The 57,096-nt window shown below is 68.1% G+C and carries 57 protein-coding genes (1 of these 57 only partly in view); 43 read left to right on the top strand and 14 right to left on the bottom strand.

Annotated features, from left to right (window positions below; genetic code table 11):
• The 10 genes from M7H19_RS09995 to M7H19_RS09950 all read left to right on the top strand — a co-directional run.
• Positions 1-303 carry the 3' portion of a DUF4262 domain-containing protein gene (locus tag M7H19_RS09995; protein ID WP_298180022.1) on the top strand. 237 nt of this gene lie to the left of the window's left edge, so 303 of the gene's 540 nt are visible here — the last part of the coding sequence; its start codon lies off the left edge, out of view; it ends in the stop codon at positions 301-303.
• A 223-nt stretch (positions 304-526) separates the two neighbouring features.
• Positions 527-1,117, top strand: a complete 591-nt coding sequence (ruvC, locus tag M7H19_RS09990; RefSeq protein ID WP_298180020.1) for a crossover junction endodeoxyribonuclease RuvC — start codon at positions 527-529, stop codon at positions 1,115-1,117.
• On the top strand, positions 1,114-1,710 hold the full coding sequence (gene ruvA, locus M7H19_RS09985) for a Holliday junction branch migration protein RuvA (protein ID WP_298180018.1): 597 nt from the start codon (positions 1,114-1,116) through the stop codon (positions 1,708-1,710). Before ruvC ends, ruvA begins: the two co-directional genes overlap by 4 nt.
• 56 nt (positions 1,711-1,766) lie before the next feature.
• Positions 1,767-2,867 carry a Holliday junction branch migration DNA helicase RuvB gene (gene ruvB / locus M7H19_RS09980; RefSeq protein ID WP_298180059.1) on the top strand — a complete coding sequence of 367 codons (1,101 nt, stop codon included), beginning with the start codon at positions 1,767-1,769 and terminating at the stop codon, positions 2,865-2,867.
• A 126-nt stretch (positions 2,868-2,993) separates the two neighbouring features.
• Positions 2,994-3,356 carry a preprotein translocase subunit YajC gene (gene yajC, locus M7H19_RS09975; RefSeq protein WP_298180056.1) on the top strand — a complete coding sequence of 121 codons (363 nt, stop codon included), beginning with the start codon at positions 2,994-2,996 and terminating at the stop codon, positions 3,354-3,356.
• Between the two features lie 168 nt (positions 3,357-3,524).
• Positions 3,525-5,324 (top strand): protein translocase subunit SecD, encoded by a 1,800-nt coding sequence (gene secD, locus M7H19_RS09970; protein ID WP_298180016.1) that lies wholly within the window; start codon positions 3,525-3,527, stop codon positions 5,322-5,324.
• A gap of 1 nt (position 5,325) precedes the next feature.
• The gene (secF, locus tag M7H19_RS09965; RefSeq protein WP_298180014.1) at positions 5,326-6,576 is read left to right on the top strand and encodes a protein translocase subunit SecF; all 1,251 of its coding nucleotides are present in this window, start codon (positions 5,326-5,328) and stop codon (positions 6,574-6,576) included.
• 3 nt (positions 6,577-6,579) lie between these two features.
• Positions 6,580-7,107, top strand: coding sequence for an adenine phosphoribosyltransferase (locus tag M7H19_RS09960; protein WP_298180013.1), 528 nt, complete (start codon positions 6,580-6,582; stop codon positions 7,105-7,107).
• A 102-nt stretch (positions 7,108-7,209) separates the two neighbouring features.
• Positions 7,210-9,561 (top strand): bifunctional (p)ppGpp synthetase/guanosine-3',5'-bis(diphosphate) 3'-pyrophosphohydrolase, encoded by a 2,352-nt coding sequence (locus M7H19_RS09955; protein WP_298180011.1) that lies wholly within the window; start codon positions 7,210-7,212, stop codon positions 9,559-9,561.
• A 72-nt stretch (positions 9,562-9,633) separates the two neighbouring features.
• Entirely contained in the window at positions 9,634-10,407 is a 774-nt protein-coding gene (locus M7H19_RS09950) for an enoyl-CoA hydratase-related protein (RefSeq protein ID WP_298180009.1), read from the top strand.
• Between the two features lie 22 nt (positions 10,408-10,429).
• Here the strand turns inward: M7H19_RS09950 and M7H19_RS09945 are convergent, their stop codons facing one another.
• Positions 10,430-11,242, bottom strand: a complete 813-nt coding sequence (locus M7H19_RS09945) for an aminotransferase class IV (RefSeq protein WP_298180007.1) — start codon at positions 11,240-11,242, stop codon at positions 10,430-10,432.
• The gene (locus M7H19_RS09940) at positions 11,239-12,096 is read right to left on the bottom strand and encodes a peptidylprolyl isomerase (RefSeq protein WP_298180005.1); all 858 of its coding nucleotides are present in this window, start codon (positions 12,094-12,096) and stop codon (positions 11,239-11,241) included. The genes M7H19_RS09945 and M7H19_RS09940 overlap by 4 nt, the downstream gene beginning before the upstream one ends.
• Positions 12,097-12,223: 127 nt before the next feature.
• On the opposite strand from M7H19_RS09940, the gene M7H19_RS09935 reads away from it, so the two are divergent.
• A complete protein-coding gene (locus M7H19_RS09935) occupies positions 12,224-12,904 on the top strand; it encodes an MBL fold metallo-hydrolase (protein ID WP_298180003.1) in 681 nt (226 codons plus the stop codon).
• Positions 12,901-13,572 (top strand): hypothetical protein, encoded by a 672-nt coding sequence (locus M7H19_RS09930; protein ID WP_298180001.1) that lies wholly within the window; start codon positions 12,901-12,903, stop codon positions 13,570-13,572. The genes M7H19_RS09935 and M7H19_RS09930 overlap by 4 nt, the downstream gene beginning before the upstream one ends.
• On the opposite strand, the gene M7H19_RS09925 is transcribed toward M7H19_RS09930, so the two are convergent.
• A complete protein-coding gene (locus tag M7H19_RS09925) occupies positions 13,541-14,716 on the bottom strand; it encodes a YibE/F family protein (protein WP_363321361.1) in 1,176 nt (391 codons plus the stop codon). The two genes, M7H19_RS09930 and M7H19_RS09925, sit on opposite strands and share 32 nt — an antisense overlap.
• 822 nt (positions 14,717-15,538) lie before the next feature.
• Between M7H19_RS09925 and M7H19_RS09920 the strand changes: the two genes are divergently transcribed.
• The 13 genes from M7H19_RS09920 (at position 15,539) to M7H19_RS09860 (ending at position 31,968) form a co-directional block, all read left to right on the top strand.
• Positions 15,539-17,317, top strand: a complete 1,779-nt coding sequence (locus M7H19_RS09920) for a thiamine pyrophosphate-requiring protein (protein ID WP_298179998.1) — start codon at positions 15,539-15,541, stop codon at positions 17,315-17,317.
• Between the two features lie 71 nt (positions 17,318-17,388).
• The gene (locus M7H19_RS09915) at positions 17,389-18,162 is read left to right on the top strand and encodes an IclR family transcriptional regulator (RefSeq protein WP_363321360.1); all 774 of its coding nucleotides are present in this window, start codon (positions 17,389-17,391) and stop codon (positions 18,160-18,162) included.
• Positions 18,163-18,331: 169 nt separating this feature from the next.
• Entirely contained in the window at positions 18,332-20,104 is a 1,773-nt protein-coding gene (gene aspS / locus M7H19_RS09910) for an aspartate--tRNA ligase (RefSeq protein ID WP_298179996.1), read from the top strand.
• Between the two features lie 102 nt (positions 20,105-20,206).
• Entirely contained in the window at positions 20,207-21,421 is a 1,215-nt protein-coding gene (locus M7H19_RS09905; RefSeq protein ID WP_298179994.1) for a phosphotransferase, read from the top strand.
• A 70-nt stretch (positions 21,422-21,491) separates the two neighbouring features.
• Positions 21,492-22,865 (top strand): replication-associated recombination protein A, encoded by a 1,374-nt coding sequence (locus tag M7H19_RS09900; RefSeq protein WP_298179992.1) that lies wholly within the window; start codon positions 21,492-21,494, stop codon positions 22,863-22,865.
• A 68-nt stretch (positions 22,866-22,933) separates the two neighbouring features.
• A complete protein-coding gene (locus M7H19_RS09895; protein WP_298179991.1) occupies positions 22,934-23,338 on the top strand; it encodes a DUF948 domain-containing protein in 405 nt (134 codons plus the stop codon).
• Positions 23,335-23,655, top strand: a complete 321-nt coding sequence (locus M7H19_RS09890; protein ID WP_298179988.1) for a hypothetical protein — start codon at positions 23,335-23,337, stop codon at positions 23,653-23,655. The genes M7H19_RS09895 and M7H19_RS09890 overlap by 4 nt, the downstream gene beginning before the upstream one ends.
• A gap of 115 nt (positions 23,656-23,770) precedes the next feature.
• Positions 23,771-26,437, top strand: a complete 2,667-nt coding sequence (alaS, locus tag M7H19_RS09885) for an alanine--tRNA ligase (protein WP_298179986.1) — start codon at positions 23,771-23,773, stop codon at positions 26,435-26,437.
• Positions 26,434-26,928 carry a Holliday junction resolvase RuvX gene (gene ruvX, locus M7H19_RS09880; RefSeq protein ID WP_298179984.1) on the top strand — a complete coding sequence of 165 codons (495 nt, stop codon included), beginning with the start codon at positions 26,434-26,436 and terminating at the stop codon, positions 26,926-26,928. Before alaS ends, ruvX begins: the two co-directional genes overlap by 4 nt.
• A gap of 368 nt (positions 26,929-27,296) precedes the next feature.
• Positions 27,297-28,808: an endolytic transglycosylase MltG gene (gene mltG / locus M7H19_RS09875; RefSeq protein ID WP_298180050.1), complete on the top strand. Its 1,512-nt coding sequence runs from the start codon at positions 27,297-27,299 to the stop codon at positions 28,806-28,808.
• 7 nt (positions 28,809-28,815) lie between these two features.
• Positions 28,816-29,679 carry a shikimate dehydrogenase gene (locus M7H19_RS09870; protein ID WP_298179981.1) on the top strand — a complete coding sequence of 288 codons (864 nt, stop codon included), beginning with the start codon at positions 28,816-28,818 and terminating at the stop codon, positions 29,677-29,679.
• 95 nt (positions 29,680-29,774) lie between these two features.
• Positions 29,775-30,965, top strand: a complete 1,191-nt coding sequence (locus M7H19_RS09865; RefSeq protein WP_298179979.1) for an endonuclease/exonuclease/phosphatase family protein — start codon at positions 29,775-29,777, stop codon at positions 30,963-30,965.
• 58 nt (positions 30,966-31,023) lie between these two features.
• Positions 31,024-31,968 (top strand): D-2-hydroxyacid dehydrogenase family protein, encoded by a 945-nt coding sequence (locus M7H19_RS09860; protein ID WP_298179976.1) that lies wholly within the window; start codon positions 31,024-31,026, stop codon positions 31,966-31,968.
• Positions 31,969-32,046: 78 nt separating this feature from the next.
• Here the strand turns inward: M7H19_RS09860 and M7H19_RS09855 are convergent, their stop codons facing one another.
• The 7 genes from M7H19_RS09855 to M7H19_RS09825 all read right to left on the bottom strand — a co-directional run bounded on the left by M7H19_RS09855 (position 32,047) and on the right by M7H19_RS09825 (position 37,116).
• On the bottom strand, positions 32,047-32,859 hold the full coding sequence (locus tag M7H19_RS09855) for a serine hydrolase domain-containing protein (RefSeq protein WP_298179972.1): 813 nt from the start codon (positions 32,857-32,859) through the stop codon (positions 32,047-32,049).
• A gap of 163 nt (positions 32,860-33,022) precedes the next feature.
• Positions 33,023-33,664: a dienelactone hydrolase family protein gene (locus M7H19_RS09850; protein ID WP_298179969.1), complete on the bottom strand. Its 642-nt coding sequence runs from the start codon at positions 33,662-33,664 to the stop codon at positions 33,023-33,025.
• Positions 33,661-34,332, bottom strand: coding sequence for a phosphoribosyltransferase family protein (locus tag M7H19_RS09845; RefSeq protein WP_298179967.1), 672 nt, complete (start codon positions 34,330-34,332; stop codon positions 33,661-33,663). Before M7H19_RS09845 ends, M7H19_RS09850 begins: the two co-directional genes overlap by 4 nt.
• Before the next feature lie 13 nt (positions 34,333-34,345).
• Entirely contained in the window at positions 34,346-34,639 is a 294-nt protein-coding gene (locus M7H19_RS09840) for a hypothetical protein (protein WP_298179964.1), read from the bottom strand.
• A gap of 83 nt (positions 34,640-34,722) precedes the next feature.
• Positions 34,723-34,989, bottom strand: coding sequence for an HPr family phosphocarrier protein (locus M7H19_RS09835; protein WP_298179962.1), 267 nt, complete (start codon positions 34,987-34,989; stop codon positions 34,723-34,725).
• Between the two features lie 4 nt (positions 34,990-34,993).
• The gene (locus M7H19_RS09830) at positions 34,994-36,289 is read right to left on the bottom strand and encodes a PTS transporter subunit EIIC (RefSeq protein WP_298179960.1); all 1,296 of its coding nucleotides are present in this window, start codon (positions 36,287-36,289) and stop codon (positions 34,994-34,996) included.
• Positions 36,286-37,116 carry a GntR family transcriptional regulator gene (locus tag M7H19_RS09825; protein ID WP_298179957.1) on the bottom strand — a complete coding sequence of 277 codons (831 nt, stop codon included), beginning with the start codon at positions 37,114-37,116 and terminating at the stop codon, positions 36,286-36,288. Before M7H19_RS09825 ends, M7H19_RS09830 begins: the two co-directional genes overlap by 4 nt.
• A 167-nt stretch (positions 37,117-37,283) precedes the next feature.
• On the opposite strand from M7H19_RS09825, the gene M7H19_RS09820 reads away from it, so the two are divergent.
• The gene (locus M7H19_RS09820; protein ID WP_298179953.1) at positions 37,284-37,520 is read left to right on the top strand and encodes a PTS glucose/sucrose transporter subunit IIB; all 237 of its coding nucleotides are present in this window, start codon (positions 37,284-37,286) and stop codon (positions 37,518-37,520) included.
• Complete coding sequence (locus tag M7H19_RS09815; RefSeq protein WP_298179950.1) at positions 37,517-37,972, top strand: PTS glucose transporter subunit IIA; 456 nt, start codon at positions 37,517-37,519, stop codon at positions 37,970-37,972. Before M7H19_RS09820 ends, M7H19_RS09815 begins: the two co-directional genes overlap by 4 nt.
• Before the next feature lie 48 nt (positions 37,973-38,020).
• Here M7H19_RS09815 and M7H19_RS09810 read toward each other — a convergent pair whose 3' ends face one another.
• Positions 38,021-38,458: a Rieske (2Fe-2S) protein gene (locus M7H19_RS09810; RefSeq protein ID WP_298179947.1), complete on the bottom strand. Its 438-nt coding sequence runs from the start codon at positions 38,456-38,458 to the stop codon at positions 38,021-38,023.
• 324 nt (positions 38,459-38,782) lie between these two features.
• Here M7H19_RS09810 and M7H19_RS09805 point away from each other — a divergent pair, with 324 nt between their 5' ends.
• From M7H19_RS09805 to M7H19_RS09780, 6 genes are all read left to right on the top strand, one after another.
• Positions 38,783-39,439 (top strand): A24 family peptidase, encoded by a 657-nt coding sequence (locus M7H19_RS09805; RefSeq protein ID WP_298179944.1) that lies wholly within the window; start codon positions 38,783-38,785, stop codon positions 39,437-39,439.
• Positions 39,440-39,473: 34 nt separating this feature from the next.
• On the top strand, positions 39,474-40,676 hold the full coding sequence (gene aroC / locus M7H19_RS09800; protein ID WP_298180048.1) for a chorismate synthase: 1,203 nt from the start codon (positions 39,474-39,476) through the stop codon (positions 40,674-40,676).
• Entirely contained in the window at positions 40,673-41,218 is a 546-nt protein-coding gene (locus M7H19_RS09795; protein WP_298179941.1) for a shikimate kinase, read from the top strand. Before aroC ends, M7H19_RS09795 begins: the two co-directional genes overlap by 4 nt.
• Positions 41,219-41,303: 85 nt before the next feature.
• Positions 41,304-42,410, top strand: coding sequence for a 3-dehydroquinate synthase (aroB, locus tag M7H19_RS09790; RefSeq protein ID WP_298179938.1), 1,107 nt, complete (start codon positions 41,304-41,306; stop codon positions 42,408-42,410).
• Positions 42,407-42,838 carry a type II 3-dehydroquinate dehydratase gene (gene aroQ, locus M7H19_RS09785; protein WP_298179936.1) on the top strand — a complete coding sequence of 144 codons (432 nt, stop codon included), beginning with the start codon at positions 42,407-42,409 and terminating at the stop codon, positions 42,836-42,838. The genes aroB and aroQ overlap by 4 nt, the downstream gene beginning before the upstream one ends.
• Positions 42,839-42,891: 53 nt before the next feature.
• Entirely contained in the window at positions 42,892-44,409 is a 1,518-nt protein-coding gene (locus M7H19_RS09780; protein ID WP_298179932.1) for a beta-xylosidase, read from the top strand.
• On the opposite strand, the gene M7H19_RS09775 is transcribed toward M7H19_RS09780, so the two are convergent.
• Complete coding sequence (locus M7H19_RS09775; RefSeq protein ID WP_298179929.1) at positions 44,410-44,931, bottom strand: B-4DMT family transporter; 522 nt, start codon at positions 44,929-44,931, stop codon at positions 44,410-44,412.
• A 122-nt stretch (positions 44,932-45,053) separates the two neighbouring features.
• Here M7H19_RS09775 and M7H19_RS09770 point away from each other — a divergent pair, with 122 nt between their 5' ends.
• From M7H19_RS09770 to nusB, 3 genes are read left to right on the top strand one after another with little or no spacing between them, the layout of a single operon-like run.
• Entirely contained in the window at positions 45,054-46,151 is a 1,098-nt protein-coding gene (locus tag M7H19_RS09770; RefSeq protein WP_298179926.1) for a Xaa-Pro peptidase family protein, read from the top strand.
• 35 nt (positions 46,152-46,186) lie between these two features.
• Positions 46,187-46,744, top strand: a complete 558-nt coding sequence (gene efp, locus M7H19_RS09765) for an elongation factor P (protein ID WP_298179923.1) — start codon at positions 46,187-46,189, stop codon at positions 46,742-46,744.
• Between the two features lie 22 nt (positions 46,745-46,766).
• Positions 46,767-47,231 carry a transcription antitermination factor NusB gene (gene nusB / locus M7H19_RS09760; RefSeq protein ID WP_298180046.1) on the top strand — a complete coding sequence of 155 codons (465 nt, stop codon included), beginning with the start codon at positions 46,767-46,769 and terminating at the stop codon, positions 47,229-47,231.
• A 170-nt stretch (positions 47,232-47,401) separates the two neighbouring features.
• On the opposite strand, the gene M7H19_RS09755 is transcribed toward nusB, so the two are convergent.
• Positions 47,402-47,890: a transcriptional regulator gene (locus tag M7H19_RS09755; protein ID WP_005463630.1), complete on the bottom strand. Its 489-nt coding sequence runs from the start codon at positions 47,888-47,890 to the stop codon at positions 47,402-47,404.
• Positions 47,891-48,150: 260 nt separating this feature from the next.
• On the opposite strand from M7H19_RS09755, the gene pyrR reads away from it, so the two are divergent.
• From pyrR to pyrF, 7 genes are read left to right on the top strand one after another with little or no spacing between them, the layout of a single operon-like run.
• Positions 48,151-48,732 carry a bifunctional pyr operon transcriptional regulator/uracil phosphoribosyltransferase PyrR gene (gene pyrR, locus M7H19_RS09750; RefSeq protein WP_298179909.1) on the top strand — a complete coding sequence of 194 codons (582 nt, stop codon included), beginning with the start codon at positions 48,151-48,153 and terminating at the stop codon, positions 48,730-48,732.
• Positions 48,729-49,661: an aspartate carbamoyltransferase catalytic subunit gene (locus M7H19_RS09745; protein WP_298179905.1), complete on the top strand. Its 933-nt coding sequence runs from the start codon at positions 48,729-48,731 to the stop codon at positions 49,659-49,661. Before pyrR ends, M7H19_RS09745 begins: the two co-directional genes overlap by 4 nt.
• A complete protein-coding gene (locus tag M7H19_RS09740) occupies positions 49,658-50,953 on the top strand; it encodes a dihydroorotase (protein WP_298179901.1) in 1,296 nt (431 codons plus the stop codon). The genes M7H19_RS09745 and M7H19_RS09740 overlap by 4 nt, the downstream gene beginning before the upstream one ends.
• Positions 50,953-51,444 carry a transporter gene (locus M7H19_RS09735; protein WP_298179899.1) on the top strand — a complete coding sequence of 164 codons (492 nt, stop codon included), beginning with the start codon at positions 50,953-50,955 and terminating at the stop codon, positions 51,442-51,444. The genes M7H19_RS09740 and M7H19_RS09735 overlap by 1 nt, the downstream gene beginning before the upstream one ends.
• Positions 51,441-52,577: a glutamine-hydrolyzing carbamoyl-phosphate synthase small subunit gene (carA, locus tag M7H19_RS09730; protein WP_298179896.1), complete on the top strand. Its 1,137-nt coding sequence runs from the start codon at positions 51,441-51,443 to the stop codon at positions 52,575-52,577. The genes M7H19_RS09735 and carA overlap by 4 nt, the downstream gene beginning before the upstream one ends.
• Complete coding sequence (carB, locus tag M7H19_RS09725) at positions 52,561-55,911, top strand: carbamoyl-phosphate synthase large subunit (protein ID WP_298179893.1); 3,351 nt, start codon at positions 52,561-52,563, stop codon at positions 55,909-55,911. Before carA ends, carB begins: the two co-directional genes overlap by 17 nt.
• 8 nt (positions 55,912-55,919) lie before the next feature.
• Positions 55,920-56,771, top strand: a complete 852-nt coding sequence (pyrF, locus tag M7H19_RS09720; protein ID WP_298179890.1) for an orotidine-5'-phosphate decarboxylase — start codon at positions 55,920-55,922, stop codon at positions 56,769-56,771.
• 101 nt (positions 56,772-56,872) lie between these two features.
• On the opposite strand, the gene M7H19_RS09715 is transcribed toward pyrF, so the two are convergent.
• A partial coding sequence (locus M7H19_RS09715) for a hypothetical protein (RefSeq protein WP_298179887.1) occupies positions 56,873-57,096 on the bottom strand: 224 nt, incomplete at its 5' end.

The following is a 57,096-nucleotide window of genomic DNA, read 5'->3' as shown; positions in this document are numbered from 1 at the left end:
GCCTACGTGGACCGTGCGGCGACGGGGCAACGGTTCCAGTACGGGGTCTGCTATGACGACTTCTTCGACGGTGTTCCTGTGACGTTCGAGAAGGTGGCCCCGGGCCACTACCCCGAGTTCTTCGGTAGCGCGTTCCTCGTCTATCCGGAGGGTGACTTCCCCGCCGTGCAGATCATCGTGCCGACACCGGACGGGTTCTGGCCGTGGAGCGCGGGGGCGCCCGAGGGGTTCGCCCAGTGGCAGCCCGTGTTGACCGTCAGCGGTGTGCCGGAGAGCTGGACCCCGGGTGTGGACGGTCCCTGACCGCGTCCCGCCGCTCGACCGTCTGATCGTCCGACCGCTTCTCGACCCGTTTCGCGGAGACGGTCTAAAAGGCCGTGCACCCGTCGGTTCCGCATGCGGGTGTCCGTTGTCTTCCTGCTGTCTTTCTTCGTCTCCGTCGTGGGTCGGCGTGTTCCGGACAACGCGCGCCGGGTAGCGGTAGCCTTCGATATCGAACTGGTGTTCGTGGGAAAGGACTGGCCTCGTGCGTGTGCTGGGTGTGGATCCCGGGCTGACCCGGTGCGGCCTCGGTGTCGTGGACGGAGGGCTCGGGCGCTCGATCACGGGCGTGGCCGTGGACGTGGTGCGCACACCGGCCGAGGACGAGGTGGCGCAGCGACTGTTGCGGATCGGTGACGCGGTGGAGGAGTGGCTCGACACCTACCGTCCCGATGTGGTGGCTGTCGAGCGAGTCTTCAGCCAGCACAACGTCCGTACCGTGATGGGTACCGCGCAGGCGGGGGGCGTGGTCGCCCTGTGCGCGGCACGACGGGGACTTCCGGTCGCGTTCCACACACCCAGCGAAGTCAAGGCCGCTGTGACCGGCTCGGGGCGCGCCGATAAGGCGCAGGTCACCATGATGGTGACGCGTTTGCTGGGCCTGGCACGGAAACCGAGCCCGGCCGACGCCGCCGACGCGCTCGCTCTCGCGATCTGCCATCTGTGGCGTGAGCCCATGCGGGCACGGCTGGCGGAGGCCGAGGCGAAGGCGGCGGAGCTGGCGCGGGCACACAAGGCGCGGTTGGCCGCCGCGGCTCGCAAGGCGCGCGAAGGCCGGACGGGAGCGACATCGTGATTTCCTCGATCCGAGGCGAAGTACTGTCGGTCGGGCTCGATCACGCGGTGATCGAGGTCGGTGGCGTGGGGTTCGCGGTGCGGGCGACTCCGGCCACGCTCGGCACCCTGCGTCGGGGGACCGAGGCTCACCTGTACACGACGTTGGTGGTCCGGGAGGACGCGCTCACGCTGTTCGGCTTCGCCGACGCCGAGTCGCGGGAACTGTTCGGGCTGCTTCAGACGGTGTCGGGTATCGGCCCTCGGTTGGCCATGGCCGCGTTGGCGGTGTTGGAACCCGAGAAGCTGTGTCGTGCACTGGCAGACGGTGACATCACGGCGCTCACCCAGGTGCCCGGTATCGGTCGCAAGGGCGCCGAACGGCTGATCATCGAACTGAGGGACAAGGTGCCCGCTCTCACGGGCAGCCGGCCCGCGGCCGCCGAAGACGCGACCGTGGGCAGCGCCGTACGGGACGACGTCGTGGCGGCTCTCGTGGGGCTGGGTTTCTCCACGAAGCAGGCGGAACGGGCGGTCGACAAGGTGAGTGGTGACGTGCCCGACGACACGTCGCGGGTGCTGCGCGCGGCGCTCGCGACACTCGGCAAGAAGTGAGGCGGCGGGTCGACGTGCACGACGGGGACGAGGCTGACATGTCTGACATGTCTGACATGGCCGGCAAGGCCGGGACGAGTGGTCTGGGCGACATCGCTCGGGAAGTCGGATGGCCGCCGGACGAGGCTCCGTTGTCGGCGGTGGCGCAGACCGGTGAACGAGAGGTCGAGACGGCGTTGCGCCCTCGGACACTGGACTCCTTCGTCGGTCAGCCCAGGGTGCGGGAGCAGCTGCAATTGGTGTTGGAGAGCGCCCGCAAACGCGGAGTTCCACCCGACCATGTGCTGCTGTCCGGGCCTCCCGGTCTCGGCAAGACGAGCTTGGCCATGATCATCGCGGCGGAGCTCGACACGGCCATCCGCATCACGTCGGGCCCGGCGTTGGAGCGGGCGGGGGATCTGGCCGCGATGCTGTCGAACCTCGCCGAGGGCGATGTGTTGTTCATCGACGAGATCCATCGCATCGCCCGCCCCGCCGAGGAGATGCTCTACCTCGCGATGGAGGACTTCCGCGTGGACGTGGTGGTCGGGAAGGGTCCGGGTGCCACGAGCATCCCGCTGGAGATCCCCCCGTTCACCCTCGTCGGCGCGACGACGAGGTCGGGGGTGCTCACCGGCCCGTTGCGGGACCGTTTCGGCTTCACGGGGCAGATGGAGTTCTACAGCGCCGAGGAGCTGGAACAGGTGCTGAAGCGGTCGGCCTCCATCCTCGACATCGACATCGACGCCGAGGGGCGGGCGGAGATTGCGCGGCGCTCGCGCGGGACACCGCGGATTGCCAACCGGCTGTTGCGGCGGGTTCGCGATTACGCTGAGGTGCGTGCCGACGGAAGGGCGACCTTGTCGGTGGTCCGGGCGGCGTTGGAGGTTTACGACGTGGACGAGCTGGGCCTCGACCGGCTCGACCGGGCGGTGCTCGGCGCGCTCGTGCGGTCCTTCAACGGAGGCCCGGTCGGTGTGTCCACTCTTGCGGTGGCCGTGGGGGAGGAACCCACCACGGTCGAAGAGGTGTGTGAGCCATATCTCGTTCGTGCGGGTATGCTCGCGCGGACGCCGCGTGGCCGGGTCGCCACCGCGTTGGCGTGGGAGCACCTCGGACTGCAGCCTCCGGCCGAGGTGGGAGGGCTTGACGGCACAACACCCTCCCTGTTCGACTGAGGGGATTGTCGAGGTACGCCACCGGTGCTCGATGCCTCGACGGCACCTGGCACACTCGAAAAAGAGCACATCTGACACAACTCGGACGTCACGCTCCACCAGGTGGCGTGGCGCGAATGGAGAACCATGGACGGCCTTATCCTGCCGCTGCTGTTGATGCTCATCGTTGCGCTGCCGCTCATCTTGAGCACGCGCAAGCAGAAAAAGCTCATGGCCGAGCAGCAGGAGATGCAGAACAGCCTGACCGAGGGCGATCGCGTGATGACGACGTCCGGTCTGTACGCGACGGTCGCGGACGCGAGCGACGACACCACCATCGACCTGGAGATCGCCGAGGGCGTGGTGACGACCTGGCTGCGTCAGGCTGTACGTGAACGGATCGTTCCCTCCGATGACGTGGACGACAACGACGTGGACTCAGCCGAGGACGCTGCCGAGGAGACTGCGAACGCGCAGGTCGCGCCGCCTCTCGAGCACGGCAAGAAGTAGCCGATACGTGCAGTGATACCGGCGTGGAAAATGCCGGTACGGGTCGCCTGTTGCGTCTGCCCAGTGCCGAGTAAGGTCTCGGTGCTGGGCGCGTTCGTTACCTGCCGGTAAGTGATTCCGCCTGCCGACCCGTCAAGCCGTCGATGAGTTCGAGGAGAGCGACCGACCGTGGCACCTCCGGCCGGGCAGATTCGCCCGGGACGCTACTTCGCGTTTTTCGTCGTGATCGTTGCCGCGCTGTATTCGCTGGTGTTCTTCACCGGCGACGGCAGCCCGACGCCGAAACTCGGGATCGACCTCAAAGGCGGTACTCGGGTCACTCTGACCGCGCGGACGCCCGACGGTTCGGACCCGTCCCGTGAACAGCTTCAGCAAGCCCGGCAGATCATCGAGAACCGGGTGAACGGGATCGGGGTCAGCGGTGCCGAGGTGGTGCTCGACGGCAGCAACGTCGTCATCACCGTCCCCGGTAACGAAGGAGAGCAGGCGAAGACACTCGGTCAGACGGCCAAGCTCGGTTTCCGTCAGGTGCTCGCGGCAGTACCCGCGGGCGGTGCGGGAGCGCAGCAGCCCGACCCCGGAACGGGTTCCGCCGACGGCTCGGACGGCGAGGGCGACACGGGTACGGAAGGCACGGAGGGCGAGAACGGCGACGGTCAGGGAGCCGACAGCGGTTCCGCGGACTCGTCCGAGTCGGGTGAGTCGGGTGGAGGCGGTACGCCGCCGGGCTCGGCACCCGCTCAGCAACCCGACGATGACCAGGGCGACGACAACGGCGGCCAGAACGGTGACGGTCGGACGGTGCAGGAGGAGACCGCCGAACAGATCCAGGAGGCCAAGCAGTGGCGCCAGGACGTGGCGCTCCTGCCCGCCGACCCGACCGACCAGGCCGCGGTGCAGGAGGCGCAGCAGCTGCAGCAGCAGGCCCTGATGCGGCTGACCTGTGATCCCAACGCGCTCGATCCGTTGGCGGGCAACGACGATCCGAACCTGCCACTGGTGGCGTGCAACCAGGACGGCACCGAGAAGTACGTCCTGTCGCCGGTGTTCCTCGAGGGCACCAGCATCAGCGACGCCTCGGCCGTCTACGACCCCCAGCAGGGCGGTTGGGTGGTCAACCTGTCGTTCAACTCGCAAGGTGCCGACACGTGGGCCGACTTCACCGCCCAGAACATCGGTGAGCGAGCCGCCTTCGTGCTCGACACCGAGGTGGTGTCGGCGCCTTCGATCAACGAGGCCATCGCCGGTGGGGACACCCGGATCAGCGGCCAGTTCACCCAGAGCGAGGCGCACAACCTCGCCGATGTGCTGAAGTACGGTTCGTTGCCGCTGTCGTTCGAATCCTCCGACGCCACCACCGTGTCGGCGACGCTGGGCCTGGCGACCCTGAAGGCGGGGCTCATCGCGGGAGCGATCGGGCTCGCGCTCGTGTTCGTCTACTGCTTGGTCTACTACCGCATCCTGGGTGTGTTGACGGTCCTGTCGCTGGCTCTGTCCGCTCTGATCGTCTACGCGGTACTGGTGCTGCTGGGACGGTGGATCGGTTACACCCTGGACATCGCGGGTGTGGTCGGGTTCGTCGTCTCCGTCGGTGTCACCGCCGACTCGTTCGTCGTCTACTTCGAACGAATAAAGGACGAGATGCGGGAAGGCCGTACGTTCCGGTCGGCCGTGCCGAGGGGCTGGGTGAAGGCCCGGCGTACCATCCTCGCCTCGGACGCCATCATGTTCCTCGCCGCGGGCGTGCTCTACGTGCTCGCGGTGGGTGAGGTGAAGGGCTTCGCCTTCACCCTGGGGCTGTCCACGGTGCTCGACCTGATCGTCGTGTTCCTGGTGACGCATCCGCTGGTGGTGTTGGTGTCGCGGTCGAAGAAGCTGTCGAGTCCCAAGCTCTTCGGCCTCGGCGCGGTGCAACGTATCGGAGACAGTCGCAGGGCCGCCGCTCGCATGGCCGTGAAGGAGGCGTGACGTGGGAGAGTCCAAGGTGAACACCACGAACGCCGCGGGAGAGCAGCCCGCGAAGCAGTCCGTCTTTCAGCGCCTCTACACGGGCACCGGCGCGTTCGACATCGTCGGCCACCGCCGCAGGTGGTTCCTCGCCTTCGGTGCCCTGATCCTGGTGTGTCTCACCTCGATGGGACTGAAGGGCTTCAACTTCGGTATCGACTTCGAGGGCGGCACTCAGATCCAGCTGCCCGCGCAGGGCGCGAACGGCGTCATCACCACCGACCAGGCCCAGGAGGTCTTCTCGGACGCGCTGGGAATGAATCCGGCCGAGACCCAGCAGGTCGGTTCCGGAGACTCGGCCACCATCCAGTTGCGCTCGGAAACGCTCGACCCGGCCGAGGTGACTCAGGTCAAGCAGGCGTTGTTCGCCGAGCTACAGCCTCTCGGCACCGACGGCCAGCCCAGCGAACAGGCCATCAGCGACAGCCGGGTCAGTGCTTCGTGGGGCAGTGAGATCTCCCGGCAGGCGTTGATCGCCCTGGCTGTGTTCCTCGTGCTGGTGGCGGTGTTCCTCGTTCTCTACTTCGAGAAATGGATGGCGCTTTCCGCGCTCGTCGCACTGCTGCACGACGTGATCGTCACGGCGGGCGTGTACTCGCTGGTGGGATTTCAGGTCACTCCGGCGACCGCTATCGGTCTGCTGACGATCCTCGGATACTCGCTCTATGACACCGTGGTCGTGTTCGACAAGGTCAAGGAGAATACCCGCGGCATTCTCAACCTGACGCGGCGCACCTATGCCGAAGCCGCCAACCTGGCGGTGAACCAGACGTTGATGCGCTCCATCAACACGTCGGTGATCGCGCTGCTGCCCGTCTTGGGCCTGTTGATCATCGGCTACATTCTGCTCGGTTCCGGAACCCTGCAGGACCTAGCGCTGGTGTTGATCACCGGTATGGTCGCCGGAACGTTCTCGTCGGTGTGTCTGGCCACGCCGCTGCTGGTCTCATTGAAGATGCGTGAGCCGAAGTACCGGAAGCAGGCCGAGAAGGTCTACGCCCGCCGGGAGCAGCAGGCTCGCAGGCAGAGTGAGAACGGGGTCGCGGCGACCGATGTCGACGACGACCACTTCGATCCGGGTGACGACGAACAGCTCGCCGCCGAGCTGCGTCGGGAGAAGGCACACGCCGCGGCGGCGAGTGTGCCCGCACGGCATCCGAAGTCGGCGACGCAGCGTCGGTCCGGACGTCCGAGCGGAAAGAAGAAACGGTAAGCGGTGAATCGTAGCGAACTAGACCGGGCACTGGACCTCATCACCGAGATCCCCGACTTTCCGGAGCCCGGTGTCATCTTCCGTGACCTCACGCCGTTGTTCGGGAACGGAACGGCGTTCGTTCGCGTGGTCGATGCGCTGAACGAGGCGATCGGTGACGGAGTGGATCGCCTGGTGGCGGTGGAAGCACGCGGATTCGTGTTGGCCGCGGCGCTCGGCTATGCCCGGGGCCTCGGCGTGGCGCTGGTGCGTAAACCCGGCAAGCTGCCGAACGTGGCCGACCGAATCGATTATCAGCTGGAGTACGGCACCGCGACGTTGGAGTTGCCCGTCGGTTCGGTGAACCCCGGAGATCGGGTCGCGGTGGTGGACGACGTGCTGGCCACGGGTGGCACGGTGGCGGCCTCCGTGGAGCTCATTCGTAGGAGCGGAGCGGACGTCACCGGGGTCGCCGTGGTGTTGGAACTCGCCGCTCTCGGAGGACGTTCCCGGCTCGGCACATTGCCCGTGCACGCCCTGCGCACCGTCTGATATCCCAGCCCACGGCGCTCCCGGACCGGAGACACGGACACAGGTACGCCTGCTCGCGCGTTACGCTTGACTCATTGGCCGCGTGATGAGCTGGAGGTACGGGTGAGCCAAGAGCTTGATTCCGTGGTCACTGCCCGGTCCGGGGCCGGTGCGCCCGCACGGGACGATCAGGGCGAAACGAACGCCACCGCCGCCACTGTCCGTGCGCCCTCGGCGACCAGAAGAGTCAGGGCGCGGCTGGCCCGCCGCATCACCGCGCAGCGGCCGGCGTCGGTGAAACAGGTGCTCGAACCGCTGGCCGTGATCCATCGGGAACTGCACCCGAGCGCGGATCTGGCGCTGCTGCAACGAGCGTATGACATCGCCGAGGAACTCCACCGGGATCAGCGTCGTAAGTCCGGTGACCCGTACATCACCCATCCGCTCGCGGTGGCGACCATCCTGGCCGAGCTCGGGATGGACACCACGACCCTCGTCGCGGCGTTGCTGCACGACACGGTGGAGGACACCGGCTACTCGGTGGAGCAGCTCACCGAGGACTTCGGTGAGAAGGTCGCCCAGCTCGTCGACGGCGTCACCAAGCTGGACAAGGTCAAGCTCGGTACGGCGGCGGAGGCGGAGACCATCCGCAAGATGGTCATCGCGATGGCGCGGGACCCCCGCGTGTTGGTGATCAAGCTCGCCGACCGGCTCCACAACATGCGCACCATGCGGTTCCTGCCGCCGGAGAAGCAGGCCCGCAAGGCCAAGGAGACGCTCGAGGTCCTCGCCCCACTGGCGCACCGGTTGGGGATGGCGACGGTGAAGTGGGAGCTGGAGGATCTGGCGTTCGCCATTCTCCAGCCGAAGAAGTACGACGAGATCGTGCGTCTGGTCGCCGACCGGGCACCGTCCCGGGACACCTATCTGCGATGGGTGATCGGTGAGCTGACCCGGCAACTGGAGGAGTCGCGCATCACCGCGAAGGTCGAGGGCCGGCCCAAGCACTACTACTCGATCCACCAGAAGATGATCGTGCGCGGGCGCGATCTGGACGATATCCACGACCTGGTGGGTGTGCGCATCCTCGTGGACGACGTCCGCGACTGTTATGCGGCCATGGGTGTCGTGCACGCGCTGTGGCAGCCGATGCCGGGCCGGTTCAATGACTACATCGCGCAACCGCGCTACGGCGTGTACCAGTCGCTGCACACGACCGTGATCGGCCCGGATGGTAAGCCGCTCGAAGTGCAGATCCGCACGCACGAGATGCACCGCACCGCCGAGTACGGGATCGCGGCCCACTGGCGGTACAAGGAGACCAAGGGCACGCACAAGGGCAACGCCGTCGATATCGACGAGATGGCGTGGATGCGTCAGCTGCTGGACTGGCAGCGCGAGGCGGCCGATCCGGGCGAGTTCCTGGAATCGTTGCGCTACGACCTCGCCACCAGGGAGATCTTCGTCTTCACGCCCAAGGGCGACGTGATCACGTTGCCGGTGGGATCGACCCCGGTGGACTTCGCCTACGCCGTGCACACCGAAGTGGGGCACCGTTGCATCGGTGCCAGGGTGAACGGCAGGCTCGTCGCGCTCGAACGCAAACTCGACAACGGCGAGGTCGTCGAGATCTTCACGTCGAAGGCCGAGGGCGCGGGTCCCAGCCGTGACTGGATGTCGTTCGTGTGCTCGCCAAAGGCGAAGGCGAAGATCCGGCAGTGGTTCGCCAAGGAGCGCCGGGACGAGGCTATCGAGGCGGGTAAGGAAGCCATCGCCAAGGAGGTCCGCAAGGTCGGGCTGCCTTTGCAACGGCTGGTCTCCGCCGACACGATGGGCGCGGTCGCCAAGGAATTGAGGCACTCCGACATCAGTTCGCTGTACGCGGCGGTGGGCGAGCACCAGGTGGGCGCCAAACACGTCGTGCAACGCCTGGTGGCGCTTTTAGGTGGCGTCGAGGAGGCGGAGGAGGAGCTCGCGGAACGGGCCACTCCGTCCACGGTCACGCGGCGCCGCGGCACGGGCGACGTCGGCGTGGTGGTGAAGGGCCAGACCGACATCTGGACCAAGCTCGCACGGTGCTGCACCCCTGTACCCGGTGATGAGATCCTCGGCTTCGTCACCCGCGGAGGCGGGGTGAGTGTGCACCGCACGGACTGCACGAATGCCGACGAGCTCCGCAAACAGCCGGAACGGTTGCTGGAGGTCGAGTGGGCGCCGACCGAGTCCTCGGTGTTCCTCGTGGCCATCCAGGTGGAGGCGTTGGACCGGCACCGACTGCTGTCCGACATCACCAAGGTGCTCGCCGACGAGCGGGTCAACATCCTGTCGGCGTCGGTGACGACGTCCCGGGACCGGGTGGCCGTGAGCCGGTTCACGTTCGAGATGGGTGATCCCAAGCACCTCGGACACGTGTTGAAGGTCGTCCGCAACGTCGAGGGCGTGTACGACGTCTATCGCGTGACCTCGGCTTCCTGACCTGCACCGTCCCCGTCGTGGATCGCGCGCCCCGCGTCGGTGCGGGGAAGTCACGTCGTACTGTGGTCGATCATGAGTGACGGCATCGACTTCCGCACCGACGGCGAGATCGCCAGGCTTACTTTCGACAGGCCGAAGAAGATGAACGCCATCACCCACGGCATGTGGTCGGCGATCCCCGACGTGGTCGCCGCCGTGGAGGCCGATCCGGGTGTGAAGGTGCTGGTCTTGAGCGGCGCAGGGGCGCACTTCTCCGCGGGCGCGGACATCGGTGAGTTCCGCGCGTTGCGGTCCACGGCGGAAGGCGCGGCGACCTATGACGAGGCGGTGACGGCCGCGGTGCGGGCGTTGACCACCATGCGCAAGCCCAGTGTGGCGATGATCCGCGGCAACTGCATCGGTGGTGGTTCCCAGCTGGCGGTGGCCTGTGACTTCCGATTCGCGGCGGCGGACGCGCGGTTCGGCATCACTCCGGCCAAGCTCGGCATCGTCTACGACTTTCTCTCCACGCGGCAGCTCGTCGCGCTCGTCGGTCCGGCGCACGCGCGGTACCTGCTGTTGTCGGCGCAGCTCGTCGATGCCGGAAGAGCTCGGGAGATGGGGCTTGTCAACGAGGTCGTCGATCCGGACCGGTTGGAGGAGTCCACGACGGAGTTCATCCGGACCCTCTGCTCGCGTTCGCAGACGGCGATCCGCGGTATGAACGAGATCACCCAGCGCATCCTGGCAGGCCAGTGGGAATCCGACGCCGAGGTGGAACGGATTCGCAGCGACGCGGTGTGCAGCGACGACTACGCGGAAGGCGTCGCCGCGTTCCTGGAGCGTCGCCCACCCCGCTTCGAATGACGGCGGAAGAGACCGGGATCGCTCAGATCGGCTCGGCGGGGTTCATCTCATACGCCTGCCACAGCAATGACAGCGACCCCGGCTCGGCGGTGAACGCCACGTCGTCCACGGCCGAGACCGGCCGCAGCAGGCTGCCCGCGTTGCACACGAACGTCGCGTGGAACTTCTCGAGCTCGTGAAGCGGGACCCGTCGGTGCCGGACGGGCACGCCGAGCCGTTCCAGCCCCCGGGCCAGCAGTGTCTGGGTAACCCCGACGAGCATCGGGGCCTGGGGCCACACGACGGCGATGCCGTCGCTGTCTTCGATGTCGCTGCCTCGGGCGCGTTCGACGAAGCCCACGTTGCACACCGACGTCTCGCTCACGTGCCCCTCGTCGGTGACGAACAACGCGTCGTCGAATCCGGCCTGTCGAGCGGCGCGGGCGTGGAAGTGCTGCGCGAACGTGCCCACGTGCTTGAGCGTGGGAATCGCGCGGTCGGCGCGCACCGTGCGTAGCCGCACGGGTGTCGGTGCGTCCGCGGCTTCCCGCGACGTCACGAGGACATCGGGTGTGCGCGTCGAAGGCGAGCCGACGAGCGTGATCCGGGCGATCACGGTCCCGTCGGCGGGGACGGCGCGTCGCAGACAGTCCCGCACGAACGCGCGATCCAGCTCGGTGCCGAACACACGGCGGTTGCCGTCGGCCAGGCGGTCGAGGTGCTCGTCGAGCCCGCGTGCCCGGCGGTCGGTCACCCGCAACGTGGTGAAGTGGCCGTACCCGCCGACGGCGGCAGCGGCGAGCTGGTCCGCCGTGGCGGGACGGCCGTTGAAGTGGGCTTGCACGAAGCCCGTCAAGCCTCGACGGTCACGTCGGTGAACGTCACCTCGGTGTTGGGCTTGCCGCCACCCGGGCTCGGGTCGAAGCTGCCGTCGTGACCGCCGCGAGCGATCTCGTCGATCACTTCGAGACCCTCGTCGTCGATGGTGCCGAACACGGTGTAGTCCGGCGGCAGCGGCGCTTCGCCGTAGACCATGAAGAACTGGCTGCCGTTGGTGTCCGGACCGCTGTTGGCCATCGCGAGGATGCCCCGGCCGTAGGCGAGGGAGTCGAAGGTCTCGTCGGCGAAGGCGTATCCGGGGCCGCCGGTGCCTTCGCCGGTCGGGTCACCGCACTGCAGCATCTGCAGTCCCTCGGTGCCGATCCGGTGGCAGCCCGTGTCGGTGTAGAAGCCTTCCTCCGCCAGGTGCACGAAGCTGTTCACGGTGCACGGGGCGAGCGCCCTGTCGAGCTCCAGGCCGATGTCGCCGACGTTGCTGTGCAGCGTCACCTTCACCGTGCCCTCGGACGACACGTCCTCGCCGTTCGGAACGGACACCTCCTTGGCCGCTTCCCCGGACTCCGTGTACTCGCACGAGATCGGGTTCGGCAGCGGCTCGGGGCGAGTGGCCGGTTCGACGCGCTCGGTGGGGATCTCGATGTCCTCCGCCGACGCTGAAGCCGAGGAGTCGATCGCCAGATCGCTCTCGTCGGCCGCACTGTCGCCGCCACGCGTGGCCAGGACCACGATGAGTCCAGTAACCAGCACCACGGCGCCGACCGTGGCACCGACCCCGACGATCCTGCGGCGTTTCGCCCGCTCGGCACGACGGGCGAGTTGTCGCTCGAGCTTGCGTTTTGCGGCCTCGCGGCGCTGCTGGTTGGTCGCCACCTGCCCTCCTTGGGTCTTCTCGACGTACCCACAACGGGGGTGGCGGCAGTCTATGGGCACTGTCTGTGAGGACCCTGTGTAGGGGCGGCTAGGGTGAGACCGGCCCCAGATCCGGAGGTGTCTTGTCGTGCTCGTCGTCGGTTTTCCGGCCGGCGCGTTCCAGGCGAACTGCTATCTGCTCGCCGCCGAGGCCGGACGCGAGTGCGTGATCGTCGACCCCGGTCAGGGAGCCGAACCCGGTATCGAGAAGGCGTTGCGAGAACACCGGTTGACGCCGGTGGCCGTGTTGGCCACCCACGGGCATGTCGACCACGTCGCCTCGGCGGCCGCGGTGGCCGATACGTACGGCATCGCCGTCTACATCCGGCCCGAGGACCGGCACCTGTTGTCGGACCCACTGGCGGGATTGGGCCCCGACCTGGCGTCCGCGCTCGGCCCGATGACGTTGACCGAACCCACCTCCGTGGTACCGCTGACCGAGCGGGAACTCGACCTCGCCGGGCTGCGGATCGCGGTCGACCACACCCCGGGGCACACGGCCGGTTCGGTGGTGTTCCGGCTCCGCAGCGCTGAGGGGGGCCACCTGGTTCTCACCGGTGACACGCTGTTCGCGGGGTCGGTCGGGCGCACGGACCTACCCGGTGGTGACCCGGACGCGTTGGCGGTCTCGCTGCGGACCACACTTCTGCCGTTGGCCGACGACACGGTGGTCCTCCCCGGACACGGGGGCGCCACCACGATCGGTCGTGAGCGCGCGAGTAACCCGTTTCTCCCCGTGGACATCCAGAACACCGAGGGCACGGAATGAGTGAGCAGGAGCCGACCGAGAGGACGCCGCCGCAGGAGCCGGAGCGGATCCCCCTGCAGGGCGACGACGCGAAAGTACGGCGGAAACGGACGTTGTCCGGACTGATCGCCGTGGCATTGCTCGGCGCGGCGTTCGGCGGGGTGGCGGGGCTCATCGGCGGCAAGGTCGCCGGTTTGGTCGTGGCCGCGGTCATCGCCTTGCCGTTGCTGCTGCTGGTGCTGTCCACCGCGCGGCGCCGGATGTGGTTGGAAGGAACCACGGTGACCGTGCGTACCTGGGGGTCCCGACGAGTGGATCTCAGCACCGCTTCCCGGATCGATCTTCTCGTCACCGACGTGCGCGGTACGAGAACGGTGGGTCTGCTCGTCACCGGCGCTCAGGGGGGCGGGGCCGTCAAGATCGACCTCGCCATGTACGCGGGAACGGGCGGCCGGGAGCTCGGCATCCTCCCGCTACGCAAGCTCGCCGACGCGGTGGTGAACAACATGGAGGCCGGCGGGGTGGTGTTCTCACAACTCCTCGTGGCCCAGCTGCGGGCGGAGGCGCGGGGTGACGCCGCCGCCGAACGCCCGCTGTACCGGTTGGCGTCGGCGGCGCCGTCCGGAAAACTCGCTCAGCGATTCAGCATGGCGGCGGTCAGTCGTTTCGTGGCGACTCTCGACGACTGACCCGGTTCCGTTCGGGGCGGGGAGAGCCGGATACGTCGTCGCGTACCGCGATGAACGCGGCCAACAACGTGGTCAGGGGCACGGCCGCCACGATGCCGATGCTTCCCGCCAGCGTCCGCACGATCTCCTGGGCCACGTCCTGCGATTGGAGGATCGGCGACAGCCCCACGTCGGCCAGCGCGGACAACAGCAGCAGGGGTAAAGCCGTGCCCGCGTAGGCCAGCACGAGTGTGTTGACGGCTGAGCCGACGTGAGCCCTGCCGATACGCAGCGCGGCCGTGTACAGGCCGCGCCAATCCAGTGAGGGGTCGGCACGGCGCAGCTCCCACACCGCGCTCGCCTGGGTGACCGTCACGTCGTCGAGGACACCGAGGGCGCCGATCACGACACCGGCCAGCAGCAGGCCTCGAGCGTCGATGGTGTGGTCCAACGATCCGATGAGCGTGCTCGTGTCGCTGTCCAGACCGGTGAGCTTGGCCATCGCGGAGAAGAGTGCCGATAACAGCCCGATCAGAGTGAGGCTGACCATCGTGCCCAGCACCGCGACCGAGGTGCGAGCCGATATCCCGTGGGTGAGATACAGCGCCACGAACATGATCAGTCCGGCGCCCGCGATGGCGACCAGCAGGGGATCACGTCCCGCGAGGATCGCCGGGAGCACGAACAGGGCGATGGTGGCGAAACTGATACCCAGCGCTATCAGCGAGGCCAGCCCCTGCCAACGGCCGAACACCAGGACCGCGCCCACGAACAAGGCGGCGAGAAGCAGCAGGGGCACGCCTCGTTGGAAGTCCTGCAGCTGATACGACGCAGGATCGGTGGGGTCTGCGCCGCTGTAGGACAACACCACCTCGTCGCCCACCGCGAACCGGGGACTGGTGGGTTCGACCGGCATGGACTTGGTGATCGTCGCCCCTTGCGCGGGGCCGTCGCTCAAGGTCACCTCGACCGTGAGGCACCGTTTGTCGTCCGGAGCGGGCGCACCGACCTGTACCTGTCCCGGTGCGAGACAGGGCCCGGACGTCGCGGCTGTGACCACACCGTCGACAGGTGTTCCGACCGAGCGGTGGGCCTGTTCGTCCCCGCCCCACGGATACAGCACGGCCACGGCCACCAACGTGACCATCGCGATCGGGGCCAGCAACGCGAACAGTGCCCGCCGTACCTTGAGCGACGCCGGAGCCGCCGGAGCGTGTCCGTGTCCGTGGCCGTGGCCGTGGCCGTGGCCGATGTTGGCTTCGTGTTCGTCGCCGGGCCCGGCCTCCTCCGACTCCTCGACGGGGCCCGGTGTCTCCTCGCGGCGCTCCTCAGGTCCGGGTGGGGCCGTGCGGGGTCGGCGGGGCCCGTTTGGGCCCTGACGTGGCCTCGGCCTCGAGTCCGGTCTCGGGTCCAGTCTCGAGTCCGGCTTCGGGTTCGGGCGCGAGTCGGCCCGGGAGTCGGCGATCGAGCCGGACGGCGTCTTGGATTGTGTCGACGCCGAGCGGTTCGGATGGTTCGGACGACGCTGCCGTGTCGGCTGCTGTGTCGGTTGCCGTGGCGGCTGCCGTGATGATCGCCGCGGGGTCCGCTGGTCCGGACCCGAGGGCCGGTCCGGTCGCACGCGCGGGATGGGCCGCGGGATGGGCGCTGTCGCGTCGTCGGAGAAGTCGGAAGGCACGCGGCCATCTTGCCCGTACTCGTGTACCGGCGCGCCGCAGGTCAGGGTGCCTGGGTGAGGGGTCTCCCAAATCGAGTGGAACCGATAACCTTCCTATTACGTCACAGTAGACGAGAACGTAAGCGACGGCGTGTCCGAAGCTGACGTCGTTCCGCACGCCCGGCTGGGGGTCGGACGTGCGGAACGAGCCGACGCGCCGCCTCGTTCTCGTGTTCCGAACCCCGATGTTCCGATTACCGAAACGACGCCGTTGCTTTCCCGCGGCTCTCGGGTGAGGCTGCCGGGAGACGACACGGAAAGGGACCAACTGTGGGCTCGGACGCGACGATTTCCCAGATTTCCCAGATTTCCCAGACTTCTCACACCGCCCCGGGCGGCTACACCACCAGCAGGGCTTTTCTCGAGGCGCTCGCCGAGGGTGGCGTTCGGTACGTCTTCGGCAACCTCGGCAGCGACCACCCCGGCATCCTGGAAGCCTACGCACAGGCGCGTGTCGAGGGACGTGAGCACACTCTGCCCGAGCTCGTGATCTGCCCGCACGAGAGCGTGGCGATGGCGGCGGCCCTCGGGTACGCGCAGGTCTCGGGTGTCCCGCAAGTGGTGCTGGTGCACGTGGAGTGCGGCACCCAGAACATCGGCGGCATGCTGCACAACGCCGCCAAGGGACGGGTCGGCGTCCTGATGTACGCCGGCGCGTCGCCCTACACCCAGAACGGCGAGCTGTTCGGCAGCCGCAACGAGTTCATCCAGTGGATCCAGGATGTCCACGATCAGCGTGGCATCGTCCGCGGCTACACCAAGTACGACAACGAGATCCGCACGGGCGCCAACGTCAAGGAGCTCGTGCACCGGGCACTGCAGTTCGCGCGCAGCACGCCGGCCGGACCGGTGTATCTGGTGGGCCCACGTGAGGTGATGGAGTCCGAGGCACCGACGCAGCAAGCGGACGCCGCGTACTTCCCGTCCGTCGCACCGGCCGCCTTGGCTCCGGATGTGGTGGAGCGCGTGGCCTCCGCGTTGGCCGAGGCGAAGCGGCCGGTGATCGTCACCTCGTACCTGGGGCGTGACCGGGACGCGGTGCCCTCGCTCGTCGAGCTCTGCGAGACGGCGGGCGTCGGTGTGTTGGAGTCGGTGCCCATGCACGTCAACTTCCCCGCCGACCACCCGCTGCACTGGGGTTTCCAGTGGAACGATCAGCACCACAACCCGCTGTTGGAGGAGGCCGACGTGGTGTTGGTGCTCGGCAGCGACGTGCCGTGGATCCCGACGAAGAACCGGCCGGGTCCCAACGCCAGGGTGTTCGTGATCGACGAGGACCCGCTCAAGGAACAGATGCCGCTGTGGCACGTGCCCGCGGAGGTGTTCGCCCGCGCCGACCTCGGTACCGCGGTGCGGCAGCTGCGGGACCGGGTCGCGGAGCTGGTCGACCCCGAGGCCGCCGCGCGCCGTCGGGAGCGGGCGGCCGCCGAGCACGAACGGCTGTTCCGGGCCAAGGCGGAGCTGGAGGTGCCCGACGGGGAGACGATCACGCCGGAGTACCTGGTGGCCTGTGTGCGAGAGGCGATCGACGACGACACCCTCGTACTCACCGAGGCGATCACGAACTTCCCGACGGTGAGTTGGCACCTACGTCGGAACAAGCCCGGTTCCCTGCTCGGTTCCGGCGGCGGATCGCTCGGTTGGGCGATCGGCGCGGCCGTCGGCGCCAAGCTCGCCGATCCGGAGCGCACGGTGGTGTCGTTGGTCGGTGACGGCACGTACCTGTTCGGAGTTCCGTCGTCGGCGTTCTGGATAGCGCAGCGCTACGGCGCGTCGTCGCTGACGATCGTGTTCGACAACAACGGCTGGAACGCTCCGAAGGCGTCGGCGCTCGGTGTGCACCCGCAAGGAACGGCGGCCCAGCGTGACGACTTCGGTGTCCACTTCATGACCCAGCCCGACCTGCCCGGCATCGCGACGGCGGCGGGCGGGGCGTGGGGCCGGACCGTCAAGACGGCGGGAGAGCTCAAGGACAGCCTCGACGAGGCGCTGGACGTGGTGCGTTCCGGTCGTCCGGCGGTGCTCGCCGTGCAGGTGCCCGGAATGTGACCGTGTTCACAGGCCATTCATTGGCCGGGAAGAGTCTTGCCGGCGAGGAGGGCCTCGTACTATCACACACCGTGGACGGGGAGACAAAGCAGCCGGCCCAGACACGATCACGCTCGGTGCTCGCCAGGGGACTGTCGATACTGGACGCGTTCACCTCCGATGAACCCGAGCTGACTCTGGCCGAGATCGCCGCACGGTCGGGGTTACCCAAGCCCACGGCTCACCGCCTGTTGGGTGACCTCGTGGAGTGGGGGGCGATCGAACGCTCAGGGCCCGGTCACTATCGGCTGGCGACGAAACTCTTCCGGCTGGGACAGCTGGTGCCGCTGCACCGGGTGTTGCGGGAAACGGCGTTGCCTCACCTGGAACGCCTGCACGCGGTCAGCCGGGAGAACGTCCACCTCGCCGTCCCGGACAGTTTCTACAGCCTGTTCGTCGAGAGAGTGACCGGCCGCGATGCCGTGCCGCTGCGCACGCGGGTCGGGGCACGGCTGTTGTCCCACTGCACGGCGACCGGCAAGGTGTTCTTGGCCTGGGGCGAACGGGAACGGTTCCGCCAGTTGGTCAACGCGGGACTGCCACGGTTCACCCCGAGGACGATCGTGCTGCCCGGGTTGCTGCACCAGGACCTCGCCCGCACGATGGAGCGCGGCGTGGCGACCACTTACGAGGAGGCCGAGGCGGGCGTGGCCGCCGTCGCCGCACCCGTGCGCGGTCGAGGCGGCAGGGTGGTGGCGGCGCTCTCGGTGACCGGGAGGGCCCAGACCATGGACTTCGACCGTTTCGGCCATGCGGTCAAGGCCGCCGCCAGCGCGATGTCGACCGCGCTCGGCGACGGAGTGTGAGCCGAGACGTTCACCCACCCGCGTGTGGGCCGGTCCCACGGGGAAGCCTGGTGCCGGCGGTGCCGGTTGCATTGGCTAACCTGTGCTGTCGGCTGCCGACACACTCGCGCGAGGGTGTCGCGGTCCGTGAGAACCACCCGTCGAACGCTTGTCGAGAGGATCCCGCGAAGTGCTTCGCACCCACGACGCCGGCACGTTGCGTGCCGAGCACGTTGGCCAGACAGTCACCCTCACCGGCTGGGTGGCCCGGCGGCGCGATCACGGCGGGGTGATCTTCATCGATCTCCGGGACGCCAGTGGAGTCGCCCAGGTCGTCTTCCGCGAGGGTGAGATGGCCGAGCGCGCGCACGCCCTGCGTTCCGAGTACTGCCTGCGGGTCACCGGTGAGGTCTCCCGGCGGCCCGAGGGCAACGAGAACCCGGAGATCCCCACCGGCGACATCGAGGTGTTCGTCACCGAACTCGAGGTGCTGTCGGAGTCGGCGGCGCTGCCGTTCCCGATCGACGAGCGGCTGGAGGTCGGCGAAGAGACCCGGCTGCGTTACCGCTATCTCGACCTGCGCCGCGAAGGTCCGGCGCGCATCATGCGCCTGCGCAGCGAGGTCAACCGGGTCGCGCGCGAGGTGCTGCACCGGCACGGCTTCGTCGAGGTCGAGACACCGACGATGACCCGTTCGACGCCCGAGGGCGCTCGCGACTTCCTGGTCCCCGCGCGGCTCAAGCCGGGTTCCTGGTACGCCCTGCCGCAGTCCCCGCAGCTGTTCAAGCAGCTGCTCATGGTCGGTGGGCTGGAGCGCTACTACCAGATCGCGCGCTGCTACCGGGACGAGGACTTCCGCGCCGACCGGCAGCCCGAGTTCACCCAGCTCGACATTGAGATGAGCTTCGTCGAGCAGGACGACGTCATGGCGCTTGCCGAGGACGTGCTGTCGGAGCTGTGGAAGCTCGCCGGCGCGGAGGTGTCCACACCCTTCCGGCGGATCAGCTACGCCGAGGCGATGAGCAAGTACGGCACCGACAAGCCGGACCTGCGTTTCGGGCTGGAACTGGTCGAACTCACCGACTTCTTCGCCGATACGCCGTTCCGGGTCTTCCAGGCCCCGTACGTCGGTGCCGTGGTCATGCCGGGCGGGGCGGACCAGCCGCGGCGCACACTCGACGCGTGGCAGGAATGGGCCAAGCAGCGCGGTCACAAGGGGCTGGCCTACGTCCTCGTGGGCGAGGACGGCACACTCGGCGGCCCGGTCGCCAAGAACCTGTCCGAACACGAGCGTGCGAACCTGGTCGACGCCGCGGGCGCGAAGCCGGGCGACTGCATCTTCTTCGCCGCGGGCAAGCCGAAGGACGCCCGGCAGCTGCTGGGCATGGCCAGGGTCGAGATCGCCCACCGGCTCGGCATGATCGACGAGAACGCTTGGTCGTTCGTGTGGGTGGTGGACTTCCCGATGTTCGAGGCGGCCGACGAGAGCGATGACGTCAACGTCGGCGGCGGTAAGTGGACCGCACTGCACCACGCGTTCACCTCCCCGACTCCGGAGTGGATCGACAAGTTCGAGCAGGACCCGGGCAACGCGCTGGCCTACGCCTACGACATCGTCTGCAACGGCAACGAGATCGGCGGTGGCTCGATCCGTATTCACCGGGCCGACGTGCAGAAGCGAGTGTTCGAGGTGATGGGGCTGTCCGAGGAGGAGGCTCAGGAGAAGTTCGGCTTCCTGCTCGACGCCTTCCAGTACGGCCCTCCGCCGCACGGTGGTATCGCGTTCGGGTGGGACCGCATCGTGATGCTGCTTACGGGCGCCGAGTCGTTGCGTGAAGTGATCGCCTTCCCGAAGACCGGCGGCGGCTACGACCCGCTCACCGGCGCTCCGGCACCGATCACCGCACAGCAGCGCAAGGAAGCGGGTGTCGATGCCAAACCGGTAGCGACACAGCAACGCTGAGCCACGCCGCACGGGAAAGACCGTGAGTGTTCCCACGCGCGGGCGGGCGTCAGCCGATTGCCTGTAGTGGGGCCCTCTCGTCGACTAGTAGGGTCGGACACGATGATTCTGGATGCCTCCTCCACCGACGGATCGCCGGTCGGTGCGGGAGCCGAACCGTCTCCGGTCGCCACCGCGGTGGCGACCGCCGAATCCGTTCTCGCCCAGCGGTTCGGCAGCGCGATCCCTCTCGCGGATCCCGAGGACCTGGCGGGCAGTGGGCCCGCTGTGGTGGTACGGGCGAGGGTGGCGTCGTCGGCGTTCTCGTTGCCCCGCACCCTCGTGATCAAGCATTACCCGCGGACGGAGGGCGCCGGGGCGGGGGATTCCTTCGCTCGGGAGGCAGCGAGTTACCAGCTGTTCACGGCGCTGCCGCAGGAGGACCGCGTGTGTCCTGAGCTGTTGGCGCTCGACGGCGACAAGCGTGTGCTGGTGATCGACGACCTCGGCAGGGCCCCCACCCTGGAGGACAAGCTGCGCGGGTCGGACAGCCGTGCGGCCGAGAACGCCCTGTTGTCGTGGGCGCGGTCGCTCGGCCGTATGCACGCCAGCACGGCGAGTCGGGAAGCCGACTTCCACGCGTTGTTGCGACGGTTGAGGGGCAGTCCTCGGGACGACGGTGAGGCCGGGTTCTACGACGGCGAGGAGATGGTGCCCCTCGCCGCGGTCGCGGAGCTGCCCGCCCTGCTGCACGACTCGTTCGGTGTGGTGACCTCCGACGCGGTGCTGGACGCGGTGGAACGAGCCGCCGACAACGCCCGTTCGGTCTCCTACCGCGCGTTCAGTCCCGTCGATCTGTGGCCGGACAACAACCTCATCACGGGTTCTGGGGTGAGGTTCCTCGACTTCGAACACGGCCGCATCCGCAGCGCGCTCACGGACGTCGCGCACCTGCGTGTCCCGTTCGCCTCGAGTCCGCAGCCGTTGGCCCTGCCCGCGGGCATGAGTGAGGCCATGGCCGCCGCCTGGCGGGCCGAGGTCGTCGAACTGTGGCCGGCGCTCGCCGACGACGGGTTGCTCTCGGCGTACACGTTGGGGTCCCAGCTGGTGCTCGTGTGGTTGTCGACGTGGCGGGATCTGCCTCGGCTCGCCGACACCCGTGGGGCGGGGCCGACCAGTCGAGCGGCGGCGTTGGTCACGTGGTGGCGTGACCTCACCACGCGTGCCCGACAGCTGGGCGACACCGCCGTTGCCGACCACGCCGCCGCCGTGGCCGATGCCCTGGACTCGCGATTCGGGCCGAACCTGGATCTGGCGTTGTATCCGGCGTTCCGCTGAGGCAGCCGGAAAAGTCCGACGTGTCCCGCCGTGTACCGGGGGTGTCTCCCGGTGCGGTTACGGTCGAAGAGTGCACCAAGACGAACTGTTCAAGGTGAATCCGGACGTCGCCGAGTCCCCGTCCGAGCACTCGACGCCGCTTCAGGACGAGCCGCCACGTAACGCGCCTCTCGCGGTGCGGATGCGGCCCCGTTCGCTGGACGAGGTCGTCGGTCAGCAGCATCTGCTGGGACCGGGAGCGCCACTGCGCAGACTGGTGGAGGGCGCCACCCCGGCCTCGGTGCTTCTGTACGGCCCGCCGGGTACGGGCAAGACCACGCTGGCCAATCTCGTGTCCACGGCCACCGGTCGTCGGTTCGTGGCGTTGTCGGCCCTGTCAGCGGGTGTGAAAGAGGTCAGGGGCGTCATCGAGGAAGCCCGGCGCCGCCGCCAGTACGCGGTCGAGGACACCGTGCTGTTCATCGACGAGGTGCACCGGTTCTCCAAGGCCCAGCAGGACGCGTTGTTGGGGGCAGTGGAGGATCGCACCGTACTGCTCGTCGCGGCCACCACGGAGAATCCGTCGTTCTCGGTGGTCGCTCCGTTGCTATCGCGGTCACTGGTGTTGCGGTTGCACTCTCTGACCGACGACGACATCACCGAGCTCGTGCGCCGCGCGGTGGCCGACGAGCGTGGCCTGGCGGGCGAGGTCGAGGTGACCGACGACGCCGTGGCTCATCTGGTGCGGCTCGCGGCAGGGGACGCGCGTCGCGCGCTGACCGCTTTGGAGGCCGCTGCCGAGGCCGCCACGGCCACCGGTGCCCATCGTGTGGATCTCGCCACTGTGGAGTCCACCGTGGACAAGGCTGCCGTGCGCTACGACCGGGACGGTGATCAGCACTACGATGTCACCAGCGCGTTCATCAAGTCGATCCGCGGTTCCGACGTCGACGCCGCCCTGCACTACCTGGCGCGCATGATCGAGGCGGGGGAGGACCCCCGCTTCATTGCGCGCAGGCTGGTCGTACATGCCAGCGAGGACATCGGTCTGGCGGATCCGAGCGCTTTGCAGGCCGCCGTCGCCGCCGCTCACGCCGTGCAGTTGGTCGGAATGCCCGAAGGGAGGCTCGCGCTCGCCCAGGCGACCGTGCATCTGGCCACGGCGCCCAAGTCGAACGCCGTGATCACCGCCATCGACGCGGCGCTGGCCGACGTACGCGCGGGCGGTGTCGGTATCGTGCCTCCGCACTTGCGGGACGGTCATTACGCGGGTGCGGCCGCGCTCGGCAACGCGCAGGGCTACCGTTACCCGCACGACGTGCCCGAAGGAGTGCTGGCCCAGCAATATCCGCCCGACGAGTTGGTCGGCAAGAATTACTACCGGCCCAGCAGGCACGGCGCGGAACGTACCCTGTTCGAGCGCGTCCCCAAGCTTCGCCGCACGATCCGGGGAGGCGGTCGGTAGCGATCGACGACGCGCGGTAGCCTGACGGCCAATCCTGGTGGCCATGACAATTCTTGTAGGGAGGGCACGTGTCGGCAGGGCAGATCGCCGCGCTGATCGCCGCGGGGGCCTTCGTGTTGCTGGTTGTGTTCCTGGCGATCGCGTTGGTCAAGCTCGGCCGCACGCTGGACGAGGCTACGATCGCGATCCGCAAGGCGCACGAGAACACCGATCCGCTCCTGCACGGAGCCAATGAGACGATCACCCACGTCAACACACAGCTGGAGCGGGTCGACGGCATCACCGCCAACGCGCAGGCCGTGTCGGGCAACGTCTCGGCCCTGTCCTCGGTGTTCACCACCACGCTCGGGGGCCCGCTGGTCAAGCTGGCCGCGTTGTCGTACGGCATCAGCAAGGCGCTGCGGGCACGTCGCCGAAAGGCCGAGGAGGGCAAGCACTCTCGCCGCAGGAGGAAGAAGGGCGGTAGGCGATGAAGCGACTGTTCTGGCTCGGCGTCGGTGTCGTCGCCGGAGTGACGTTGTCCCGGAAAGCGAGTGAGACGGCTCGTCAGGCGACTCCTGCGGGGTTAGCCTCGAATCTGGGAGACGCCATGCGGGAGTTGGCCGGTGCGATCGGCGCGTTCGGCGCGGAAGTCCGCGCCGGCATGACTGAGCGGGAACAGGAGCTGAACGACATCGTGGAGCAGCGTTCGGGCCTGCCGCGGTCGACCGTAGCCAGAGGGGAGCGGGCGCGTGGTGGGCACACTGCGACCGAACCCCGGACGGGGCGAGCGCGACGGGCGGAGATCTGACGGTCGCCGTCGACATCGTCGATACCGACGCCCACGAGGTCTTCGCCTGTTTTCGTCCGCATCCACCCGGTCCGTGTGACACCGCGCCGGGACAGCCTCACGCCAAGGAAAACCAGTGGAAACTCACGAGATCAACAAGCGGTTCCTGGACCATTTCGAACGTCACGGACACACCAAGGTGCCCAGTGCGTCGCTGATCCTGGACGATCCCACGTTGCTGTTCGTCAACGCGGGCATGGTCCAGTTCAAGCCGTACTTCCTCGGCGAGGTGCCGCCGCCCTACTCCCGTGCCACGAGTGTGCAGAAGTGCGTGCGTACCGGCGACATCGACGAGGTCGGCAAGACCACCCGCCACAACACGTTCTTCCAAATGGCGGGCAACTTCTCGTTCGGTGACTACTTCAAGCAGGGCGCCATCGAGCTGGCGTGGGAGTTCATCACCAGCTCGCAGAACGAGGGCGGGCTGGGACTCGACCCCGACCGGCTGTGGGCCACCGTGTACGAGCACGACGCCGAGGCGGCCGCGTTGTGGCGTGACGTCGCGGGACTCCCTTCGGAGCGCATCCAGTTCCGGGGCGCGGACGACAACTACTGGGACATGGGCGTGCCCGGTCCGTCCGGTCCGTGCTCGGAGATCTACTACGACCGCGGTCCGGAATACGGCCGCGAGGGTGGTCCCGCGGTGGACGAGGACCGCTACCTCGAGATCTGGAACCTCGTGTTCATGCAGGAGATGCGCGGGGAGCAGAGCCCGAAGCAGGGGCATCCTCCCATCGGTGAGCTCCCGCAGAAGAACATCGACACCGGCATGGGTATCGAGCGTGTCGCCTACCTGTTGCAGGGAGTCGAGAACGTCTACGAGACCGATCTCGTGCGGCCGGTCATCACCAAGGCCGAGGAATTCTCGGGCCGTCGTTACGGCGCCGACCACGCGGACGACGTCCGGTTCCGGGTGATCGCCGACCATGCTCGTTCGGGTGTCATGTTGATCGCCGACGGTGTCACACCCGGTAACGAAGCCCGTGGGTACGTCCTGCGCAGGTTGCTGCGGCGCATCGTGCGGTCGGTGCGGCTGCTGGGCGTGCACGAACCGGTGTTGCCGGAGTTCGCCGCGGTGGTGCGGGACGCCATGTCTCCCTCCTACCCGGAGATCGCGCGGGACTTCGACCGCATCAGCGATGTGATGCGCGCCGAGGAAGAGGCGTTTCTGTCCACACTGACCAGTGGATCACGCATCTTCGACCTGGCCGCGCAGGAGACCAAGCGCTCCGGTGGCACGATCCTGGCCGGGGACAAGGCGTTCCAGCTGCACGACACCTACGGCTTCCCCATCGACCTGACGTTGGAGATGGCGGCCGAACAGGGCCTGTCGGTGGACGAGGAGGGTTTCCGCACCCTCATGGAGCAGCAGCGGCAGCGGGCGAAGGCCGCCGCCGCCGCGCGCAAGACCGGCCACGGTGACCTGTCGGTCTACCGCAGCCTGCTCGAACAGCACGGCGAGACCCAGTTCCTCGGCTACACCGATCTCCAGGCCACCGCGCGAGTGCTCGGTCTGCTCGTGGACGGAAAGCCCGTGCGGTCGGCGAGCGAGGGGAGCACCGCAGAACTGGTGCTCGACCGCACCCCGTTCTATGCCGAGGGCGGTGGGCAGATCGCTGACACCGGTGTGTTGATCGCTGAGGGCGCCGAACTGAAGGTCCTCGATGTGCAGAGGCTCGTACCGGGTCTGTTCGTGCACCGGGTCGAGGTCGTCGCGGGCGAGGTCGGTGTGGACACCCAACTCACCGCATCGGTGGACGGCACGCGTCGCGCGTCCATCGCCCGTTCGCACTCGGCCACCCACCTCGTTCACTCGGCGGTGCGCGGCGCCTACGGCAACCGTGCCGCCCAGGCCGGTTCGCTCAACACGCCCGGTCGCATGCGGTTCGACTTCACCACGCCGAAGTCGGTGTCGGACGACGTGCTCACCGAGGTGGAGGAGGAGGTCAACGACTACCTCCAGACCGACGTCGAGGTGCAGGCGTACACCACCACGAAGGACAGGGCCCTCGAACTCGGTGCGGTCGCGTTGTTCGGTGAGAAGTACGGCGACAACGTCCGCGTGGTCGACATGGGCAACTACTCGCGCGAGCTGTGCGGCGGGACCCACGTGGAGCGCATCGGCCAGCTCGGGTTGGTCAAACTCGTCAGTGATTCCTCGGTCGGCTCGGGCGTGCACCGGGTGGAGGCCCTCGTGGGCACCGACGCCCTGCGGCACGTGCGCAAGGAACAGCTGCTGGTGTCGCAGTTGGCGGGCACGCTCAAGGTGCCGACCGACGAGGTGCCGTCGCGTATCCAGGACGTGCTCACTCGTCTGCGCAACGCGGAGAAGGAGATCGAGCAGCTGCGGTTGCGCGAGGTGCTGAATTCGGCTTCGACGCTGGCCGAGAAGGCTCAGGACGTCGCCGGCATCACCGTCGTCGCCGAAAAACTCGACCAGGAGGTCGACGCGGGGGCGTTGCGCAAGCTCACGGGTGAGGTACGCAACCGGCTCGGGTCGCGACCGGGTGTGGTGGCGTTGTTCGCGCCGGCCGGTGAGGGCAAGGTCAGCTTCGTCGTCGCCACCACCGCAGCCGCGCGCGATGCCGGCCTGGCCGCGGGCAAGCTCGTTCCCGCATTCGCCGAGTCGGTCGGCGGTCGCGGTGGCGGCAAGCCCGACATGGCCCAAGGTGGTGGCAGCAAGCCCGAGGGCGTCGAGCGGGCGATCGAGGCCCTCCGCGCGGCGGTCGCGGCGAGCCGGTGAGCGACGTCCGGCCGGACCGGCCCGGAGTGGACGATCCCGGGCCCGGTCGGCGCCTCGCTGTTGACGTGGGAGCGGTCCGGGTCGGGGTCGCATTGAGCGATCCCGCGCCGATCCTGGCTTCCCCACTCGTTACCCTGTCGCGTGATGCCGACACCGACAGGGATCTCGAGGAGTTGGCTCGACTCGTCGCCGAGCACGACGTGGTCGAGGTGATCGTGGGACTGCCGAGGACACTGGCCGACCGCCACGGCACCGCTGCGGCCATCGCCACGGACTACGCACGGCGACTGGCGGAACGAGTCTCCCCTGTCGCGGTTCGGCTGGCCGACGAAAGGCTGAGCACGGTGAGCGCGAGCCGTATGCTCTCGCAGCGTGGCGTGAAGGGACGGAAGCAGCGGGCTGTGGTCGACCAGGCTGCCGCGGTGGAATTCCTGCAGGCTTGGTTGGATGCGCGCGCTGCCGCTGTCGCACGGGAGGCAGAACAGCAGTGAGCGCACCCTACGACGGCCCCGAACCGCGCAGGCGGCGGCAGGGGCCGCCGCGGCACCATCGGGAGCAACAGCCCCCACAGCCGCCGACACACTCTTCGCAGGACCCGTCACCACGCGGGCCACGGCATCAGGCTCCGCCGCCACGGCCCCCCAGGCATGCGATGAGTGGTGAGCACCCGCTGCCGCCACGCCGTCCGTCGCGTCCTCCACGTCATCAGGCACCCGCCCCGGATCTTCCTCCACGGCATGTGCGGAGCCAGGGTGATCTGCTGGACGACGGGAACGTGGCGACTCCCCCTCCACCACAACCGCCGCAGCGGCCACCACGGGCACCGGTTCCTGCGAGGGGGCCCGTGGGCAGGCCACCGATGCGGCGACGCAGGCCGTCACCGAACGACGGTGTCCCGCCGGACGACAACCCCACCGAGATCCTCGAACTCGACGAGCCCTACGACGATCTCTACGACGAGGAGATCGAGGGCGACTACCGGGACTACGAGGATTACGACGACTACGAGGATTACGACGACTACGACGATTACGAGGACTACGACGATTACGAGGCCGACTCCGGGGACCGTGCTGCCGACGACCTCCGGGACGACGCACGTGACGACCTCGACGACCGAGGCCGGGACCGTGGTGGTCTCGGTGTCCTCGACGACACCGAGGACCACGACGGATACGACTCCGACGACGACCGTGCTGAATCGGAGTACGACGACGAGCAGGACGACGACCCCGACACCAAGCGCGAAAGTCGGGGCCGCCGGCTGCTGAAGTGGCTGGCCGTGCTCCTGCTGTTGGCAGGGTTGAGCGCGGGCGCCTTCCTCGGCGCGCGCGAACTGCTAGGCTTCGGCTACGACGACTACGAAGGTCCCGGCGAGAACGACGTGATCCTCCACGTGGAGGAGGGCGATGTCACCAGTGTCATCGCGGCCAAGCTCGCCGAGCTCGACGTGGTGGCCAGCCCGGAGGCGTTCGTCAAGGCCGGCGAGGACGACGAGCGGGTGCTCGGTATCCAGCCCGGCTACTACCAGGTCAAGACCAAGATGTCGGGCGAGGCGGCTGTACAGGCCCTAGTGGACGAAGACGCCAGGGTCGGGCATCTCCAGGTCAGGGCGGGCACCAAGCTCTTCGACGTCATCCAGCCCGACGAGTCGGTGACGCCGGGGGTCTTCACGTTGCTGGAGCAGGCGTCGTGTGCCCGGGTGAACGGGGAAGAGACGTGTGTGTCGGCCGATGAGCTGCGCGAGACCGCGGATTCCGCGGACCTCGCCGAGCTCGGTGTGCCCAACTGGGCCGTGGAGAGTGCGGAGAAGGCCCCGGGCGGCCGCAAGCTGGAGGGCCTGATCGCGCCGGGTGTCTACGACATCAGGCCGGGCGGAGACGCCGAGGAGGTGCTGTCGCAGGTGCTCGAGGCCTCGGCCACGAGGCTGGAGGCGGCGGGCCTGCCGAGCGCCGCGGACGATACACCGTACAGCCCGTACGAGATCCTGGTCATCGCGTCGATCATCGAGTTGGAAGGCGTGGAGGCCGATTTCGCGAACGTCTCCAGCGTCATCTACAACCGGGTGGAGATCGATATGCCGCTGCAGATGGACTCCACGGTCAACTATCCGTCGAAGCGACCGCTTTTGACCACCACGGAAGAGGCACGGAACAAGAAGACACCCTGGAACACGTACGCGATGGCCGGCCTCCCTCAGACTCCGATCGGCTCGCCGAGCCCGAAGTCGATCGAAGCGGCGTTGAACCCGGCGGACAACGGCTACAAGTACTTCGTCAAGTGTGAAAAGGACGGCCGGTCGTGCTTCAACGAGGAGTACGAGGACCATCAGGCCGCTCAGAGGGATGCGAGGGACCGGGGTGTCTACTGAGCCCAGTATGTCCACAGTGGTTCCTCGTAGGGCCGGTGTGCTCGGTTCGCCCGTGCAACACTCGCTGTCGCCCGTTCTGCACAACGCCGCGTACGCCGCGCTCGGCCTCGATGGATGGCGCTATGACGCGCACGAGATCGACGACAAGGCTCTGCCGGAGTTCGTGCGGGCACTCGGCGACGAGTGGGTGGGCCTGTCGGTGACCATGCCCGGAAAGCGCGTGGCACTGGAGATCGCGGAGGATGTCACACCACGGGCGACGGCCGTGGGGGCGGCCAACACCCTGTTCCGGCTGCCGACCGGAGGGTGGCGTGCGGACTGTACCGATGTGGACGGTGTCGTAGGCGCGTTGCGCGCTGCCGGCGGCTTCCAGCCCGGGGGTGGGAGGACTGCCGTGGTACTGGGGGCGGGCGGAACGGCGGCGGCGGCCGTGGCGGGTTTCGGTGAGCTCGGGCTGACCGACGTGCATCTCGTCGTACGAGAGCCCGCTCGTGCTCGGGCGACGGCTGAGGCGGCACGCCGTGCCGGGCTGGACGTCGCCGTCCACATGTGGGCGGAAACCGACTTCGCCGAGCTCTCTTCGACGGCGGCGGTGCTGGTGAACACCGTGCCTCCCGAAGCCGTGGCCCCTCACGTGGACGAGCTCGCCGCTGCGCCGTGTGTGCTCGACGTGATCTACCACCCCTGGCCGACACCGTTGGCCGAGGCCGTGGCGGCCCGGAGCGGGCGGGTGGCCACGGGACTGGACATGTTGCTCCACCAGGCGTTCGGCCAGGTGGAGCAGTTCACCGGACTCCCGGCACCGCGTGAGGTGATGCGGGACGCCCTACGAGAGGCCACCGGACACATCCTGCCGCTGCCGCTGGAGTGAGCGGCTCGCCGCGTCGACACGACTACGGAACGTGTGCGTTCACCGCTGTTCACTTTCGTCCGATAGGGTCACTCGGTGAACGCGTTGGAGGTGCGATGCGCAAGACGTGGGCGGTGGCGTTGGCAGCCACTCTGGTGCTGTCGGTGACCGGTGGAACGGCTCAGGCGAGGCCGGGGCCTCAGGACACGGTGCGTTTCGCGACGTTCAACGCCTCGCTCAACCGGTCGGCCGAGGGCGAATTGCTCGACGATCTGTCCACTCTCGACGACGAGCAGGCTCGCGTCGTCGCCGAGGTGATCCAGCGCAGCAGGCCGGACGTACTGCTGGTGAACGAGTTCGACTACGTACCGAACAACGCGGCCGCTGACGCGTTCCGGCGAAACTACCTGGAGGTGCCGCAGAACGGCGCCGAACCGATCCACTACCCGTACGCCTACACCGCCCCGGTGAACACGGGGGTGCAGACCGGACACGACCTCAACCGCGACGGAATGGTCGGAGGCCCCGACGACGCCCACGGGTTCGGTGAGTTCGTCGGACAGTACGGGATGCTCGTGCTGTCGCGTCACCCGATCGACACGGACCGGGTTCGAACGTTCCAGACCTTTTTGTGGAAGGACATGCCGGACGCGTTGCTTCCCGACGATCCGGCCACGCCGGAACCAACGGACTGGTATTCGGCCGAGATGCTGGAGACACTGCGGCTGTCGTCGAAGTCTCATTGGGACATTCCCGTCCAGACCGGGCGACGCACCGTGCACGTGCTCGCCGCACATCCGACTCCGCCATCCTTCGACGGGCCGGAGGACCGCAACGGCACCCGCAACCACGACGAGATCCGATTCTGGGCCGACTACGTGACCCCGGGGCGAAGCGGTTACATCTACGACGACGAGGGACGTCGTGGTGGGCTCCGCCCAGGGGAGCGGTTCGTGGTCGTCGGCGACTACAACGCCGATCCCTTCGACGGAGACAGCACCGAGGACGCGATCCACCGGCTTCTCGACGCACCTCGGGTTCACGACACCGCCCCGGCGAGTGTGGGAGCGGCCGTCGCGGCCAGGCTGCAGGGTGGAGCCAACGACGAGCATCGAGGACGACCGTGGCTGGACACCGCGGATTTCGGGGACGAATCACCGGGCAATCTGCGTGTGGATTACGTACTGCCCTCCCGCGGTATGAAAACGGGCCGCAGCGGCGTCTTCTGGCCGGTGCCGGGCACCCGCCTCGACCACCTCAACGACGCCTCCGACCACCACCTGGTGTGGGTGGACGTACGCCCCTGACACCTTGCTCCGCCCCAGCGAACGCGTGTCGTGCGCGCTGGGACGTTAGCGTAGAGGCATGCGCATCGCCATTCTCGACGACTACCAAAACATCGCACTCGAACTCGCGGACTGGGACTCGCTGAACGCCGAGGTGCAGGTCTTCACCGAGCACATCGCTGACCCCGACGAATTGGTGCGGCGGCTGGCCGGTTTCGACGTGGTCGTCGCCATGCGCGAGCGCACACCCTTCCCCGAGTCGGTGTTAAGCCGCCTTCCCGACCTACGGTTACTGGTCACGACAGGGCAGCGCAACGCCTCCATCGACGTCGAGGCGGCACGCCGACACGGCATCGTCGTGTGCGGCACCGGATACCTGCCGCATCCGACGGTGGAACTGACGTGGGCATTGATCCTCGCGGCGTGCCGAAACCTGCCCACCGAACTGCGCGCGATGCGGGAGGGCGGCTGGCAGACCACCGTCGGTACCGGCCTGCGAGGAAAGACCCTCGGTGTGCTCGGTCTCGGGCGGCTCGGAGCACAGGTCGCCCGCGTCGGGCAGGCGTTCGGCATGCGCACCATCGCGTGGAGCCAGAACCTCACCGCCGAACGAGCCGCCGAACACGATGTCACGGCGGTGTCCAAGGACGAGCTCTTCGCGACCTCCGACGTGCTGACGGTGCACCTCGTCCTGAGCGAACGGACGCGCGGATTGATCGGCGCTGCCGAACTCGCGGCGATGAAGCCGACCGCGCTGCTGGTGAACACCTCTCGTGGCCCGATCGTGGAGGAGGACGCGCTGATCCGGGCGTTGAGGCAGAACGTCATCGGTGGTGCTGCCCTGGACGTCTACGATGAGGAACCGTTGCCCGCCGACCACCCGTTGAGGACGCTGCCCAATGCTGTGTTGACACCTCACATCGGGTTCGTCACCCGGGATGTCTACGAGGTGTTCTACCGAGATGCCGTGGCAGACATCGCCGCCTACCAGAAGGGCGCGCCGATCCGGGTTCTCGAGCGCTGACAACACTGGCAGCGCGGGCAGTCCTGGCCGAACCGGTTCGCTAGACCTTGGCGGGCCTGTGTTCCGCGGTGAGGCCGGTCAGGCGAGTTCGGTGAGCACGGCGTCGCTGAACTCCGGCCACACCTCGGCGGCCCAGGGGCCGAACGCGCGGTCGGTGAGGGCGATGCACGCCACGCCCGCCTCGGGGTCGACCCAGAGGAACGTGCCGGATTGTCCGAAGTGCCCGAATGTCCTGGGTGAGTTGCGCTTGCCCGTCCAGTGCGGATCCTTGTGGTCGCGCAGTTCGAACCCGAGACCCCAGTCGTTCGGCTTCTGGTGGCCGAACCCGGGAAGGACGCCGTTGAGGCCGGGGAAAGCGACTCGGGTGGCATCGTCCAAGGTGGAACGATCGATCAGAGTGGGCGCTTGCAGCTCCCCGGCGAAGCGGATCAGGTCGTTCACAGTGGACTCCGCACCTGCGCCGGGCGATCCCTTGAGGACCGTGTCACGCATGCCGAGCGGCTGCAACAGGGCCTCGTCCTGGTAGACATCGAACGCGATACCGGTGTGCTCGGCGAGCGCGTCGGCGAGCTGCTGGAACCCCGCGTTGGAGTACAGCCGTCGTTTACCGGGTTCGGCGAGCACCTTGTGTTCGTTGAACCCGAGACCGGCGGTGTGCGCGAGCAGGTGGTGGATCGTGGAACCCTCCGGCCCGGCAGGGGTGTCCAGCTCCACCGCGCCTTCTTCCAACGCGATCAGGGTGGTGTAGGCGGTGAGCAATTTGGTGACCGAGGCGAGGGGGAACACCCGGGCCGTGTCGCCGTGGGTGCCCAGAACCGTCCCGTCGTCCTTCACCACCGCCGCCGCGGCGTTGTCGACGGGCCACTGCTCGATCAGCCGCACACTGTCCATGTCCTCACTCTAACCGGGGGGTGGCACGGAGCAGCGGACACGCGGCCACTGCACGTGGGCAGGCGCGCGGACAGGTCGACCGACACTGCGGACACGACTACGCAGGCTGCGGACACGACTACGCAGGCTGCGGACACGGCTACGCAAGCTGCGGACACGGTGGTCAGGTCAGGTGGCGGGTGAACCACGTCGCCGCGAGGTCGGCGACCCGTTCGAGCGCGCCGGGCTCTTCGAACAGGTGGGTCGCGTTCGGCACGACCGCCAGTTCCACAGGCCCGAGCATGCGCTGGGCGGCCTGCTCGTTGAGACAAAGTACCTGCGTGTCCTCCCCGCCCACGACCAGCAGAGTCGGGCACTCCACCCCGGCCAACGCGGCACCGGCGAGATCCGGACGGCCGCCCCGGGAGACGACCGCCCGCACGGCTTCGGGCCTGCGTGCCGCCGCCACGAAGGCTGCCGCCGCTCCGGTGCTCGCGCCGAAGAGCCCGATCGCCAGGTCCCGGGTGGTGACGTCCTCGCGTAGCTGATCCACGGCTGTGACGAGCCGGTCGGAGAGCAGATCGATGTCGAACCGCAGCCGGCCGGTCACCGCGTCGTAGCGCCCTTCGTCGGCGGTGAGGAGATCGAACAACAATGTCGCAAGACGCTGATCCTGAAGACTGCGGGCCACCGCCACGTTGCGTGGACTGTTCCGGGAACTGCCGGAACCGTGCGCGAACGCCACCACACCGAGCGTGTCCGCGGGAACGGTGAGGTCGCCCGACAGCGCTGTCGAACCCGTCGCGACGCCGAACGGGACGGTCATGGCTGGACTCCCGAGTACCGGTCGAGTAACGCCACCACCTCATCGTCGTCGATCTGCGAGAAATCGGCGTACCACTGTCCGACGGCTTGGAAGTGCGGCGGTTCGGACACGCAGAGCACCGCGTCCGCCTCGTTCCGCAGAGCGGCGGCCGCCGGTGGTGCGCACACGGGGACGGCGAACGTGAGCGTGCGGGGCCCGCTCTCGCGCAGGGAACGCAACGCCGCCGTAGCCGTCACGCCGGTGGCGAGCCCGTCGTCGACCACGATCACGTCCCGCCCTTCGAGACGTTCGGGGTCGCGACCGCTCTGGTAGACGCCGAGTCGGCGCAGCGCTTCCTCACGCTCTCGTGCGCTCGTCGAGGCCAGGTCGTCTCGGGTCAGGCCGAGCAGTCTGAGACTGCGCTCGTCCAACACGACGGGGCCGTACGGGGTGACAGCGCCGACGCCGAATTCGGGGCGCCCAGGAGCCCCGATCTTGCGGGCGACCGCGACACCCAGGGGAGCGTGTAGGGCGGACGCGACCTCCACGGCCACGGGAACGCCGCCCCGAGCCAGCCCGAGCACCACCGGGTCGACCCAGTCCATCTCCTTGAGCATCTCGGCCAACGCTCGCCCGGCGTCGCTGCGGTCGGCGTAGAACCGTTCCGTGATCGCTGTCTTGCGGGTCATCGGATTCACCGCCTCAGCCCGGTTCGCCTCGCCGTTTACGGTGGATGACCCATCCCAGGTCCACCGCGCTACCTGCCGCCACGATGGCGAGGAAAACGGTGCCCCACCACATGTCAAACCAGGCGAATAGGATCGCTCCGCCCACACACAACACCACGGCCAGGCTCGCCAGCACGATGCGTAGTGTCAGTGCGCTGTAGGCGGGTGCGGCCCCGCCGAAACCTCCGGTGGGGTCGTGGTAGTCGGGCAGACCACGTTCGTAGTCCTCGCGGGTGCGTGGACGTTGGTGTCGTGCTCGTGCCTGCATGCCCGGCGGGTACCCCGTTGGGGCGAAACGCACACGGCCCGGTCCATATCGAGGGACCGGGCCGCGGGTGATCGATGTCCCGACTACTCGTCGAGGTCCTTGATGATCAGCTCGGCGACCGCTTCCACGGCCGCCTGCGCGCCCTCGCCTTCGGCGGCGATCACCACGGTGTCACCGTGTTTCGCGCCGAGGGTCATCAGGTTGAGCACGCTGGATGCCTGCACGGGCGTGCCGCCGTCCTTGGCGATGGTCACCGGCACGGACTGGGCGGCGGCGGTCTTGGCGACCAGCGCGGCCGGTCGGGCGTGCAGGCCGACCTTGCTCGCCACCGTCACTGTGCGTTCGGCCATGTCGTCATCCCTTCTGCGTCGGGTTGTCGTTCGTTGCGGAGGAGTCGGAACCACGGGTGGCCGCCTCGTCGGAGACGGTGGGGGATTCGGCGGTCTCGGCGCTGCTTTCGTCCTCCTCGCGGCCGGGCGTGCGGAGGTTCCACTTGGTGATCACCCAGCGGAACAGCAGGTAGTAGATCGCCGCGTAGACCAGGCCGATCGGGATGAGCAGCCATGCCTGACTGGCCGCAGGTGCCCCGGCGTTGAGCAGGAAGTCGATCCCGCCCGCCGAGAACATGAACCCGAGGTGGATGTCCAGCGCGTTCACGAGCGCGAGCGAGATACCGGTGAGCACCGCGTGAAGGAAATAGAGCGGGAACGCGACGTACATGAACGCGAACTCGATCGGCTCGGTGATACCGGTGAGGAACGCCGTGAGCGCGGCCGAGATCATGATGCCGCCGACGACCTTCTTCTGACTCGGGCGGGCGGTCTGCCAGATCGCCAGCGCCGCGGCGGGCAGGGCGAACATGAAGATCGGGAAGAACCCGGTCATGAAGGCGCCGGCTTCGGGGTCGCCCTCGAGGAAGAAGTTGTTGATGTCGCCACCGTCGAGCACGAACCACACGGGCACGTTGAGCAGTTGGTGCAGGCCGATGGGGATGAGCAGCCGGTTCAGCACGCCGTAGACGCCGCCGCCGATCACGGCGTCGCTGGTGACGAGCTCACCGAGGCTGTGGATGCCCGCGTCGATGACGGGGAAGATCAGGCCGAACACCACGCCCAGCAGCACGAGCACCAACGAGTTGACGATGGGCACGAACCGTCGGCCGCCGAAGAACGCCAGGTAGGGCGGTAGTTTCGTCCGGTAGAAGCGTTGCCACATCACGGCGGTCACCAGGCCCACCACCACACCGGAGAGCACACTGTAGGGCCATTTGATCGGCGCGAGGTACCAGCCTTCCTCGAACCCTTCCATCTCGTCGATGGGCGCGAAGACCTGGACGACCTTGTTGAACACGACGAAGCCGACCACGGCGGCCACGCCGGTGGAGCCGTCCCCCTTGCGCGCGAAACCGACCGCGATGCCGACCGCGAACAGCAACGGCAACCAGTCGAACAGCCCGCCGCCCGCGGCGGCCAGTACCTTCGCGACATCCTCTGTGGCCTGCCAGCGGCCCAGCATGTCTTCCTGGCCGAGCCGCAACAACAGGCCGGCGGCGGGCAACGTGGCGATGGGCAGCATGAGGCTGCGGCCGAACCGTTGCAGCCCGGCGAGGCGCTTTCCCTTACGTTTCGCTGAGTCGGATGTGGTGGTCATCTGTGTTCTCCCTGCACTGCTGGGTTCGGTTTCGTGATGTGGCCGGAGTTCGGCGCACGGGTGCTTGATGTGGTGTCCAGTGAGACGGTCAACCGGTAGCGATCTCCCCGGTACCAGGACGTCGTGTCCTCCGCCGCTCGCCCACCGACGCGGGACACCCGTTGGAAGACCAGCAGCGGGGCGCCGGTCCGCAGTTCCAGCAGCCGTGCGTGGTGTGTTCCTGCCGTCGCGGCGGTGACGGTCTGGTAAGCGGTGTCGAATCGCACACCGTGCCGTTGTGCGAGCTGGGCGTATATCGATCCGGTCAGATCGAGGTCGAGCAGGCTCGGTACGACCCCGGGGTGGTACCAGCCGTCCTCGACGGCGAACGGGAGGCCGTCGGCGAGCCGCAGCCGCCTGATTCGGTACGCGGAGGCCCGGGGAGTGAGCCCGAACGTCCGGCGGACGGGTTCGGGAGGAACGGCGGTGGCGATGGACAGGACTTTGCTGCCGGGCGTGAGCCCACGCCTGCGCATGTCCTCGGTGAAAGACACAAGATGCAGCGAGAGGTCGATGCGGCGATGCGCGGTGAAGGTGCCGCGACCTCGTACCCGGCGTAGCAGCCCTTCGTCCACTAGCCGCCCGACCGCGCTGCGGACGGTGAGGCGGGACACGCCGTAGCGTTCGGCCAGGTCCCGTTCCGACGGGATCGGTGTGTCGGGGGGAAGCTCGTGCTCCACCATGCGGCGCAGGATCTCGCGTAGCTGCGCGTATTTGGGGGTCGGCCCGTCCAGAACACGAGCGGCACGGTCGGCTTGCCCGGCCGCGTCATCGCGAGCCCGGTCCATCGTTACCTCCGTACTCTCGCCTCAGCGGGCTCGCAATTGGTACGTTCCGGTCTAGACCACTGGTGTGGTGGGGCAGAATGCTCCGCAACCCGCCCGGGTGTCAACCACCGTTACTGGTTTGTGGCTGGTGGGATGAGAACACGACAGGAGAGCACGAGGAGGCTGTGATGGCGGACGGTAGGCCGGAGAAGATTCTTGCGGCGCTCGGCGGCGCCGACAACGTCGTCGAGATCGAGGGGTGTATCACGCGTTTGCGTTGCGAACTGGAAGACGGCTCTGTCGTCGACGAAGGGGCGCTCAAGCAGCTCGGGGTGCACGGGGTCACCAAGATGGGCGACGTCGTGCAGGTGGTCGTCGGGCCCGAGGCCGACGCCATCGCCGAAGACATCCAGGACCTGCTGTGAGCATGATCGTGCAAAGCCCGGTCACCGGCACGACGGTGTCGATGGCCGACGTGTCCGACGACGTGTTCGCGCAGGCGATGGTGGGTCCGGGCCTTGCGATACAGCCGGACGGAGGGCGCTCGGACGCGCTGTCGCCGATCGACGGCACGGTGGCGACCCTGCATCCCCATGCCTTCGTCGTCGCGGGGAAGGACGGACGGGCGGTGCTCGTGCACCTGGGCATCGACACGGTGAAGCAGCAGGGTGAGGGCTTCACGCTGCACGTGGCGCGCGGGGACGCGGTACGGGCGGGCCAGCTTATGATCAGCTGGGACCCCGATGCCGTGCGCGCGGCGGGTTACTCGCCCGTGGTGCCGGTCGTCGCCTTGGACGCAACCCCTGACGCGCTGTCCACCGTGGCGCCCGGTGAACGGATCGCCGCGGCGGAGAAGCTGTTCACCTGGATTGCCTGAACATTCGAGGTAGCCGACGTCGAAAGACGGGGTCGTGGCCGGGCCCCGTCAGGCCGTGACGATGCGCCCACCGTCGACCGTGACATCGAGGCGGGGCAGGGGACCGTAGGCCGGCCCGCCCTGCACGTCGCCGGTGAACGGGTCGAAGGTGGAGTTATGACAGGGGCAGCGCAGCCGGGACTCCTCGGCGAGCACCGTGCAGCCCTGGTGCGTGCAGATGGCGTGGAAGGCGACGACCTCGTCCTCGGTGCGCCGCGACACGATGATCTCCTGGTCGTCGGGCGTGGTCACGGACACGGCCGAGCCCACGGGAATGTCGTCGAGCACGGCGAGTTCGGTGCCCTTCGCCACGCTCGGCTGCGACTGAGAGGCCTCGCGGGAGTTCCCTCCCGCGCAAGCGGTGAGGGCGGTTCCGCCGAGAGCCACTCCGGCCACGGCGGCACAGGTGGTCAGCACGGTGCGGCGATCGTGCGTTCGTCCGGTCATGTTCTCCCCAATGCCGTCGAGTCTGTGGTGGTCGGTGGTTGTCGTCCCGGGAAGAAAGTGACGTTTCGCTCTCCCGTCCGCCGGCGTGGCCGGTGCGGTACCTACGGGCAGCGTCGACGCTACCGAGAGTCGCTTGATATTCGCTGGTGGACACTCACCGTGTTCGTGTGGCGTCATCCGGGGCGTGGGCAACCATTCCACATTGTCGGACGCGACGCTGCTGTCACTCGATCGGGGTGGATTCGCGGCTGTTCGTGACCGACAGGCACCATTCGCTCACCGACCGGCTTGTCGAGGCTGTGGTGTTCTCCCAGGCTGGCGGTCATGTACGAGGGTCTCCTGCTGATCTGCCTCGGGGCCGCCATCGGCTGGGCTGCCAGCCGTTCCCTGGCCCGCGCACGTCGGACCGCCGCCGTTCCGGCCGGGTGGTGTGCCACCGCGACCGGTGCGCTGTGGGGCGTGGTGTGGGGATTGGGGGAGACCGGTGCGCTGCCGAGCTGGTGGCTTCCTGTGCCCTTGGCCGCCACCGCGTTCGCCGTGCCACTCGCCAGCGCCGACCTGCTGTATCGCCGACTGCCGGATGTTCTCACCCTGCCCGCGTACGGACTCGCGGGCGCGGCCGTGGGAACCGCGGCGATCAGCGGCCCCGGCCCACCTCTGGCGGTGACGGCTCTCGCCGGGGGCGGTGTGACTTTGGCTGCCCACCTGCTGGTGCACGGCATCGCCCCGGACTCGCTCGGGGCCGGAGACGTCAAGCTGTCGGGAAGCCTGGGGATGCTGGCGGCAGCTGCGGGCTGGCCGACGTTAGTGTTCTCGCTGGTGTCGGCGTCGCTGCTCACCGCGGGATTGGCCGGAGCGGCCGCTCTGGTCGGTTCGCGGCGGTGGAGCGGGGGTGTCCCGCACGGTCCGGGGCTTCTGGCGGCCACGTGCCTGGGTGTGGTGTTTCCGGGGGAGGCGTCCGTGGTGGGCATGGGCAGCTGACGCGACTTTTTCGGTGCGTGACAACATTGGCGATGTGTTGCGTTGGATAACCGCTGGTGAATCGCATGGTCCCGCCCTCGCCGCCATTCTCGAAGGCATGGTGGCCGGCGTGGAGATCACGACGGACGAGGTGGCCGAGCAGTTGGCCCGTCGGCGGCTCGGTTTCGGCCGAAGCCCGCGAATGGGGTTCGAGACCGACCGCGTCGAGTTCCTCGGCGGTGTCCGACACGGGGTCACCCAGGGCGGCCCGATCGCGGTGAAGATCGACAACACCGAGTGGCCCAAGTGGGAGAAGGTGATGGCCGCCGACCCGGTGGAGCCGTCCGAACTGGAGGGCCTCGCCCGCAACGAGCCGCTGACCCGGCCGCGTCCCGGCCACGCCGATCTGCCCGGCATGTTGAAGTACGGCTTCGACGAGGCCAGGCCGGTGTTGGAACGGGCCAGCGCCCGGGAGACCGCCTCCAGGACGGCCCTGGGGACGGTGGCGCGGGCGTTTCTGCGCCAGTTGTTGGGCGTCGAGATCGTCAGCCACGTCGTGTCGATCGGTCGGGCGAAGGCACCTGAGGGACCGTTGCCGGGACCGGGCGACCTGGCGGCTGTGGACGACAGTCCCGTGCGTGCTTTCGGCCAGGAGGCCACCGATGCGATGGTCGCCGAGGTCGAGAAGGTGAAGCGGGCCGGTGACACCGTGGGCGGCGTGGTCGAGGTGATCGCCTACGGGCTGCCGCCCGGTCTCGGGTCGCACGTGCACTGGGACCGCCGCCTCGACGCGAGGCTCGCGGGTGTGTTGATGAGCGTTCAGGCCATGAAGGGCGTCGAGGTCGGCGATGGGTTCACCACCGCCGAGCGATGGGGTAGTGAGGCCCACGACGAGATCGACGCGGATTCCGGGCCGAACGGCGTCACGCGGCGCAGCAACCGCGCAGGCGGCCTCGAAGGCGGGATCACCAACGGCGAGCCGTTGCGGGTCCGGGTGGCCATGAAGCCGATCTCCACCGTTCCCCGTGCACTGTCCACTGTCGATGTCGCGACCGGGGAGCCCGCCGTGGCGATCCACCAGCGTTCCGACGTGTGTGCCGTGCCCAGGGCGGGTGTGGTGTTGGAGTCGATGGTGGCGCTCGTCCTCGCCGATGCGGCGCTGGAGAAGTTCGGCGGCGACTCGTTGTCCGAGTCGAGGCGTAACGTCGAGACGTACACGGCCGACCTGCGGGAGTTCTGGAAGCGGGCGGAACGATGAGTGGCAGGACGGGGAAGGGGCCGATCGTCTTGGTCGGCCCGCCCGGTTCGGGTAAGAGCACGGTGGGCGAGTCGCTGGCCGAGCGGCTCGGCGTCGACTTCCACGACGCCGACGCCGACATCGAGAACGAACAGGGCCGGACGATCTCCGACATCTTCGCCGCCGACGGCGAGCCCGCGTTCCGCGTGATCGAGGAGCGGACCGTAGACCGTGGTCTACGGGAGTACACGGGTGTCTTCGCGCTCGGCGGCGGTGCCGTGCTCTCCGAAGTGACGCGCGAGCGGTTGTCCGGCCACACGGTGGTGTTCCTCAACGTCAGCATGGCCGAGGGGGTGCGCCGCACCGGCCTGTCGACCGCGCGGCCGCTGTTGGCCGGAGTCAACCCGAGGGCGACCTACAGGACGTTGTTGGAAGCACGGCTGCCGATGTACCGGCAGGTGGCCGATGTCGAGATCGACACCAGTTCTCGCGGGCCCGCCGAGGTGGTTGACGAGATCTTCACGAGCTTGTTCGCGTCCACCGAGACAGGCCGAGACGGATAGAGACAATGATCGCCTCGTGTCCCGGGTGGTGAGCCACTCGTGAGGTCATCGAGGTCGAACCGTAGTCGCCCCAGTGAGGAGGAACATGAACGAGCCCGTCCGTATCCCGGTTCGGACCGCGCAGCCTTACGACGTCGTGGTGGGCCGGGGCCTGCTCGGCGAACTGACCGAGACGGTGCGGGACGCCTCCCGAGTCGCGATCATCCACCCGCCCACGTTGACCACCACGGCCGAGGCCGTGCGCGGTGAACTCGCGGAAGCCGGCCTCGACGCCCACCGGGTCGAGATCCCCGACGCCGAGGACGGCAAGGCCCTCACGGTGGCCGACTTCTGCTGGGAAGTGCTCGGGCGGATCGGGCTCGATCGTCGTGGCATGGTAGTCGCGTTGGGTGGCGGCGCTGTCACCGACCTCGCCGGGTTCGTGGCGGGGACGTGGATGCGTGGCGTCCGGCTGGTCAACGTGCCCACCACGTTGCTGGGCATGGTGGACGCCGCGGTCGGCGGCAAGACCGGCATCAACACCGACGCGGGCAAGAATCTCGTGGGGGTCTTCCACGAACCTTCGGCCGTGCTCGTGGATCTCGCCACCCTGGAGACCCTGCCGACCAACGAACTCGTCGCCGGCATGGCCGAGGTCGTCAAGGCCGGGTTCATCGCCGATCCCCGTATTCTCGAACTGATCGAGGCCGATCCCGCCGCGGCCGTGGACCCCACCGGGGATGTGCTGGCCGAGCTGGTGCGGCGGTCGATCCAGGTGAAGGCCGACGTCGTCTCCGCCGACCTGCGTGAGTCGAATCTGCGCGAGATCCTCAACTACGGCCATACACTCGGTCATGCCATCGAGCGCCGGGAACGGTACCGGTGGCGGCACGGCGCGGCGGTCAGTGTGGGACTCGTGTTCGCGGCCGAGCTCGCGCGTCTGGGGGGCCGACTCGACGACGAGACGGCCGACCGGCACGTATCCGTTCTCCAAGCGCTGGGTCTTCCGACGACCTACGATCCCGACGCGCTACCACAGCTGATCGAGACCATGCGATCGGACAAGAAGACACGCTCGGGCACGTTGCGGTTCGTGGTGCTCGACGGTCTGGCCAAACCCGGCAGGTTGGAAGGACCCGACCCCTCGTTGTTGGCCGGCGCCTACTCGGCCGTTGCGGGCGGATCGTCGAGTAACGGGGGTGTGCTGTTGTGACCGTGTACGTGTTGAACGGGCCCAATCTCGGCAGACTGGGCACGCGGGAACCGGATGTGTACGGCGCCACCACCTACGACGACCTCGTGCGTCTCTGTGTCGAGACGGGATCCGAGCTCGGCCTCGATGTCATGGTGCGCCAGACCGACCACGAGGGCGAGCTCGTGGGTTGGTTGCACGAAGCCGCGGACGCCGCCGCCCCGGTCGTGCTCAACGCCGGAGCGTGGACCCATTACTCGATCGCGGTGCGGGACGCGGCCGCGCAGCTGCGGGCGCCGTGGATCGAGCTGCACATCAGCAACGTGCACGCCCGCGAGTCGTTCCGACACCACAGTGTCCTGTCCGACATCGCCACGGGAGTGATCGCCGGGCTCGGTGTGGACGGTTATCGTCTGGCGTTGCGGTGGGTGGCTGACAACGTCCGCTGATGTGTCGCCGCCGGGTCGTCCCGGCGCAGGGGCGGGAGGTTCGGCAGGTCACCATGGGCAAGGACCGATACCGAAGATCGATCGTCGCTTTGATACTCAGCGCGGTCGTCGCGTTGGCGGCCGCGTGCACGTCGGACGAGACGCCACCGCACGCCGAGGCTCCCCCGTCTCGCGACGACCGTGGCTCGGGAGCCGGACAGGCTGAGGCGACCCCTGCTCCTCCACCCGCGACGTTGTCCGTCGACAGTCCGCGCGGCGGCGATCGCGTGGTGGCCAGCGGCGGGGCCGACTCCGTGTACAACTACGGCCCGACGGTGCTGGTGGACGGCGACACCGTGCGTATGTGGTGGTGCAGCCAGTACGGGAGTGCCGCCCCTCCCGGTGACGACATCCTGTACGCCGTGGCCGATTCGCCCGACGGCCCGTTCACCGGTCCCGACGGCGGTATCCCGCAGGCCGTGTTGTCGGGCAACCCCGGTCATTTCGATGCCGTGCACACCTGTGATCCGACGGTGCTGCGGGTCGATGGGACCTACTACCTGTACTACACGGGAGCGGCGGGCGACGACCAGGAGTACGGCAACGCCATCGGATTGGCCACCAGCACCGACGGTGTGCACTGGACCCGCTCCGGAGGAGAGCCCGTCGTCACACCGTCGCACGACACGCATCGCGACAACACCTATGGAGCGGGACAACCCGCGGCGGTGTATCTCGACGGCTGGTTCTATCTGATGTTCACCGACACCACGGGCGAGGCCGCGGGGTGGAACGGCGGGGGACAGTTCCTGTTGCGGTCACAGGACCCGACGTTCTCGTCGGGGGTCGAGGCACTGGGCCGGGACGGTTTCGTCGCCGTGCCCGGTACCGATTCGCCACGCACTCGTTCGGTCGTGGACGCCTTCAGTGCCGATCTGATGTGGGTCGACGCGTTGGACTCGTTCGTCATCGCCCACCAAACCGCCGAGGGCACCACTTTGACATTCTGGAACCGGGACTTCACGGCTCGGCCGTACGAGCCGGTGCTCATCCGCAGTGAGTGGGAAGAGGGTCCCGGACTGGTGCGCCAGTCCGACGGGCATGCTCCGCTCTCGCTGCGGGACGCGTGTGGGCGAGTGCCGTTCGACGTCGTGCACGCCACCGTGATCGGGGAGGCGGACGCTCCTACCGGACTGCGACGCTACGGACTCGACGTGTACGGCGTGGACGGTTGTGGTGATCCGCAGCGCGCTCTCGCGGTGTTGGAGGGCGTCGCCGTGCCGTCGCCGGTGCGCACGATGGATCTGGTGGTGGACGGCCGGGTGGTGCGCATCGATCGGCGATCGGTGGCCACCGTGCTCGCCCGGCACGTATTCGACGAGCGCCCCCCGGCTCTGGACGACGTCCCTGTGGCGGCGCGACTTCCCGCGGGCGCCCGTGCGGTGGAGGCGGAGGGACACGGCGTCGGCGTCCTCCTGGACGGGACACTGTGGCCGGTCACCTCCACCGCGGCACTTCGGGCCAACAACTCCCCGGTCGAGTCGATCAGCCCGGAACAGTGGCGGGCCTACCCGCAAGGGCCCCGTCTGTAGTCACCGGGCGGGTTCCGCTTCCCGCCGGTCGCGGGGACGGGGAGACGGTTTCCACGTCTCCGGCGCGGGTGTGGAGGTCTCGTCGGTGGCGGCGTTCTCGGCGTTATCTGTGCTATCGGCGCTGTGCCGGTGTGATGTGGCCAGTCGGGTTCCCACCAGTAGGCCGAGCCCGGCGGGGATCAGGATCAGCAGCGCGGTGAAGGCCGCGCCTCCCGTGAGGGCGGAGGTCAGCGCGCTCACACCCGTTCTGTCCACGAACAGGGACTTGCCGACGACGGTGAGCACACCGGAGACGACTCCGGCGACGAGTGAGGCCACGAACCAGGTACGGCCGGCGTCGTCGAGGCCGACCCAGGCGTCGATCGCACTCCACAGCGTCGCACTGCCCACGAGCATCGCCAGGGCGATCGTGGTGACGAGTGTGGCGTCGGTCGGCTGGAACACGGCGAACTTCGCGGTGGCGACGGCGGCAGCGGCATGCAGGACAGCCATGCCGAGTCCGCGTGGAATCCAGGACGGCATCTGCGTCACTGTACTGGTGACGCGTCCCTCGGTGAACCTTTTCCCGGGCGTGATCGTGATGTTGCGTGGGCGTGTGCGATGCGCTTTCGACCACCGAGGGTCCGCGGCCGTACACTGGGCCGGTGCCCGAGATCCATGCAAAGCGGCGACGTGCTCTCCGGGAGCGTCTTCAGTCCGCCGAACTCGACGCGCTACTCGTCACCGACCTGCGCAACATCCGCTACCTGACCGGTTTCACCGGGTCGAACGCGGCCTTGCTCGTGCACGGCGACGGTGACGAGCGCAGCGTCTTCTGCACCGATGGCCGGTACACCGCCCAGTCCGAGGCGGAGGTACCGGATCTGCGTCGGCTCATCGAACGACCGAGCGCGCTCGCGCTCGTGCGGGAGGCCGACTCCCAGCTCTCGCGTGGCGCTGTCGTCGGGTTCGAAAGCCAGCACGTGAGCGTGGAGGAGCACGACACGTTCGCCGATGCGGCCGAGACCGTGGTGTTACGTCGAGCGCCGGGGCTGGTCGAGCGGCTGCGTGAGGTCAAGGACGACGTCGAGATCGAGGCTCTTCGCGCGGCGTGTACCGCCGCCGACCGGGCACTGGCCGACCTGTTGGACAGCGGAGGGCTGCGCCCCGGCCGTACCGAACGAGAGGTGGCGCGCGATCTGGAGAATCGCATGGCGGAGTACGGTTCGGAGGAACCGGCGTTCCGAACGATCGTCGCCGCAGGGGCACACTCCGCTGTCCCGCACCATCGGCCGACCGATGCCGTGCTCGCGGCGGGCGACTTCGTCAAACTCGATTTCGGCGCCGTGGTGAACGGGTACCACTCGGACATGACCCGGACGATCGTGCTCGGGGAACCCGCGCAGTGGCAGCGGGAGCTGTACGCGCTCGTGGCGGCCGCCCAGGAGGCGGGTATACAGGCCGCGCGCCCGGGACGGGAGGTCGCCTCCGTCGACGCCGCGGCCAGGAGCGTCATCGCCGAGGCCGGGTACGGTGAGCAGTTCTCACACGGGCTCGGTCACGGCGTCGGACTGGATGTGCATGAGGCACCGAGACTCGCCGCGGTCGGCGTCGGTACACTGTCGACCTGCATGGCGGTCACCGTGGAGCCGGGGGTCTACCTGGCGGGGCGCGGTGGTGTCCGCATCGAGGACACGCTTGTCGTGCGGGAGGGCACTCCCGAGATCCTCACCCTGAGCACCAAGGAACTCGTGGTCGCCTAGTCGCGGCCCCACCCGACACAGGAGAACGCACACTCGTGGCCACCACCAACGACCTCAAGAACGGCATGGTCCTCGTCCTGGACGGCCAGCTGTGGTCCGTCGTGACCTTCCAACACGTCAAGCCCGGTAAGGGCGGGGCGTTCGTCCGCACGACGTTGAAGCACGTCACCAGCGGTAAGGTGGTGGACCGTACGTTCAACGCGGGCACCAAGGTCGACACCGCGACGGTGGACCGTCGGGAGATGACGTACCTGTACAACGACGGCACCGACTACGTGTTCATGGACAGCGAGACCTACGAGCAGCTGGAGCTTCCGGCCGACCTCGTGGGTGACGCCGCGAAGTTCCTGCTCGAGAACACCCAGGTGGAAGTCGGTATGCACGAGGGCACTCCGCTCTACGTGGAACTGCCCACCTCGGTGGAGCTCGTGGTGGAACACACCGACCCCGGAGTGCAGGGCGACCGTTCCACCGGGGGCACGAAGCCGGCGACGTTGGAGACGGGCGCCGAGATCCAGGTGCCGCTGTTCGTCAGTAGCGGTGAGAAGGTCAAGGTCGATACCCGCGACGGCCGATACCTCGGCCGTGCCTGAGTTTCGGACGGCGACGACCACGGTGAACGACGAGTCACGTTCCTCCCGGCCCGGCCGTCGGCGCGGGCCTGTCGGCCGCCGCGCTTCTCGACAGCGCGCGGTGGAACTGCTGTACGAGGCTGCATTGCGGGGCGCCGACCCGGTAACTCTGTTGTCGGAGCGGGTCGGTTCAACCGCCGTCGACCCGATCAGCGACTACACGATCAAGCTGGTGGAGGGGGTCGGCGAGAACCGCGAGCGCATCGATGAGGTGCTGGCCGAGCATGCGCAAGGCTGGTCGTTGGAGCGCATGCCGCCGGTCGATCTCGCGGTGTTGCGGGTCGGTCTCTACGAGCTGCTGTGGTTGGACGACGTGCCCGACCCTGTCGCCATTGACGAGGCCGTGGGGATAGCCAAGCAACTGTCGACCGACGATTCGCCGCGGTTCGTCAACGGTGTGCTCGGCCGTATCGGCACGATCGCCGACCGGCTGCGCACGGTTCTCTGAAGAACGTTCTTTCCGAAGGATTCGGAAAACGAGCGGGCCGGTACCACTTTCGTGGCGGTCTGGTCGGTCATGTGGTGATGTAGCCGGTTCCGTGTCCGGCTACCGGCGAGGACCGCGCGGACCGAGGGCTGGAGCCGAGGAACGCGCGGTCCGTCGCGGTGGGCGCCGGGTCACTCCTCCGTGGAGGGGCGGGCTTCGGGTGGAAGCACACCCCACTCGATGAGCTGCTCGGTCAGCTCTCCGGGCGTCATGTCGTAGATGATCGCCAGCGAACGCAGGTCTTCGGTGCGGATCGAGAGCACCTTGCCGTTGTAGTCGCCTCGCTGACTCTGGATCGTCGCCGCGTACCGGGCCAGGGGGCCCACTTTCTCGGCGGGCAGCTGTTGCAGCCGTTCGAGATTGATCACAATCTTGGTGGCGGGCTCGGCACCGGACGGCACCCTGCCTTCAGGCAGCAATTCGACGACCGGGACACCGTAGAAGTCGGCGAGCTCGGCCAATTTCTGTACGGTCACCGCGCGGTCGCCCCGTTCGTAGGAGCCGACGACGACGGCCTTCCATCGGCCGCCCGATTTCTGCTCGACTCCGTGCAGGGACAAGCCCTGTTGCTGGCGGATACCGCGGAGCTTGGCCCCGAGCGCCTTGGCGTAATCGCCCATGTGGTGGTTCTCCGTTTCCTCGCCCCGATGCGGCCACCGATGACCGACAGGGAATACTTACGCCGAATACTCAGAGTAATGGTTACTCCTCGTCGTCACCAGGTCAAGCAGATCATCGCCGCCTGGGGTTACTCAGCGAGACAGACCACCCGTAAGGGCGAGGTCCCGTGCCTGCTACTGTCGGACCGGTTCGCCTGCGAATCCAGGACAAAGCACATCCTTTAAGGACCCGTCCAGTGAGGCGGGGAAGGAGACCTTCCGTGGCGTCACGACCACGTGGCGCGACCGGATCGGCTGCTGAACGCGAGCTGTTCTCAGCCGGTGACGTTGCGCGCACTATCGCCCGAATGGCCCATCAGGTCATCGAAAAAACCGCGCTCGGTGCTGAAGGGATGCCTCCACCCGTGTTGCTGGGCATTCCGACGCGAGGGGCGCCTCTCGCGGCTCGGTTGAGCGCGAGGATCTCCGAGTTCTCCGGTGTGACAGTGCCCAGGGGCACGCTCGATGTTACGTTGTACCGGGACGATCTTCGGCGTCGGCCCACCCGGCCTCTTGCCCAGACCCAACTCCCCGACTCCGGTATCGACGAGCGGGTCGTCGTGCTCGTCGACGACGTCCTGTACTCCGGTCGCACCATCCGGGCCGCGCTGGACGCATTGCGTGATCACGGGCGCCCCCGGGCCGTGCAGCTGGCGGTGCTCATCGATCGTGGCCATCGCGAGTTACCCATCCGGGCCGATTACGTGGGCAAGAACGTTCCCACCTCGCAGTCCGAGGACGTCTCGGTGCTGTTCGACGAGGTCGACGGTCGGGACGCCGTGTTGCTCAGGGAGCGTGGATGAAGCATCTGCTGTCCACCGACGGTCTCGACGTCGCCGAGGCCACGGCCATCCTCGACACGGCCGATGAGTTGAAACGCACCCTGTTGGGTCGGGAGGTCCGCAAGCTGCCGACATTGCGCGGGCGGACCGTGATCACCCTGTTCTACGAGAATTCGACCCGCACCCGCGTGTCGTTCGAGATCGCGGGTAAGTGGATGAGCGCCGATGTGGTGAACGTCTCCGCGGGCGGCTCGTCGGTCGGTAAGGGAGAGTCGCTGCGGGACACCGCGCTGACGCTGTCGGCCGCCGGCGCCGATTGTGTGGTGATCCGGCACCCGGCGTCCGGGGCCGCGCATCGGCTCGCGGGTTGGCTGGCCGAGACGGGCACCAGCGTGGTGAACGCCGGGGACGGGACGCACGAGCACCCGACTCAGGCATTGCTCGACGCCGCCACACTGCGGGAACGGCTCGGTGCTCTCGAAGGTCGTCGCGTGACGATCGTCGGCGACGTCCTCCACAGTCGGGTCGCGCGTTCGAACGCGCATCTGTTGTCCACGCTCGGCGCGGAAGTGACGCTGGTGGCGCCGCCGACGTTGCTGCCGGTGGGGGTGGAGTCGTGGCCGGTCACCGTGTCCCATGACCTCGATGCCGCCCTCCCCGCCGCCGACGCCGTGATGATGCTGCGCGTGCAGGCCGAGCGCATGCACGGGGGCTTCTTTCCCTCGGCACGGGAGTACGCGCTCGCGTACGGACTGAACGAGACTCGGCTGAAGGTGTTACCCGAGCACGCCGTGGTACTGCACCCGGGCCCGATGTTGCGGGGCATGGAGATCGCCTCGGCGGTGGCCGACGCGCCGAACGCGGCGATCACCGAACAGGTGCGCAACGGTGTTCACGTGCGGATGGCGGTGCTCTACCACCTGCTGGCGGGAGAAGGAGAAGAGTCGTGACGACCGGCTGTGTCCTGCTGCGGCAGGTCAGACCGTACGGAACCGGTGAGCCCGTCGACGTGCTGATCGCCGACGGCGTGATCGTGGAGATGGGCCGTCCCGACGCCCCCGCCGGGGCCCAAGTGATCGAAGGCGACGGGCAGGTGTTGCTGCCGGGATTCGTCGATCTGCACACCCACCTACGGGAACCGGGCAGGGAGGACGCCGAGACGATCGAGACCGGCTCGGCTGCCGCGGCGCTGGGTGGGTACACGGCGGTGTTCGCCATGGCCAACACCGACCCGGTGGCCGACAACGCCGTGATCACCGACCACGTGTGGCGGCGAGGTCGGGAGATCGGTCTCGTGGACGTGCATCCCGTGGGCGCGGTCACCGTGGGCCTCGAAGGGGAACGGCTCGCCGAGATGGGCACGATGGCCAACTCGGCGGCCGGGGTACGGATGTTCTCCGACGACGGGCACTGTGTCGCCGACCCGCTCGTGATGCGTAGGGCGCTGGAGTACTCCACCGCGCTCGGGGTGGTGGTGGCCCAGCACGCCGAGGAGCCACGTCTGACGGTGGGGGCGCAGGCGCACGAGGGTGAGCGAGCCGCGCGGTTGGGATACCCGGGATGGCCTGCCTCGGCGGAGGAGTCCATCGTTGCCAGGGACTGCGTGCTCGCCCGCCACGCCGGAGCGCGGCTGCACATCTGCCATGTCTCGGTGGCGGGCACGGTGGACGTGCTGCGTTGGGCCAAGGAACTGGGCACCGCGGTCTCGGCCGAGGTGACGCCGCACCACCTGCTGCTCACCGACGAACGGTTGGCCACGTTCGATCCGGTGAACAAGGTCAACCCGCCGCTGCGCGCCGACACCGATGTCCAGCGCATGCGACAGGCTTTGGCCGACGGGGTGATCGACTGTGTGGCCACCGACCATGCGCCGCACGCGCCCCAGGACAAGGATTGCGAATGGGCCGCGGCGCGGCCGGGGATGCTGGGACTGCAGACCGCTTTGTCCGTGGTCGTCGAGACGATGGTCCGTCCCGGATTGCTCGACTGGCGTGGGGTGGCGCGTGTGATGAGCGAACGTCCCGCCGAGATCGCCGGCTTGCCGGACCAGGGAAGGCCGTTGGTCGTGGGCGAGCCGGCGAACCTCGTGTTGGTCGATCCGGACACGGAATGGACCGTCCGCGGTGCCGAGTTGGCGAGCCGGGCGAAGAACACACCGTACGAGGGACTCCGGCTACCGGCCGTGGTGAGCGCCACGCTGCTACGCGGGCGTCTCACCTCGCGCGAAGGGAAACTTGTGTAATGGACAGGCTTTTGCTGACGCTGCTGTGCTTGGCGTTCTTCGCGCTCTGCTTGTACGGCATGTGGTGTGGTTGGCGACGCCAGGCCCGTGCCCAGAGCGTACGGGTGCCACCGTTTCCTTCCGTGCCCGACGACCCCGGTGAACCGGTGCTCGAAACGCGAGGCGTCTACGTCAGTACGACCATGTCGGGTCACTGGCAGGACCGCATCGTCACTCGTGGTGCGGGGTTGCGTGGCCCCGCGGTGGTGCGGCTCTACGCCGACGGAGTCGAGATCGACCGCAGAGGTACGTACGGTTTCTGGATTCCACGGGACAGCATCGTCGACGTGCGTACGGCGAAAGGGATGGCGGGCAAGGTCATGGGCACCGAGAGCCTGTTGGTGTTCACCTGGCGGCTCGGTGACGTCGAGCTCGACACCGGTCTGCGCGGTGACGATCTCTCCGTCTACCCGCAGTGGATCGAGCAGGTCAAGGGAGGTGCCCAAGTATGACCGGGACACACGCTGCCGCCGTGCTCGTGCTTGAGGACGGACGGATCTTTCGGGGCACGGCGTACGGCGCCCGTGGGCGCGCCCTGGGGGAGGCGGTCTTCTCCACCGGCATGACCGGTTACCAGGAGACGCTGACCGACCCGTCGTACCACCGGCAGATCGTGGTGCAGACGGCACCGCACATCGGCAACACCGGCTGGAACGACGAGGACGACGAGTCCCGACGCATCTGGGCGGCCGGATACGTGGTACGCGATCCCGCGCGAATCCCGTCCAACTGGCGGTCGACGCGGTCACTGGAGGACGTGCTGACCGACCAGGGAGTGGTCGGTATCGCCGAGGTGGACACGCGCGCCCTCACCCGACACCTCCGGGACCACGGCGCCATGCGGGCGGGCGTTTTCTCCGGCGACGCGTTGGGCCCGGACGACGACATGGTGGCCCAGGTACTGACGAGCCCGAGGATGCAGGGCGCCGATCTCACGGGTGAGGTCACCACGGCCGAGCCGTACGTGGTGCCCGCGGAAGGGGAGACCCGTTTCCGGGTGGCGACACTGGATCTCGGCATCAAATCGAACACACCGCGTCGGATGGCGATGCGCGGCATCGAGGTGCATGTGCTGCCCGCGGGCAGTGACCTCGACTCCGTCCTCGCCGTCGAGCCCCACGGGGTGTTCCTGTCCAACGGCCCCGGTGACCCCGAGACCCAGCAGGACGCGATCGAACTCACTCGCCGGGTGCTGGAGCGGGAGCTGCCGCTGTTCGGCATCTGCTTCGGCAACCAGATCCTCGGCCGGGCGTTGGGGCTGGGCACCTACAAGATGCGTTTCGGACACCGGGGCGTCAACGTCCCGGTCCTCGATGTCGCCACCGGCAAAGTGGCGATCACCGCGCAGAACCACGGGTTCGCTCTCGAAGGCGAGCCGGGACAGCGCTTCGAATCGCCGTTCGGCAAGGCGCATGTCAGCCATTACTGCGCCAATGACGGCACTGTGGAGGGCCTGCGCTGCGAGGAGGTGCCGGCGTTCTCGGTGCAGTACCACCCGGAGGCCGCTGCGGGCCCGCACGACGCGGGGTCGCTGTTCGACGAGTTCGTCACCCTGATGGAGGCCCGCCATGCCCAAACGCAGTGACATCGAGCATGTGCTCGTGATCGGGTCGGGGCCGATCGTCATCGGCCAGGCCGCCGAATTCGACTATTCCGGCACCCAAGCGTGCCGCGTGCTCCGCTCCGAGGGGCTGCGGGTGAGCCTGGTGAACTCCAACCCGGCGACCATCATGACCGACCCCGAGTTCGCCGACTCCACCTACATCGAGCCGGTGACGCCGGAGTTCGTGGAGAAGGTCATCGTCGCCGAACAGGAGAAGGGCAGGCCCATCGATTCCCTGCTGGCGACGCTCGGTGGGCAGACGGCGCTCAACTGTGCGGTGGCTCTGCACGAGCGTGGGGTGCTGGAGAAGTACGGCATCGAGCTCATCGGCGCCGACATCGATGCCATCCAGCGCGGCGAGGACCGGCAGAAGTTCAAGGACATCGTGCGGGGCGTCGGCGGCGGGGTGCCGCGCAGCGCCGTGTGCCATTCCATGGAGGAGGTGCGCGAGACCGTCGCGGAACTCGGGCTCCCGGTCGTCATCCGCCCGTCGTTCACGATGGGCGGCCTGGGCTCCGGTATGGCGCATACGCCCGAGGAATTGGAGCGCATGGCGTCGTTCGGGCTGGAGGAGAGCCCGGTCACCGAGGTGCTTATCGAGGAGAGTGTCCTCGGGTGGAAGGAGTATGAGCTGGAGCTCATGCGCGACCGCAACGACAACGTGGTGGTCGTGTGCTCCATCGAGAACGTCGACCCGATGGGCGTGCACACCGGTGACTCGGTGACCGTCGCGCCCGCGATGACGCTCACCGACCGCGAGTACCAGCACATGCGGGACGTCGGTATCGCGGTGTTGCGCGAGGTCGGCGTGGACACCGGTGGCTGCAACATCCAGTTCGCCGTCAACCCCGAGGACGGCCGCATGGTCGTCATCGAGATGAACCCGCGGGTTTCCCGGTCGTCGGCGTTGGCGTCGAAGGCGACCGGGTTCCCGATCGCGAAGATCGCGGCGAAACTCGCCATCGGTTACACGCTCGACGAGATCACCAACGACATCACCGGGGAGACACCCGCGTCGTTCGAGCCGGCGCTCGACTACGTCGTCGTGAAGATGCCGCGGTTCGCGTTCGAGAAGTTCCCCGGTGCCGACCCGGAACTGACCACGACGATGAAGAGCGTCGGCGAGGCCATGGCCCTGGGCCGTAGCTTCTCGGAGGCTCTGGGCAAGGCGATGCGGTCGATGGAGACCAAGGCGGGAGGCTTTTGGACCCGCCCCGATCCGGAAGGCGCGACGCTGGAGTCGACGCTGGAGGAACTCCGTACCGCTCACGAAGGCCGGATCTACGCCGTCGAGCGGGCCCTGCGGCTCGGCGCGACGGTGGAGCAGGTGCACAAGGCCAGTGGCATCGACCCATGGTTCGTCGACCAGATCGCGTTCATCGGTGAGATCGGCGCTCAGGTGCGCGACGCGCCCGTGCTGGAGGAGGATCTGCTGCGCCGGGCCAAGCGCGCAGGCCTGTCCGACCGCCAGATCGCCGCGCTACGACCGGAGCTGGCCGGTGAGGACGGCGTTCGCACGCTACGGCACCGGCTCGGTATCCGGCCGGTGTTCAAGACCGTGGACACGTGTGCCGCGGAATTCGAGGCGAAGACGCCGTACCACTACTCGGCCTACGAGGCCGATGCCGCCGCGGAGTCGGAGGTGGCCCCGCAGCGCGAGAAGCCGAAGGTGCTGATCCTCGGTTCGGGGCCGAACCGGATCGGGCAGGGCATCGAGTTCGATTACTCGTGTGTGCACGCTGCGCTCGCGTTGCGTAAGGCCGGGTTCGAAGCCGTGATGGTGAACTGCAACCCGGAGACGGTGTCCACCGACTACGACACCTCCGACCGGCTGTACTTCGAGCCGTTGACCTTCGAGGACGTGCTCGAGATCGTGCACGCCGAGCAGGCTTCGGGTGAGGTCGCCGGTGTGATCGTGCAGCTCGGTGGGCAGACGCCCCTCGGATTGGCGCAGCGACTGGCCGACGCCGGGGTTCCGGTGGTGGGCACTCCGCCCGAGGCGATTCACCTCGCCGAGGAACGCGGCGCGTTCGGCGAGGTGCTGGCGGCCGCGGGCCTGCCCGCGCCGAAGTACGGCATGGCGACGTCGTTCGACGGTGCTCGGCGGATCGCCGACGAGATCGGCTACCCGGTGCTTGTGCGCCCCTCCTACGTCTTGGGCGGGCGTGGCATGGAGATCGTCTACGACGAGACGACACTGCGTGGCTACATCGAACGCGCCACGGAGGTCACGCCCGAGCATCCGGTGTTGGTGGACCGCTTCCTCGATGACGCCATCGAGATCGACGTCGACGCTCTCTACGACGGCGAGGAGCTGTATCTCGGCGGGGTCATGGAGCACATCGAGGAGGCCGGTGTGCACTCCGGGGACTCGGCGTGTGCGTTGCCGCCCATCACCCTGGGCCGAACCGACCTCGAAGCGGTGCGTCGCTCCACCGAGGCCATCGCCGAGGGCATCGGCGTGCGCGGGTTGTTGAACGTCCAGTACGCGCTCAAGGACGACATGCTGTACGTGCTCGAGGCCAACCCGAGGGCGTCGAGGACCGTGCCGTTCGTCTCGAAGGCCACGGCGGTGCCGCTGGCGAAGGCGGCCGCGCTGATCATGACCGGCTCGTCCATCGCCGACCTGCGTGCGCGGAGTGTGCTGCCCGCGGAGGGTGACGGCGGGATGCTGCCCGTGGGGTCCCCTGTGGCGGTGAAGGAGGCCGTGCTGCCGTTCCACCGCTTCCGGACCCGGGAAGGCCACGGGGTCGACTCGCTACTCGGCCCAGAGATGAAGTCCACGGGCGAGGTGATGGGTGTCGACCTGTCGTTCGGAGAGGCGTTCGCGAAGTCCCAGGCGGGCGCGTACGGATCGTTGCCGACGCACGGCACCGTGTTCGTCTCGGTGGCCAACCGGGACAAGCGTTCACTGGTGTTCCCGGTGAAGCGGCTGTCCGATCTGGGTTTCAAGGTGGTCGCCACTGCGGGCACGGCGGAGGTACTGCGGCGCAACGGCATCGAGTGCTCGGTGGTGCGTAAGCACTACCAGGGCAGCACCCCTGAGGAACCCAACATCGTCGAGGTGATCCGCGACGGCGGCGTGGACATGGTGATCAACACTCCGTACGGCAACAGCGGTCCCCGCGTGGACGGGTACGAGATCCGCACGGCGGCGGTGTCTCGGGGGATCCCGTGCATCACGACGGTGCAGGGCGCGGCGGCGGCCGTGCACGGAATCGAGGCACTCATCCGGGGTGACATCGCCGCTCGGTCGTTGCAGGAACTCCAGGGGAGGCTCCGCGAGGTGACGGGAAGCGCGAGCGGGAAACGGTGAGCGAAGACATGGCTGAGCGGTCCTTCGGGGCACGGCTGACGGCAGCCATGTCCGACCGGGGGCCGTTGTGTGTGGGTATCGACCCGCATCCGGCTCTGTTGGAGGCCTGGGGCCTTCCCCGCGATGTGCGGGGGCTCGAACGGTTCGCCTTGACGGCCACGGAGGCCCTCGCGGGCTCCGTGGCCGTCCTCAAGCCCCAGTCGGCGTTCTTCGAGGCGTACGGGGCTGCGGGGATCGCCGTGCTCGAACGCGTCCTCGCAACGGCGAGAGAGGCCGGCGCCTTGGTGTTGCTCGACGTCAAGCGCGGCGACATCGGATCCACGATGGCCGCTTACACGGCCGCCTACCTGTCTGACGACGCTCCGTTGGCGGTCGACGCGATCACCGTCTCGCCCTACCTCGGCTTCGGTTCGTTGGAGCCCGCTCTGCGGCAGGCCCACCACACGGGGCGGGGGGTGTTCGTGCTCGCGCGGACATCCAATCCGGAGGGGCACACCGTGCAGCGGGCGCGGGGAGCCGACGGCACCACCGTCGCGCAGTCCATTGTGGATTCCGTTGCGCGGTGTAATCAGGGTGTGGAACCCCTCGGGGACGTCGGGATCGTCGTGGGGGCGACCGTGGAACCGGAGGAATTGCGGCTTCACGGGATGAACGGGCCGGTGCTCGCTCCGGGGCTCGGCGCGCAGGGCGCCACGGCCGAAGATCTGCGCCGGGTCTTCGGGGCGGGAGTGCGGGCGGTGTTGCCGTCGTCGTCCCGCGACATCCTGCGGCACGGGCCTGCTGCCGGGGCATTGCGGTCGGCGGCTCAGGCGGTGCGGGACAGTCTCGTGTCCATCCTGTCCCAAACGTCATCGTTGTAACGCCCTGCCCTGGTCCGAGCGTATATTGATCTTGCACTACGCTACGGGTCCGTGGCGTCACGAGGGTTTCGGCGCGACAAGCAGAGCAACAGACGCGAACCTCACCTCTTCGATAGTCCGTTCGGTGTGAGTAGGGTCGTTTCTGGCCGGGCCACGGCGCCCAGTCGTGGTGCGGTTTCATCACGTCGTCGGCCGAGGTCGGCGATGCCTGCGGTCGGCGCCACCCCGCATTGAGAGTCCAGGTCGAGGGTGGGTACGGTCGCCACACCCACCCAGAATTTTTGAGTAACACCGGAGGAAAACGTGGCACTTCCCCAGCTCACCG

The organism is Saccharomonospora sp. (assembly GCF_027317685.1).
GTDB lineage: Bacteria > Actinomycetota > Actinomycetes > Mycobacteriales > Pseudonocardiaceae > Saccharomonospora.
Note: the sequence above shows the minus strand (reverse complement) of the source record. Positions and strands in the feature narration are given on the sequence as shown.

Bases quoted from the DNA above. Each gene is read 5' to 3' on its own strand.
- ruvB (WP_298180059.1), top strand. From the start codon at position 1,767: ATGGCCGGCAAGGCCGGGACGAGTGGTCTGGGCGACATCGCTCGGGAA.
- yajC (WP_298180056.1), top strand. From the start codon at position 2,994: ATGGACGGCCTTATCCTGCCGCTGCTGTTGATGCTCATCGTTGCGCTG.
- M7H19_RS09950 (WP_298180009.1), top strand. From the start codon at position 9,634: ATGAGTGACGGCATCGACTTCCGCACCGACGGCGAGATCGCCAGGCTT.
- M7H19_RS09930 (WP_298180001.1), top strand. From the start codon at position 12,901: ATGAGTGAGCAGGAGCCGACCGAGAGGACGCCGCCGCAGGAGCCGGAG.
- M7H19_RS09905 (WP_298179994.1), top strand. From the start codon at position 20,207: ATGATTCTGGATGCCTCCTCCACCGACGGATCGCCGGTCGGTGCGGGA.
- M7H19_RS09890 (WP_298179988.1), top strand. From the start codon at position 23,335: ATGAAGCGACTGTTCTGGCTCGGCGTCGGTGTCGTCGCCGGAGTGACG.
- mltG (WP_298180050.1), top strand. From the start codon at position 27,297: ATGCGGCGACGCAGGCCGTCACCGAACGACGGTGTCCCGCCGGACGAC.
- M7H19_RS09870 (WP_298179981.1), top strand. From the start codon at position 28,816: ATGTCCACAGTGGTTCCTCGTAGGGCCGGTGTGCTCGGTTCGCCCGTG.
- M7H19_RS09865 (WP_298179979.1), top strand. From the start codon at position 29,775: ATGCGCAAGACGTGGGCGGTGGCGTTGGCAGCCACTCTGGTGCTGTCG.
- M7H19_RS09860 (WP_298179976.1), top strand. From the start codon at position 31,024: ATGCGCATCGCCATTCTCGACGACTACCAAAACATCGCACTCGAACTC.
- M7H19_RS09855 (WP_298179972.1), bottom strand. From the start codon at position 32,859: ATGGACAGTGTGCGGCTGATCGAGCAGTGGCCCGTCGACAACGCCGCG.
- M7H19_RS09850 (WP_298179969.1), bottom strand. From the start codon at position 33,664: ATGACCGTCCCGTTCGGCGTCGCGACGGGTTCGACAGCGCTGTCGGGC.
- M7H19_RS09845 (WP_298179967.1), bottom strand. From the start codon at position 34,332: ATGACCCGCAAGACAGCGATCACGGAACGGTTCTACGCCGACCGCAGC.
- M7H19_RS09840 (WP_298179964.1), bottom strand. From the start codon at position 34,639: ATGCAGGCACGAGCACGACACCAACGTCCACGCACCCGCGAGGACTAC.
- M7H19_RS09835 (WP_298179962.1), bottom strand. From the start codon at position 34,989: ATGGCCGAACGCACAGTGACGGTGGCGAGCAAGGTCGGCCTGCACGCC.
- M7H19_RS09830 (WP_298179960.1), bottom strand. From the start codon at position 36,289: ATGACCACCACATCCGACTCAGCGAAACGTAAGGGAAAGCGCCTCGCC.
- M7H19_RS09825 (WP_298179957.1), bottom strand. From the start codon at position 37,116: ATGGACCGGGCTCGCGATGACGCGGCCGGGCAAGCCGACCGTGCCGCT.
- M7H19_RS09820 (WP_298179953.1), top strand. From the start codon at position 37,284: ATGGCGGACGGTAGGCCGGAGAAGATTCTTGCGGCGCTCGGCGGCGCC.
- M7H19_RS09810 (WP_298179947.1), bottom strand. From the start codon at position 38,458: ATGACCGGACGAACGCACGATCGCCGCACCGTGCTGACCACCTGTGCC.
- M7H19_RS09805 (WP_298179944.1), top strand. From the start codon at position 38,783: ATGTACGAGGGTCTCCTGCTGATCTGCCTCGGGGCCGCCATCGGCTGG.
- M7H19_RS09795 (WP_298179941.1), top strand. From the start codon at position 40,673: ATGAGTGGCAGGACGGGGAAGGGGCCGATCGTCTTGGTCGGCCCGCCC.
- aroB (WP_298179938.1), top strand. From the start codon at position 41,304: ATGAACGAGCCCGTCCGTATCCCGGTTCGGACCGCGCAGCCTTACGAC.
- M7H19_RS09780 (WP_298179932.1), top strand. From the start codon at position 42,892: ATGGGCAAGGACCGATACCGAAGATCGATCGTCGCTTTGATACTCAGC.
- M7H19_RS09775 (WP_298179929.1), bottom strand. From the start codon at position 44,931: ATGCCGTCCTGGATTCCACGCGGACTCGGCATGGCTGTCCTGCATGCC.
- M7H19_RS09755 (WP_005463630.1), bottom strand. From the start codon at position 47,890: ATGGGCGATTACGCCAAGGCGCTCGGGGCCAAGCTCCGCGGTATCCGC.
- M7H19_RS09745 (WP_298179905.1), top strand. From the start codon at position 48,729: ATGAAGCATCTGCTGTCCACCGACGGTCTCGACGTCGCCGAGGCCACG.
- M7H19_RS09735 (WP_298179899.1), top strand. From the start codon at position 50,953: ATGGACAGGCTTTTGCTGACGCTGCTGTGCTTGGCGTTCTTCGCGCTC.
- carA (WP_298179896.1), top strand. From the start codon at position 51,441: ATGACCGGGACACACGCTGCCGCCGTGCTCGTGCTTGAGGACGGACGG.
- carB (WP_298179893.1), top strand. From the start codon at position 52,561: ATGCCCAAACGCAGTGACATCGAGCATGTGCTCGTGATCGGGTCGGGG.
- pyrF (WP_298179890.1), top strand. From the start codon at position 55,920: ATGGCTGAGCGGTCCTTCGGGGCACGGCTGACGGCAGCCATGTCCGAC.